The organism is Bradyrhizobium erythrophlei (assembly GCF_900142985.1).
Classification (GTDB): Bacteria; Pseudomonadota; Alphaproteobacteria; order Rhizobiales; family Xanthobacteraceae; genus Bradyrhizobium; species Bradyrhizobium erythrophlei_B.
Map to the genome: position 1 here is coordinate 2,457,544 of NZ_LT670849.1, position 57,485 is coordinate 2,515,028.

General features: G+C 61.9%; 54 protein-coding genes (2 of these 54 only partly in view). 23 read left to right on the forward strand and 31 right to left on the reverse strand.

Annotation, left to right across the window (positions count from 1 at the left end; all coding sequences use genetic code 11):
* Positions 1-569: the 3' portion of a polysaccharide deacetylase family protein gene (locus BUA38_RS11460; RefSeq protein ID WP_072818026.1), read on the forward strand. It extends 190 nt beyond the left edge of the window; the window shows 569 of its 759 coding nt (coding positions 191-759); its start codon lies beyond the left edge, outside the window; the stop codon is at positions 567-569.
* Positions 570-596: 27 nt separating this feature from the next.
* On the opposite strand, the gene BUA38_RS11465 is transcribed toward BUA38_RS11460, so the two are convergent.
* From BUA38_RS11465 to BUA38_RS11505, 9 genes are all read right to left on the reverse strand, one after another.
* The gene (locus BUA38_RS11465; protein WP_072818027.1) at positions 597-1,928 is read right to left on the reverse strand and encodes an MFS transporter; all 1,332 of its coding nucleotides are present in this window, start codon (positions 1,926-1,928) and stop codon (positions 597-599) included.
* A gap of 36 nt (positions 1,929-1,964) precedes the next feature.
* Positions 1,965-2,771, reverse strand: a complete 807-nt coding sequence (locus BUA38_RS11470; RefSeq protein ID WP_072818028.1) for an enoyl-CoA hydratase/isomerase family protein — start codon at positions 2,769-2,771, stop codon at positions 1,965-1,967.
* Between the two features lie 20 nt (positions 2,772-2,791).
* Complete coding sequence (locus BUA38_RS11475; protein ID WP_072818029.1) at positions 2,792-4,327, reverse strand: AMP-binding protein; 1,536 nt, start codon at positions 4,325-4,327, stop codon at positions 2,792-2,794.
* Positions 4,320-4,841, reverse strand: coding sequence for a (2Fe-2S)-binding protein (locus BUA38_RS11480; RefSeq protein WP_072818030.1), 522 nt, complete (start codon positions 4,839-4,841; stop codon positions 4,320-4,322). Before BUA38_RS11480 ends, BUA38_RS11475 begins: the two co-directional genes overlap by 8 nt.
* Positions 4,838-5,650: an FAD binding domain-containing protein gene (locus BUA38_RS11485; protein WP_072818031.1), complete on the reverse strand. Its 813-nt coding sequence runs from the start codon at positions 5,648-5,650 to the stop codon at positions 4,838-4,840. The genes BUA38_RS11480 and BUA38_RS11485 overlap by 4 nt, the downstream gene beginning before the upstream one ends.
* Entirely contained in the window at positions 5,647-8,646 is a 3,000-nt protein-coding gene (locus BUA38_RS11490; RefSeq protein WP_072818032.1) for a xanthine dehydrogenase family protein molybdopterin-binding subunit, read from the reverse strand. Before BUA38_RS11490 ends, BUA38_RS11485 begins: the two co-directional genes overlap by 4 nt.
* Before the next feature lie 130 nt (positions 8,647-8,776).
* Positions 8,777-9,619: an AraC family transcriptional regulator gene (locus BUA38_RS11495; protein ID WP_072818033.1), complete on the reverse strand. Its 843-nt coding sequence runs from the start codon at positions 9,617-9,619 to the stop codon at positions 8,777-8,779.
* A gap of 72 nt (positions 9,620-9,691) precedes the next feature.
* On the reverse strand, positions 9,692-11,110 hold the full coding sequence (locus tag BUA38_RS11500) for a UbiD family decarboxylase (protein WP_072818034.1): 1,419 nt from the start codon (positions 11,108-11,110) through the stop codon (positions 9,692-9,694).
* A 184-nt stretch (positions 11,111-11,294) separates the two neighbouring features.
* Positions 11,295-12,134: a helix-turn-helix domain-containing protein gene (locus BUA38_RS11505; RefSeq protein ID WP_072818035.1), complete on the reverse strand. Its 840-nt coding sequence runs from the start codon at positions 12,132-12,134 to the stop codon at positions 11,295-11,297.
* Between the two features lie 229 nt (positions 12,135-12,363).
* Between BUA38_RS11505 and BUA38_RS11510 the strand changes: the two genes are divergently transcribed.
* On the forward strand, positions 12,364-13,182 hold the full coding sequence (locus BUA38_RS11510) for a sterol desaturase family protein (protein ID WP_072818036.1): 819 nt from the start codon (positions 12,364-12,366) through the stop codon (positions 13,180-13,182).
* A gap of 48 nt (positions 13,183-13,230) precedes the next feature.
* Here BUA38_RS11510 and BUA38_RS11515 read toward each other — a convergent pair whose 3' ends face one another.
* The gene (locus tag BUA38_RS11515; protein ID WP_072818037.1) at positions 13,231-14,211 is read right to left on the reverse strand and encodes a Bug family tripartite tricarboxylate transporter substrate binding protein; all 981 of its coding nucleotides are present in this window, start codon (positions 14,209-14,211) and stop codon (positions 13,231-13,233) included.
* A 130-nt stretch (positions 14,212-14,341) separates the two neighbouring features.
* Between BUA38_RS11515 and BUA38_RS11520 the strand changes: the two genes are divergently transcribed.
* From BUA38_RS11520 to BUA38_RS11560, 9 genes are all read left to right on the forward strand, one after another.
* The gene (locus BUA38_RS11520; protein ID WP_083587970.1) at positions 14,342-14,935 is read left to right on the forward strand and encodes a UbiX family flavin prenyltransferase; all 594 of its coding nucleotides are present in this window, start codon (positions 14,342-14,344) and stop codon (positions 14,933-14,935) included.
* Positions 14,932-15,471, forward strand: coding sequence for a TIGR02444 family protein (locus tag BUA38_RS11525; RefSeq protein ID WP_072818039.1), 540 nt, complete (start codon positions 14,932-14,934; stop codon positions 15,469-15,471). The genes BUA38_RS11520 and BUA38_RS11525 overlap by 4 nt, the downstream gene beginning before the upstream one ends.
* A 182-nt stretch (positions 15,472-15,653) precedes the next feature.
* A complete protein-coding gene (locus BUA38_RS11530) occupies positions 15,654-16,670 on the forward strand; it encodes a quinone oxidoreductase family protein (RefSeq protein ID WP_072818040.1) in 1,017 nt (338 codons plus the stop codon).
* A gap of 27 nt (positions 16,671-16,697) precedes the next feature.
* Positions 16,698-17,114, forward strand: coding sequence for a PaaI family thioesterase (locus BUA38_RS11535; RefSeq protein WP_072818041.1), 417 nt, complete (start codon positions 16,698-16,700; stop codon positions 17,112-17,114).
* 13 nt (positions 17,115-17,127) lie between these two features.
* Positions 17,128-18,696 (forward strand): class I adenylate-forming enzyme family protein, encoded by a 1,569-nt coding sequence (locus BUA38_RS11540; protein ID WP_072818042.1) that lies wholly within the window; start codon positions 17,128-17,130, stop codon positions 18,694-18,696.
* Positions 18,689-20,281, forward strand: coding sequence for a UbiD family decarboxylase (locus tag BUA38_RS11545; RefSeq protein WP_072818043.1), 1,593 nt, complete (start codon positions 18,689-18,691; stop codon positions 20,279-20,281). Before BUA38_RS11540 ends, BUA38_RS11545 begins: the two co-directional genes overlap by 8 nt.
* Before the next feature lie 14 nt (positions 20,282-20,295).
* Positions 20,296-21,270 carry an ABC transporter substrate-binding protein gene (locus tag BUA38_RS11550; protein ID WP_172806016.1) on the forward strand — a complete coding sequence of 325 codons (975 nt, stop codon included), beginning with the start codon at positions 20,296-20,298 and terminating at the stop codon, positions 21,268-21,270.
* A 13-nt stretch (positions 21,271-21,283) separates the two neighbouring features.
* Positions 21,284-22,114, forward strand: a complete 831-nt coding sequence (locus tag BUA38_RS11555) for an ABC transporter permease (RefSeq protein ID WP_197685924.1) — start codon at positions 21,284-21,286, stop codon at positions 22,112-22,114.
* Positions 22,093-22,902 (forward strand): ABC transporter ATP-binding protein, encoded by an 810-nt coding sequence (locus BUA38_RS11560; protein WP_197685925.1) that lies wholly within the window; start codon positions 22,093-22,095, stop codon positions 22,900-22,902. Before BUA38_RS11555 ends, BUA38_RS11560 begins: the two co-directional genes overlap by 22 nt.
* Positions 22,903-22,909: 7 nt before the next feature.
* Here the strand turns inward: BUA38_RS11560 and BUA38_RS11565 are convergent, their stop codons facing one another.
* The 9 genes from BUA38_RS11565 to hydA all read right to left on the reverse strand — a co-directional run bounded on the left by BUA38_RS11565 (position 22,910) and on the right by hydA (position 33,802).
* Positions 22,910-23,740: a VOC family protein gene (locus BUA38_RS11565; RefSeq protein ID WP_072818045.1), complete on the reverse strand. Its 831-nt coding sequence runs from the start codon at positions 23,738-23,740 to the stop codon at positions 22,910-22,912.
* Positions 23,737-25,425 (reverse strand): ATP-binding cassette domain-containing protein, encoded by a 1,689-nt coding sequence (locus tag BUA38_RS11570; protein ID WP_072818046.1) that lies wholly within the window; start codon positions 25,423-25,425, stop codon positions 23,737-23,739. The genes BUA38_RS11565 and BUA38_RS11570 overlap by 4 nt, the downstream gene beginning before the upstream one ends.
* Positions 25,422-26,270 carry an ABC transporter permease gene (locus BUA38_RS11575; RefSeq protein ID WP_072826041.1) on the reverse strand — a complete coding sequence of 283 codons (849 nt, stop codon included), beginning with the start codon at positions 26,268-26,270 and terminating at the stop codon, positions 25,422-25,424. Before BUA38_RS11575 ends, BUA38_RS11570 begins: the two co-directional genes overlap by 4 nt.
* A gap of 16 nt (positions 26,271-26,286) precedes the next feature.
* The gene (locus tag BUA38_RS11580) at positions 26,287-27,315 is read right to left on the reverse strand and encodes an ABC transporter permease (RefSeq protein WP_072818047.1); all 1,029 of its coding nucleotides are present in this window, start codon (positions 27,313-27,315) and stop codon (positions 26,287-26,289) included.
* A gap of 14 nt (positions 27,316-27,329) precedes the next feature.
* Positions 27,330-28,934, reverse strand: a complete 1,605-nt coding sequence (locus tag BUA38_RS11585; RefSeq protein WP_425304975.1) for an ABC transporter substrate-binding protein — start codon at positions 28,932-28,934, stop codon at positions 27,330-27,332.
* Between the two features lie 181 nt (positions 28,935-29,115).
* Positions 29,116-30,573 (reverse strand): flavin-containing monooxygenase, encoded by a 1,458-nt coding sequence (locus BUA38_RS11590; protein WP_244553240.1) that lies wholly within the window; start codon positions 30,571-30,573, stop codon positions 29,116-29,118.
* Complete coding sequence (locus tag BUA38_RS11595) at positions 30,563-31,324, reverse strand: SDR family oxidoreductase (RefSeq protein WP_072818049.1); 762 nt, start codon at positions 31,322-31,324, stop codon at positions 30,563-30,565. The genes BUA38_RS11590 and BUA38_RS11595 overlap by 11 nt, the downstream gene beginning before the upstream one ends.
* A gap of 1 nt (position 31,325) precedes the next feature.
* The gene (locus tag BUA38_RS11600; protein WP_072818050.1) at positions 31,326-32,303 is read right to left on the reverse strand and encodes an NAD-dependent epimerase/dehydratase family protein; all 978 of its coding nucleotides are present in this window, start codon (positions 32,301-32,303) and stop codon (positions 31,326-31,328) included.
* Positions 32,304-32,332: 29 nt separating this feature from the next.
* The gene (hydA, locus tag BUA38_RS11605) at positions 32,333-33,802 is read right to left on the reverse strand and encodes a dihydropyrimidinase (RefSeq protein ID WP_072826043.1); all 1,470 of its coding nucleotides are present in this window, start codon (positions 33,800-33,802) and stop codon (positions 32,333-32,335) included.
* A 100-nt stretch (positions 33,803-33,902) separates the two neighbouring features.
* Here hydA and BUA38_RS11610 point away from each other — a divergent pair, with 100 nt between their 5' ends.
* The 3 genes from BUA38_RS11610 (at position 33,903) to BUA38_RS11620 (ending at position 36,605) form a co-directional block, all read left to right on the forward strand.
* The gene (locus tag BUA38_RS11610) at positions 33,903-34,565 is read left to right on the forward strand and encodes an aspartate/glutamate racemase family protein (protein ID WP_172806017.1); all 663 of its coding nucleotides are present in this window, start codon (positions 33,903-33,905) and stop codon (positions 34,563-34,565) included.
* A gap of 242 nt (positions 34,566-34,807) precedes the next feature.
* Complete coding sequence (locus BUA38_RS11615) at positions 34,808-35,704, forward strand: GlxA family transcriptional regulator (RefSeq protein WP_172806018.1); 897 nt, start codon at positions 34,808-34,810, stop codon at positions 35,702-35,704.
* A 229-nt stretch (positions 35,705-35,933) separates the two neighbouring features.
* On the forward strand, positions 35,934-36,605 hold the full coding sequence (locus tag BUA38_RS11620; RefSeq protein ID WP_072826045.1) for a DJ-1/PfpI family protein: 672 nt from the start codon (positions 35,934-35,936) through the stop codon (positions 36,603-36,605).
* Between the two features lie 107 nt (positions 36,606-36,712).
* On the opposite strand, the gene BUA38_RS11625 is transcribed toward BUA38_RS11620, so the two are convergent.
* Positions 36,713-37,369, reverse strand: coding sequence for a flavin reductase family protein (locus tag BUA38_RS11625; protein WP_072818052.1), 657 nt, complete (start codon positions 37,367-37,369; stop codon positions 36,713-36,715).
* 9 nt (positions 37,370-37,378) lie between these two features.
* A complete protein-coding gene (locus tag BUA38_RS11630; RefSeq protein ID WP_072818053.1) occupies positions 37,379-38,311 on the reverse strand; it encodes an N-carbamoyl-D-amino-acid hydrolase in 933 nt (310 codons plus the stop codon).
* A 349-nt stretch (positions 38,312-38,660) separates the two neighbouring features.
* Between BUA38_RS11630 and BUA38_RS11635 the strand changes: the two genes are divergently transcribed.
* From BUA38_RS11635 to BUA38_RS36650, 3 genes are all read left to right on the forward strand, one after another.
* On the forward strand, positions 38,661-40,310 hold the full coding sequence (locus BUA38_RS11635; protein ID WP_072818054.1) for an NAD-dependent malic enzyme: 1,650 nt from the start codon (positions 38,661-38,663) through the stop codon (positions 40,308-40,310).
* A gap of 242 nt (positions 40,311-40,552) precedes the next feature.
* The gene (locus tag BUA38_RS11640) at positions 40,553-41,278 is read left to right on the forward strand and encodes a phosphoribosyltransferase (RefSeq protein ID WP_156898494.1); all 726 of its coding nucleotides are present in this window, start codon (positions 40,553-40,555) and stop codon (positions 41,276-41,278) included.
* Between the two features lie 288 nt (positions 41,279-41,566).
* Positions 41,567-42,193: a hypothetical protein gene (locus tag BUA38_RS36650; protein WP_156898495.1), complete on the forward strand. Its 627-nt coding sequence runs from the start codon at positions 41,567-41,569 to the stop codon at positions 42,191-42,193.
* Between the two features lie 58 nt (positions 42,194-42,251).
* Here BUA38_RS36650 and BUA38_RS11655 read toward each other — a convergent pair whose 3' ends face one another.
* Positions 42,252-43,007, reverse strand: coding sequence for an IclR family transcriptional regulator (locus tag BUA38_RS11655; RefSeq protein ID WP_072818057.1), 756 nt, complete (start codon positions 43,005-43,007; stop codon positions 42,252-42,254).
* A gap of 148 nt (positions 43,008-43,155) precedes the next feature.
* Here BUA38_RS11655 and BUA38_RS11660 point away from each other — a divergent pair, with 148 nt between their 5' ends.
* The 3 genes from BUA38_RS11660 to BUA38_RS11670 are packed head-to-tail and all read left to right on the forward strand — an operon-like array spanning position 43,156 to position 45,911.
* Positions 43,156-44,481 (forward strand): MFS transporter, encoded by a 1,326-nt coding sequence (locus BUA38_RS11660; RefSeq protein ID WP_072826047.1) that lies wholly within the window; start codon positions 43,156-43,158, stop codon positions 44,479-44,481.
* Between the two features lies 1 nt (position 44,482).
* Positions 44,483-44,989 carry an ureidoglycolate lyase gene (locus BUA38_RS11665; protein WP_072818058.1) on the forward strand — a complete coding sequence of 169 codons (507 nt, stop codon included), beginning with the start codon at positions 44,483-44,485 and terminating at the stop codon, positions 44,987-44,989.
* On the forward strand, positions 44,979-45,911 hold the full coding sequence (locus tag BUA38_RS11670; protein WP_083587552.1) for a polysaccharide deacetylase family protein: 933 nt from the start codon (positions 44,979-44,981) through the stop codon (positions 45,909-45,911). The genes BUA38_RS11665 and BUA38_RS11670 overlap by 11 nt, the downstream gene beginning before the upstream one ends.
* A 77-nt stretch (positions 45,912-45,988) precedes the next feature.
* Here BUA38_RS11670 and BUA38_RS11675 read toward each other — a convergent pair whose 3' ends face one another.
* The 9 genes from BUA38_RS11675 to BUA38_RS11715 form a co-directional block, all read right to left on the reverse strand.
* Positions 45,989-46,717, reverse strand: coding sequence for an SDR family NAD(P)-dependent oxidoreductase (locus BUA38_RS11675; RefSeq protein WP_072818059.1), 729 nt, complete (start codon positions 46,715-46,717; stop codon positions 45,989-45,991).
* 56 nt (positions 46,718-46,773) lie between these two features.
* Entirely contained in the window at positions 46,774-48,024 is a 1,251-nt protein-coding gene (locus BUA38_RS11680) for an acyl-CoA dehydrogenase family protein (protein WP_072818060.1), read from the reverse strand.
* Positions 48,025-48,058: 34 nt separating this feature from the next.
* Positions 48,059-49,300 (reverse strand): acyl-CoA dehydrogenase family protein, encoded by a 1,242-nt coding sequence (locus BUA38_RS11685; protein WP_244553241.1) that lies wholly within the window; start codon positions 49,298-49,300, stop codon positions 48,059-48,061.
* Between the two features lie 102 nt (positions 49,301-49,402).
* Positions 49,403-50,359, reverse strand: coding sequence for a helix-turn-helix domain-containing protein (locus BUA38_RS11690; protein ID WP_072818061.1), 957 nt, complete (start codon positions 50,357-50,359; stop codon positions 49,403-49,405).
* 106 nt (positions 50,360-50,465) lie between these two features.
* Entirely contained in the window at positions 50,466-51,170 is a 705-nt protein-coding gene (locus BUA38_RS11695) for an ABC transporter ATP-binding protein (RefSeq protein ID WP_072818062.1), read from the reverse strand.
* Positions 51,163-51,945: an ABC transporter ATP-binding protein gene (locus BUA38_RS11700; protein ID WP_072818063.1), complete on the reverse strand. Its 783-nt coding sequence runs from the start codon at positions 51,943-51,945 to the stop codon at positions 51,163-51,165. Before BUA38_RS11700 ends, BUA38_RS11695 begins: the two co-directional genes overlap by 8 nt.
* On the reverse strand, positions 51,942-52,886 hold the full coding sequence (locus BUA38_RS11705; RefSeq protein WP_072818064.1) for a branched-chain amino acid ABC transporter permease: 945 nt from the start codon (positions 52,884-52,886) through the stop codon (positions 51,942-51,944). The genes BUA38_RS11700 and BUA38_RS11705 overlap by 4 nt, the downstream gene beginning before the upstream one ends.
* 3 nt (positions 52,887-52,889) lie before the next feature.
* Complete coding sequence (locus tag BUA38_RS11710; RefSeq protein ID WP_072818065.1) at positions 52,890-53,762, reverse strand: branched-chain amino acid ABC transporter permease; 873 nt, start codon at positions 53,760-53,762, stop codon at positions 52,890-52,892.
* Between the two features lie 32 nt (positions 53,763-53,794).
* Positions 53,795-54,961, reverse strand: a complete 1,167-nt coding sequence (locus tag BUA38_RS11715) for an ABC transporter substrate-binding protein (protein WP_072818066.1) — start codon at positions 54,959-54,961, stop codon at positions 53,795-53,797.
* A 172-nt stretch (positions 54,962-55,133) separates the two neighbouring features.
* Here BUA38_RS11715 and paaG point away from each other — a divergent pair, with 172 nt between their 5' ends.
* The 3 genes in view from paaG to paaK are tightly spaced (at most 25 nt apart) and all read left to right on the forward strand, a layout consistent with a single transcriptional unit that may run on beyond the window.
* A complete protein-coding gene (gene paaG / locus BUA38_RS11720) occupies positions 55,134-55,967 on the forward strand; it encodes a 2-(1,2-epoxy-1,2-dihydrophenyl)acetyl-CoA isomerase PaaG (protein ID WP_072818067.1) in 834 nt (277 codons plus the stop codon).
* Entirely contained in the window at positions 55,967-56,422 is a 456-nt protein-coding gene (gene paaI, locus BUA38_RS11725) for a hydroxyphenylacetyl-CoA thioesterase PaaI (RefSeq protein ID WP_072818068.1), read from the forward strand. Before paaG ends, paaI begins: the two co-directional genes overlap by 1 nt.
* 25 nt (positions 56,423-56,447) lie before the next feature.
* Positions 56,448-57,485: the 5' portion of a phenylacetate--CoA ligase PaaK gene (gene paaK, locus BUA38_RS11730; RefSeq protein ID WP_072826050.1), read on the forward strand. 294 nt of this gene lie beyond the right edge of the window; only the first 1,038 of its 1,332 coding nucleotides appear in the window; it begins with the start codon at positions 56,448-56,450; its stop codon lies beyond the right edge, outside the window.

The window sequence follows — 57,485 nt, forward strand, 5'->3', positions numbered from 1 at the left end:
TCTACGTGTCGGGCAGCCTGGTGGATAAATGGTGCGACCATTGGCAAGGCGTCAGCGCCGGCGATATCGTGCAATTGCACCGGCGAGGCCACGAGATCGCCTGCCATACCTTCTCGCACCAGCCCGCGACCGAACTCGATGCCTCCCGCCTGGCCGCCGAAGTCGAGCAGAACCGCAATTATCTGCGTAGCCTGGCCCCCTCGATTCAGATCGACAATTTTGCCTACCCTTACGGATTGGGGTCGGTATGGCGCAAGGCGCAGCTCGCGAAGACCTTTCGATCCTCCCGTAGCATCATTCCGGGGGTCAACAGCGGCGTAGTGGACTTGCAATACCTGCGTTCCACTCCGCTCATCGACCGGAACATCGATAGGGATGGCATCGATCGCGCCTTCGATGCGCTCGTCGACACCAACGGCTGGCTGATTTTCTACGGCCACGACGTGACCGCCAGGCCCAGCCCCTATGGCTGCACACCGACCTTGCTGAGGCACGCGCTCGATGCAGCAGCAAAGCGCAACGTCGCCATCAAGACCGTCGCCGGCGCGCTGGATGCGGCCGGCGCTTAGGCCTTGTTTGCCGGGATTTCTTCGCCGTCAGCGCAAATTGCCTTTGGTCTCCGGGACCAGGAACGCGCCGACGAGATAAATCGCAAAGATCACCACCGCGAACGTCGCGAGCGACGTCGGAATTTGCGCGGGGCTACCGGCCGCCAGTGAGACGAAAGTCGGCATCATGCCGCCGAGTGCAAAGCCGATATTCCACGACAGGCCGGTGCCGCTGGCCCGAATCTCGGTCGGGAAACGCTCGTTGAGGAAGATGAGAATCGGCGCGTAACCGGCATTGCCCAGGAAAGCGATTGCCAGAGCATAAAGCGTGATCGTGGTGGTGTCTTTGGCCGCGGCCATGCCGAGATAACAGAGCGGCAACAAGACGATCATGCAGACGCCGGCAAGAAGAAACGTCTTCTTGCGCCCGATGGTGTCGCTGAGCGCGCCGACGGCAATCGCCGATACGATCGCTACCACGCTCGCTCCCATCAGAATGAGCGAGGAAACGTTATTGGGAACGTTGTTCACGACCTTGAGGAACGACGGCAGATAGCCTGAGGTGATGTAGTAGCCGGCGCCGCCGCCAAACGTCACCAGCAGGTTGAGCAGCAGCACGTTGCGCCAGCTGCTCGAAAACAGCGTTTTGACTGGCGCCTCGGTTACGCTAGCTACGCCGGCGGCCTTCTGCCTCTGCTTCTCCTTGAAGAAGGGCGACTCCTCCAGGCTGTTGAAAATAAACCAGCCGAGCAGTGAACTGAGCAGGCCGGAGAAGAACATGCAGCGCCATCCCCATACCGCGAACGCGTCGCCCGGGAAGATCGACGACGTGATCAGGAAGATGAACGAGGCGAGCAGCGCACCAAGCCCGGCGCCGCCGCCGCCGATGAGCCCGGACATGGCGCCGCGCCGCTCAGGCGTCGCCGACTCGGTCCCGATGGTGTGGGTCGAGGCGACGACCCCTCCGACAAACACACCCTGAATCAGCCGCAGCACCAGGAACAGGATCGGCGCCACGGCGCCGGCCTGCGCGATCGTCGGCAACAAACCGAACGCGGCTGTCGAAAAGCCGACGCCAATGATGGCGACGAACATCGCATTCTTGCGGCCGTGAACGTCGGCATAATGGCCGAAGATCGCCGAACCAAACGGGCGCATCAGCAAGGTCACGGCGAACGAGGCATACACCGCTGCCAGCGACAAAGTCGGGACAGTCGACGGGAAGAACAGGGCCCCGACAACGGGCGCGACATAGAGCAAAATGAACAAGTCAAACAGGTCCAGTGACCAGCCGAGGACCGATGCGACGAGCGCGTTTCGCTTTTGCCTCGCATCGACCGGCAGTGACAGCTCGATACTCTTTGAATCAGCAATCGACATTTATCCCTCCAATGTCCCCGAAAATTACGATCGAATTCAGCTTCCGATAAATTTCGGCGGCCGCTTGGCGTTGAACGCCTCGACCCCCTCCTTGAAATCATCTGACTGGCGCAGGCGGCTGTAACAATGGCCTTCCAGTTCGATCGCAATCGACAGCGTCGAATCCTCGGTGTCGTTGAGGAGTTTTTTGGCCGTTCGCTGCGCCAGCGGCGAGAAGGTGCGGAGTTCGTCGACCAGTCTGTCGGTCGCTTTTTCAAGCTCGGCATCCGGAACGCATTCGGTAGCGATGCCCCAGTCAAAGGCCTGCTTCGCCGTGATGCGCTTCGATCGCATCACGATGTCCTTGGTGCGGGTAATTCCGACCATCTTCTGCAGCCGCGCCGAACCGCCGGAGCCCGGGATCTGCCCGAGCTTCTGCTCGGGCAAGGCGTAAAGCGTGGTCTCGGAAATGATGCGGAAATCGCAAGCCAGCGACAATTCGAAGCCGACACCGAAGCAGTAGCCGCGGTTGGCGACGATCACGGGCTTCGAACAACGGGCGGGCGAGGCGATGTTCCAGGCGAGCTGGGAAACCTTCTCCGGCGTCGCTTCCATGAAGCCGCCGATGTTGCCGCCTGAAGAGAAATGCTCGCCGACCGAGCGCACGACAATGACGCGCACGCGCGCATCCTCGTCCAGCGTCTCGAACACAAGGCGAAGCTGGTCGCGTTCCGGCATCGAGACGACGTTGAGCGGCGGCCGGTTGAGGATGATATCGGCGCGTTCACGTGCCTCATCGATCTCGACCTGGAAACCGTCGAGCTTGGCGAGCCTCGGGTCCGCGAAGGTGTAAGTGGAAGCCATGGTGAATCCTTTCTTCTTGATCAGGCCGGCGGCGCGTGTTCGGGTTGATAGTCGCCCGCCACCAGCAGGCGGCGGAGTAATTTTCCGACCGGGGATTTCGGCAAGGCATCGACAAAGACGAAACGCCTTGGGCGCTTGAAGTCGGCAAGCCCCGAGGTGCGGCAAAACTGATCGAGATCGGTTTCACTGACTGGCGCCTTGCGCCTGACAAAGGCGGTCACGACCTTGCCCCATTTTTCGTCGGGAAGACCGACGACGGCGACCTCGAGCACGGTCGGATGCAGCGACAGGCAGCTTTCGATTTCGACCGGCGAGACGTTCTCGCCGCCGGTGATGATCATGTCGTCGACGCGGCCGGTGACGAAGAGATCGCCGTCAGAATCGACGAAGCCGGTATCGCCGGTGAAATACCAGCCGTCCCGCAACGATTTCGCGTCCGCATCCGGCCGCCGCCAGTAACCATCGAAGGACTCATCACCGGCGAGACGCGCGATGATTTCGCCCTCCTCTTCCGGAGCTGCCAGGTCTGCCGCTGAAGTCGCATTCAGCTTCACAACCCTGACTTCCTGATTGATCCCGGCCTTGCCCGCCGAGCCCGGCTTGGCCGGTGCGCACTGGTCGATCGTGAAGGTGTAGATCTCGGAGCTGCCGTAGTGATTGACGAACAAGTCAGGGCGGAAGGCATCATTGAGCTTCTTCAACAAGCCATCGGTCATCGATGCGCCGGCGAAGCCGAGCTTTCGCACGCTCGAAACGTCGGCCGAGGCAAATTCGCGGGCATGAACGAGATCGTGGTACAGCGTCGGCACCAGATAGAGATTGGTGACTTTTTCCGCTTCGATCAGCGCCAGCGCCTTTTTCGTATCGTAACGGGGCAGACATACGAAAGTGCCGCCGATCACCGACATTGCGATCAACGAGCGAACCCCCATGGTGTGATAGAGCGGCATGACGCCCAGCGTGCGTTCGCCGCGCCGGTAAAGATTTTGCGCAACATGCGCGACGCCGGCGGCACGCTCGGCGCGGTGCCGACGCGGCACCCCTTTCGGTCGCGACGTCGTGCCCGACGTATACAGCATGATCGACCAGTCTTCCGCGGTTACGCGCGGCGTCGCGTCTACGGCTGCCTCGGCAACAATTCCGGCAAAGGCGATGGCGCCGGCGTCATCACACCCGACGGCGATACGTGGCAGGTTTTGCGCGTGTTTCGATTTGGCGACGGCTTGCGCGGAAACGTCCTGATAGACGACAGCGCGCGCTTCGGAATTCTCGATGCAGAAATCGAGCTCGTCGTCCTTGGCACGCCAGTTGATCGGCGTGATCACGACGCCCGCGATCTGACAGGCCCAATGCAGGGTCGCGGCCGCCTCGCAATTCTGCAGCACCGTGACGATATGATCGCCGGCCTTCAGCCCGATGCGGTCGAACGATGCGACCACCGACGAAATGCGGCGATACCATTCGGCGTAAGTCAGCCGAATACCATCATCGACGACGGCCAGCGCGTGCGGATCGCGCGCGACGCTGCCGACAAAGCTCGTTCCCAGATCAAGCATCGGAGTTCTCTCTATTCACCTCGCCTGCCATCTCCGCCGCAGCCTCCATAGCCGCACGCACGATCGGAGTGTAGCCGGTACAGCGGCACAGATGACCGGTCAGAAGGTCGCGGACCGCCTCCTCGCTCGGTGCCGGGTTTTCACGGAGGAAATGGTCGAGCGACATCAAAATGCCCGCGGTACAAAATCCGCATTGCAACGCGTGATTGCGCTTGAACGCCGCCTGCAAAATGCCAAGACGGCCCGGCGCGGGTGCAAGCCCTTCAACAGTCCGTACCGCGCAGCCGTCGGTTTGAACGGCCAGCGCGAGGCAGGCGCGGGCCAATTTCCCGTCGATTTCGACGGTGCACGCGCCGCAAACGCCATGTTCACAGCCGACATGGGTTCCGGTGGCGCCGACCTGGTGACGCAGAAAGTCCGTGAGAAGCATCCGAGGCTCGGCCTCGCCGCTACAGGGCTTGCCGTTGAGCGTGAACTGGACGGCGTGACGGCGGCTGGCGGGCAAGCGGCTCATCGCGAGACCTCCCGGATCAGCTCTTTGCCGATCATGCGAACCAGATCGCGCCGATAGCGCGCTGTGGCGTGAACGTCGTCGCGGGCATCGAGCTCATAGGCAAAGGCGTTGAGGGCATCGTCGAGCCCGCCGGCTTCGAGCCGGGGAAACTCGCGCGTCGCCGGCATATCGGCGACGCCGCCGACCGCGAGCCGTACGCCCTTGTCTGTTGCAACCGCCGCGCAGGCAACAATGGCAAAGTCGCCATGGCGGCGCGCCACCTCGCGAAACGCGGAACGGGTTTGACCGGCCGGGAACGAAACGGCCTCGATCAGCTCATCGTCCTCCCGGGTGGTCGCCATCATGCCGGCAAAGAAATCCCTGGCCGGAATGTGGCGACGCCGCTTGGCACTACGCAGATGCACAGCGCCGCCAAGCGCGCACAGCACCAGCGGCAATTCGGCGCTCGGGTCCGCATGCGCAATCGATCCGCACACGGTGCCGCGGCTTCGGGTCTGCACGTGACCGGTCCACGGCAACGCCTGCGCGACGAGATGCAAGGCTTTGCCGAGTTCGGGCCACGCCAGCAGCGCGGCCTGGCGAACGCCGGCTCCGACGGTGACGGCGCCGCCTTTGTGTTCGATGCGCGCCAGCTCCGGGAGACGCATGATATCGATCAGCGTCTTCGGCCTGGCCAGGCGCATGTTGAGCATCGGCATCAGCGACTGCCCGCCGGCGATGATGCGCGCATCGCCGCCTTCGCGGCGGAGCCCGTCGAGGACCTCGTCAAGATGTTCGGCACGGACATAGTCGAACGCGGCGGGCTTCATCGTGGCCCTCCGATCCATTGCCGCAGCCGCGCAAACAAGGAGCCCCGCTCGGGCGCGGAAGAACCGCCGCCGGCCTTGCGCGCCAACGCCGCGAAGAATTGCCCGATGATGACTTTGGCGGCGCCATCCAGGAGCCGGCCACCGATGCTTGCGACCTTGCCACCGATGCCGGCTTCGTAAACGTAATGGATCACGGTGCCGCCATCCGGCGCGGGGCGAAGCGTGATGCGGCCTTCGCCATTGCCGAAGCCGAGTCCGCCTTCCGCGTGGCCGGCGAGCGTCACGGCCTTTGGCGGATCGAGGTCGGATAGCTTTACTTCGGCCCGATAGCGTCCCTTCACCGGACCGATGCCGAGCGTCACATCGGCGCGGAAATGCGTGTCGTAAATTTTCTCGACGCCATGACAGCCCGGAATCACGGCAGCCAGCGTGTTGGGATCGAGCAGCATGTCCCAGACTTGCTGCGGGATGGCTTTGACGACAACCTCGCCTTCGCCGCGCAACTTGCGATCGCCACTGTGTTTTTCTTCCACCTGCGAAGCGGGCCGTGCCGGCGCTGCGGGTTCGGCGCCGCGAACGAATTCGGCAAGCTTGGCAGGCACCAGCGGCAGAACCAGGTCTTTGGCCCCGATCGCGTCCGTCACCGCATTGGCGATGCAGACCGGCGTCGACATGCAATTGCCTTCGCCGACGCCCTTCGACCCCAGCGGCGTGAACGGCGAGGGCGTTTCCATATGAAGGATGACCGGGGTCGGAACTTCGGCCGCGGTCGGCAACAGATAGTCGGCGAGCGTTCCGGTCAAAAAGCTGCCGTCCTCGGCGTAAGCATACTCTTCGTAGAGCGCGGCGCCGACGGCCTGGGCGAAACCGCCACGCACCTGCCCGTCGACCATGGCGGGATGCAGAATCGTCCCGCAGTCGTGCATGGTGACGTAGCGATCGATCCGCGTTTCCAGTGTGGTGCGATCGACCTCGACGCCGCAGAAGTCGAAGATAAAGCCATGGCACAGCGAGGAATTGATGTGGTCATCCTCGTCGGGCGCGGTGAGTTCCGGCGGCGTCCAGAACACCGTCTCGCGGATGGTCTGCCCGACACCGTCAGGCAACGCGCCCGGCGACCAGTGACTGAGCGCCGCAACGCGCGAGAACGAAATCTTGTTGTCCGGATTACGCTTCGATCCGACATTGCCTCCCACGAAGGCGATATCATCGGCCTCCGTGTTCAACTGGCTCGCCGCGATGCGCTGCATCCGTCCCGCGATGCGCTCTGCGGCAAGCTTGGCAGTGCCAGCGACCGCCGGCGCGAAGCGGCTGGCGTAATTGCCGGACGCGATCGACCAGGCATCCTTCGCCGTATCGATCTCGGTGTTGACGCGGATATCGGACGGCTTCAAGCCGAACACGTCGGCGACGACCTGCGACAGGACGGTACGATGACCCTGCCCTTGCGGTACCGACGCCACGTGGACCGTCACGCTGCCGACCGGATCGATTGCGACGGTTGCGGTGGCCTGCGCGCCGTTCTTCGGACCTGCCTTGCGCCGTTCGGCCGGCGTGAGCACCGTCGTGATGTAGCCCATATTCGATACGCTCGGCTCGACCACGGCCGTATAGCCAATGCCGTAGAAACGCCCTTCCGCCCGCGCGGCGTCGCGACGGGCCTTCAGCTCGGCAAGCGTGCCTTCCTGCACGGCCCGGCGCACCGCTTCCTGATAGTTGCCGGAATCGAGCAGAGCGCCGCTCGCGGTCCGGTAGGGAAACGCGTCGGCGGGAACGAGATTGCGCGTGATGACGTCGAGCGGATCGAGCTTGAGTTCAAGCGCGATGCGCTGAACCAAACGCTCCAGCGCGAAATAGACCTGCGGGCCGCCGAAGCCGCGATTTAATCCGGTCGGCGTCTTGTTGGTGACGACGACGCGATTGCGCACGTTCATGTGGCGGATGTCATATGCGCCAGTGAGGTTGCCATGCATGCGATAGAGCGTGGCGGGTTCCGGCGCCCGCAGATGCGCGCCGCAATCTTCAACCTGATCCCAGTCGAGCGCGAGGATGCGGCCCTCCTGCGTGACCGCGGCGGAGAGCGAAATCGCGCGATTGGTTGCGGAAACTGACGCCGTGAGATGTTCGAGACGGTCCTCGATCCATTTCACCGGCCGGCCCGCAGCGCGTGCGGCGGCGGCGATCAGAACGATGTAGGGAAAGACGCCTTGTTTGACGCCAAAACTACCGCCGGAATCCGGCGGCGTGCGCAAACGCAATCGATTGCCCGGAACTTTCAAGGCGCGCGATAGCACCGCGTGGATACTGAAAGGACCCTGGAAATTGGCGAGAACATCATAGGCGTCTTCGCTCGCATCGTAGTCGGCGACCACGCCATAGGTTTCGATCGGCGTGCAGGAATTGCGCGGATAAGAGACGTCGATGCTGATTCGATGCGGCGCGGATGCGAACGCGCTTTCGGGATCGCCGTAGCGGAACGAGCGGTCGCTCGCAATATTGCCGCCAAAGCCATCATGAAGAACCGGCGCATCCGGCTTCAGCGCCGCACGCGGATCGACGACGGCAGGCCGCACTTCGTAACGCGCATCGATGAGATCGACCGCGTCTTCGGCACAATAACGGTCGGCCGCTACGACGATCGCCACGGGCTCGCCGACATAGCGCACACGGCCAACCGCCATCGGCCAGCATTCGACCGGCGCCTTGACGCCCACCACAAGGCTCGAGGTCAGCGCCTTGATGTCCTCGCCATGAAGCACGGCCACGACCCCGCGCGCTGCCAAGGCTTGCGACACATCAATTGAGAGAATGTCAGCATACGCGTGCGGGGAACGCAGGAACGCCGCATGCATCGTTCCTGGATGGACGCCGATATCGTCCATGAAGCGGCCACGGCCGGTCAGCAGCGAGGAATCCTCGACGCGCGCAATCGACTGGCCGACCCAAGGCGGGCCGGACCCCGGACGGGCTTTCGTTGAGCTGGTGGCTTCCGCCATCCGAAAAGCGTTTCTCCCGCGCAGAAAAGTGCGTCAGGAAAAGCTATTCAGCGGTATTCGTTACCCGCAATATCCAGAGGTCCCGAAACTTACCATTCCGTCTCATTTCGCAAGAGTGTGCGACGCAATATCAACTAGCGAGACGTGAAACGCTCCGGAACTCGCGCGGTGAGACGCCGCTGTGGTTGCGGAAAAAGCGGGTGAAATGCGCAGGCTCGGCAAAGCCGAGTTGATGGCTGATGTCGGAGACGCTTGCCGACTGATTGAGCACCGCGTCGACCGCCTTCTCCATCCGCACGACGTTGAGATAGACCTTGGGCGGCACGCCGACGGACGCTTCGAACAGGCGGAAGAAGTGGGCGCGCGAAAGCCCTGCCTCGCGGGCAAAGGACTCGAGCGCGGTGCCGCGTCCGGTTTCCGACCGCATCGAGGCGGTAGCCTTGCGGATCCGCCAGTCGCCGGCGCGGGCGCTCATTTCCCGGATCGAGGCCGGAAAGCTGCGCCATGGCGTGAAGCGCTCGATCACCGCGATCATCAGGTCCGACAGCAGCGCCTCGTGTTCGGCTTTTGCCTCCGGATGGGCCATCATGTCGGCCGACAGGTTCATGGCGAGGTCGCGGATATGCGGCGATACCTCGCCGGACGGCTGGCTGAAAAAGCCCGGTGCGCCGCTGGCGGCCCAACCCGGCCGGAAGGCCATCAGCCATTTCGGCTCGATATAAAGCGCGAGAATGACGGTGCGCGGCCGCTCGGGGTTATGAACATAAGAGTGTGGCTGCCAACCGTTCACCAGCACCGCGGTATTGTCGGTCAGCGGCGCGATCCTGTCGCCGACGACGAACTGGGTATCAGCGCCTTCGACCTTCAGCAGCACATGGCAATGCGGATGGGCATGCCGGACCAGCGACCAGTCCATATCGAGCAATGCTACCCGACCGAAAATTCCATGCGCAATCCGCAGCGCCGTCGACATCAAATCAGTTCCTGAAAACGCGTCCCACGCGCCGTTACGTCTGCATTATATGATGACTGTCGGCCCTTGCCGTCAACCTGCGACAATCCGCGCAAAAGCTGCTTTTGGGTCGGCCTGTAGCGCCTTGCCGAGGTCGACATTCTCGACGCCCTTGACGTGGATGCGCTTGAATTCCATCGCATCGGTCGAGAGCGGCTTGGTCGCATCAAGCCCCATCTTGGCGCTGATGCCGTCGTCCGACGACGGATCGAGCTTCGAGCCTTGCGCGCCTGCGACAACGACGAGGTCGCGATCGGCCTGGAAACGCGTCGCAACCGCCCATTCGATCTCGGTTTCGTCGTCGATATTGACGTCCATATCGACCACGACGACCTGCTTGATGTCGTAGTGGCCGCCAAATGCACCCATGATGATGTTCTTCGGTTCGCCCTGACTTCTCTTGTCGACCTTGACGGCGAGGTGATAGCGGCAGGTGCCCCCACGGGTGAGACGGACATCGCGCACCGACGGGAAACTCCGTTGCAAGTGCTCGAGCAGCGTCGCCTCCCGTGGAATCGCGCCCAGCAGCAAATGCTCGACACCTCCGCCGACGATGGTGTGAAAAATCGCGCCCTTGCGATGGGTGATCGCATCGACCTTGATCACCTCGCGGTCGGCACGCGTGCCGTAATATTGCGGGAACTCGCCGAACGGCCCTTCGGGCTCGCGAACCCTGGGCAAGATGCGGCCTTCGATCACGATCTCCGCATGCGCCGGCACCCGCACGCGGTTGGTGCGGCATTTGACCATTTCGATCGGGCGATTGAGCAGGGAGCCTGCGATTTCCATTTCGTCACTGTCGAGCGCCGCGATCGCCTGTGAAGCCAGAATGCAGGCCGGATGCACCCCGATCACCAGCGCGATCTCCAGCCCCTCGCCCGCCTCCTCGGCCATCCGGAAATAATGCAGGGTGTGACGCGGCAGCAGCAAGACGCCGATACGATCGGGCCCGCTGACCTGGCAGCGGTGAATCGAAACGTTCTGGATTCCGGTCTTTGGATTGCGCGCGATCAGCAGAGCCGCCGTGATGTAGGGCCCGCTGTCGAGTTCGTTGTGCTTCGGGATCGGCAGCTGTTTGAGGAGATCGACCTTCTCATGCACGACCTCCTGCGCCGGCGCGGTTTTAACCTCTACCCACGGCAGCGGGTGACGCGCGGCGTTCTGGAAGGCCGGTAGCAGCCGGTCGACCGGAACACCGACCGAGTCCGCGATCCAGCTACGATCGGCGAACAGATTGGCGACGACCGGGATGGCGTGCCCGCCCGGCTCCGGGAACAGCACGGCGCGGTCATTTTCGAGTGTTTTGGCGACCGCGGCGAGCTCATCGATCAGCGAGATGCCCTTCTTGGCCACCGCAAGACGGTCGGCGACGGCAAGCCGTTGCAGCCAGTCGCGCAGATCGGGATGCGCGACCTGGTCCACTGCATCCGTGTTGCTACGCTTGGCTTCCATCACTAGAGCTCCGATTCCGAAGTTCGCATGATGTCGCGGCAACCTCTGATGCGAACTTCGGAATCAAAGGAGCTCTAGCAATTTATATGTTTCTAGTACGGCTTTGAATTTGAAGTTCCTATGAAGAACTTGCCTCAACACTGATAGGAACTTCAAATTCGCCGCACTAGCTCCGTCGCACCGGTCAGCCGAGATCGGCCATCACGCGCCGATACTGGTTCGGCGAGGTCCCGGTATGTTGCTGAAAAAATCGGGTGAAGTTGCCTTGCGCGCTGAACCCGAGGTCCTCGGAAATATCGCCAATCTCGTCCCTCTGCAACCGCAGGCGGCTGACCGCTGATTCAACCCGAAGCGCGTTGGCATAGAGCCGCGGGCTCACGCCAGTGCAATGGCGGAACAGGTGATTGAAGTGAGGGCGGGAAAGCCCCGCGGCGCGCGCGACATCGTCGAGATCGACCGCCTCAGAGGCGTGGTCGTGCATGTGCCGCAACGCCCGGCTGACGCGATAATCCCGCGTACCGTTGTTGTTCACCGCACTTGCGCCGCGCTCGCGCCATGCCGAAAACCCGTGCGACACGGAAAGACAAAGCTTCAGGATCTCTTCCGGCAGATCGTCATGGGCATCGAACGGATCGGCCATGCGCTGCACCAGATCAGTGCGGAGACGTTCGATCTCGTTGGTGATTGGGATACCCGCTTGCTGGAAAAAGCCGGAGGCCGCGCAACCGGCGAAGGCCCGGTCCGCCTGCGCCAGCCATCCGGGTTCGATATAGAGCGCGAGAAACAGGGTGCGCTCCTCACTTCCCCGATGCACATAGGCATGCTGCTGCCATGAATTGACAGCGACCAGCATATCGTTGCGCAGAGGCACGCTCTCGCCTTCGACGACGAAGTTCTGATCGGGGCCGCTCGCCTTGAAGATCAGATGAAAATGCGGATGCGCATGGTCCACCAGCGAGGTGTCCATATCGAGAAGCGCGACGCGTCCAAAACGGCCGCGCAGGATGCTCAGGGCCTTGGTCACAACTTTTGGTTCTCCGAACCCGGCATAGTTTGCGCCAGCATGCCCGTTCGTCCAACAATCAAGAGGCCCAAGATAGCCCGGATTGCCGGTGACCGGTATGCGTCGGAGGGCAAAAAATCATCTGGAATGATAAATCCCGCACACAGCAGCAAAGCGCCGGCGGCCGTTATCGGACTATGCTCCTACCCAAGACACCGCCGAGCGGCAGGGCACCACCAGGGAGAGAACCATGGACGTGGTATTCCAGGACGCGACCCGTGACCGGCGGGAACAAGAACGCCAGCAACAGTTTCGCGACAAGTTCATTGCTGAAACGCCTCCCTGGTATCACGGCGCCCTGCATCTTGGCTTCACGTTGCTCGTCACCGGCATCTCGATGTGGTTCTGCTGGAACCGGATCCACGACGCCGGTTGGCTATGGTGTCTCGTGATTCCGATCGCGTTGTTCGGCAACTGGATCGAATGGGCCGCGCATCGTTACATCCTGCATCGCCCGGTGAAGGGCCTGGAGATGATCTACAAGCGCCATTGCACGGTGCATCACCAGTTCTTCACCCACCACGACCTCACCTATCATGGGCACAAGGAATGGCGGGCGCTGTTGTTCCCCCCGTTTGCGCCGCTCGGTTTTGTGCTGGCGGCGTTGCCGCCGGCGCTGCTGCTCGGCCTCTTGATCTCGGCAAATGCCGCCTACATCGCGGTGTTCACGATGGCGGCCTATTACCTGATGTATGAAGGCCTGCACACGCTCTCGCATCTCGATGACGAGCGTCATCCCTACTTGAAGCATATCCCGCTCATCAACACGATCCGCCGCATGCACACGATCCATCATGTGTTGGGCTTCATGCAGACGCGGAACTTCAACCTGACCTTTCCGATCTGCGATGCGCTGTTCGGCACCAGCGACCTCGATCGCGGCGTGATCGGCACACTGTTCAACGGCAATTCCAACGCGTACATGCGCGCCGATTTGCGGCCGGTCGATCCCGGCATTGCCGTACCGCAACTCGATGGACGCATCGCTGAGCCGGCCAAGGCAGTCTGATCGACACGCGCGAAACGACATCCGCGCGCGGCCATGAAGCGGAGCGCGTCACTCCACCTTGATCTTCGCGGCGCGAATGATCTTGGTCCACTTCTCCATCTCGACCTTTAACTGCGCAGAGAACTGCTCGGGACTGTCGCCGATCGGCTCGAGACCGAGCGCCGCCAGCCGCTCCTTGGTGTCCGGCTCCTCGAGGATCTTGATGATCTCTTCGTGAAGCCGCGCGGAAACGTCTTTCGGCGTTCCTGCCGGCACCAGCACACCGACCCAGGCGTCGCCGTCGAGATCCGGATATCCTGCCTCGGCAATGGTGGGAAGTTCGGGCATCGCCTGCGACCGGTGCTTGCTCATCACCGACAGCGCCCGCAGTTTGCCATCCTGAATGAACGGCACCGCCGCCGACAACGCCGCGAAACCGATCAAGGGATTGCCAGATAACACCGCCGTTGCGACCGCGCCGCTGCCGCCAAAGGGCACATGCACAAGGTCGACATTGGCGGCGACACGGAATTGCTCCCCGAGGAGATGCGACGGCGTGCCGAAGCCCGGCGAAGCGAAGCTGTATTTGTTCGGGTTAGCCTTGATCAGCGCCACGAGCTCGGAAACGGTGCGCGCCGGCACCGATGGATGGACAAACATCGCCGACTGGAAGATCGCGACCTGCGTCACCGCCTCAAAGTCCTTCAGGGCGTCGTAGGGAACCTTCTCGTACAGCGTCGGATTGATGACGTAGCTGTTAACCGTAATCAGGATCGTGTAGCCGTCGGGCGCGGCTCGCGCCGCCTGCCCGGTGCCGATATTGCCGCCGGCGCCAGTGATATCCTCGACATAGAACTGCCTGCCCAGGCGCTCGGAAAGCTTTTGCGCGATCAGCCGCGCACAGACATCGGTCGGGCCGCCCGGCGAATACGGCACGATCACCCGCACCGTCCGGGTCGGATAGGATTGCGCTTCTGCCGCGCCCGGGAGAGCCGGCAGCGCCACGATACCGGCGGCAAGATGCAGAAAACGACGACGTGGAAGCCTCATGGCGGCAAGCTAGCCCACGGCCGCCGCATCCGAAAGAGGCCAGGTTTTCCGTTAACTTAACGCCGCTTGTACTCTGTGCTATCTCCAGTGCATGTAGCGTTTGATTTGTTCTTTGGCCGGTTCGGTTTCGATGAGCTCACATCCCAGGCGGTTGATCGTTGGCATGACCGGCGCTTCCGGCGCGATCTACGGCGTCCGGTTGCTCCGCCTGTTGCAGGCGAGCGATATCGAAACCCATCTCGTGATGAGCCGTTCGGCCAAGATCACGCTGACGCAGGAAATGGACATCGGCATCGCCGAGGTCTCGGCGCTCGCCAGCGTCGTCCATCAGGTCGACAATATCGGCGCCTCGATTGCCAGCGGATCGTTCCGGACAATGGGCATGGTGATTGCGCCCTGCTCGATGCGAAGCCTCGCCGAGATCGCATCGGGCGCGACCTCTTCGCTGGTGACGCGCGCGGCGGATGTCGTGCTGAAGGAGCGGCGTCGCCTTGTGCTGATCGTTCGCGAAGCGCCACTTCACCTTGGCCATCTGCGCGCCATGACCGCAGCGACCGAGATCGGCGCGATCGTCTACCCGCCCGTGCCGGCATTCTACGCACGGCCCACGAGCCTGGAACAGATGGTCGACCACACCCTGGGACGCGTGCTCGATCTCTTCGAGATCGACAATACGGCGGTCAGCCGCTGGGGCGGACTGAATTCGATCAAGAACACGGAATGACACCCGAACGACTTGAACTCGAGGCGGAGAGCTGGGCCTTCGCGCTTGCGATCTACGCCAGACCCGGCGTCGCGGAAGCCTGCCTCACCCTGCAAAACGACGCTGATGTCGATGTGATGCTGCTGTTGATGGCGACGTTTGCCGCCGTCCGACACCGCAATCTATTGACGCCGGCCGAGATCGAGGCGCTCGACGAAGCCTGCCGTCCCTGGCGCGAGCGGGTCGTAGGGCGGTTGCGCGCCATGCGCACCGAATTGAAGACCGGACCGAAACCGGCGCCAGGCGAGGCGACGGAACCGTTCCGCGCCAAGATCAAGGCGCTCGAGCTCGACGCCGAAAAGCTTGAAAATCGGATAATGGCCGAATGCCTTCCACTGAAGCCGCCGGGACAAGCGAAAGTCGGGCCTGAACAGCTTCGTGCCGTCCTCGACAACATTGTCATGCACTTTGCCGGCACACGCGACGCCCGGCCGAACACCCGGCTCTCGCCGTCGATCGAGGTGATCGTCGAAGCGGCCATTCAGGATGCGTCCTGATCCGGACAGTTGAACGAAAAGCTATTGCACGCGCCCCTTCGAAAGTGCGAAATCCCTCCCCGAATGGGTGGGTTGCGAGGATTGGCGCTTGATCTTGCGGTGCCTCTCAGCAAACTGCCCGCGCCATTTGAAGCCCTTTCGCTCGCCCATACGGCAGGACCGTACAAAAACGGAATAAAAAAATGTCAGATACGATGAAGGCGCTGCTTCTGCGCCAGCATGGCGGATTGGAAAACCTGGAGCTGGTGACAAATCACCCGAAGCCGAAGGCAAAGCCCGGAAGCGTCGTGATCCGCGTGCGTGCGTCGTCGTTCAATTACCACGACGTGTTCACGGTGAAGGGCATGCCGGGTATCAAGGTGCCGCTGCCGGTGGTGATCGGCCTCGACATGGCAGGGGAAATCACGGAGATCGGCGACGGCGTCTCAGGCTGGAAGGTCGGCAGCCGCGTGCTCGTCAATCCGCTCAACAAGAAGATAGGCCTGATGGGCGAAATGCTCGACGGCGGCATGGCCGAATATTGCCTTGTCGATGCCGACCAATTGATCGCCATGCCCGACGGCGTCACCTTCGAACAAGCGGCCTCGCTGCCGGTCGCCTACGGCACCGCGCATCGCATGCTGATCACCCACAACACGATCAAGAAGGGCGATCGCGTGCTGATCCTGGGCGCGAGCGGCGGCGTCGGCACCGGCTGCGTCATTCTCAGCAAGCTGCTTGGCGCCGAGGTCATTGCCTGCGCCAGCAGCGCCGAGAAGATGGACAAACTCAAGGCGATGGGCGCCGACGAGGCTATCAACTACAAGGAAGTCGACTTTTCGAAGTGGGCCATCGAGAAATACGGCAAGCCGCAGCGCCGCACCCATGAAGGCGGCGTCGATGTCGTCATCAATTTCACCGGCGGCGACACCTGGGTGCCGTCGCTGCGTTGTCTCAAGCGAGGCGGCAGCCTTCTGGTATGCGGCGCGACCGCCGGACATGATCCGAAGGAAGACCTGCGCTATATCTGGAGCTTCGAGCTGAAGGTGATCGGCTCCAACAGCTTCTATGAGGACAACCTGACCGATCTGATGAACATGATCGTCGAGAAGAAGATTGCGCCCGTGATCGACGCTGTGTTGCCGCTCGAAAAGGCAGCAGAAGGTTTGCGCCTGATCAGGGATCGCGAGGTGATCGGCAAGGTCGTGGTCGTACCGTAAGACGCCGAACAAAGAAGGTTTTGTGCGATGAGCGAAGTTCCAAGCGTCGAAGACGTCCAGAAGTTGATTTCCCGCGGGCCTTATCATCAGTGGCTCGGCCTGAAAGTCATGGCGGTCGACGACGGCATCATCGAGTTGACCGCGACCTGGCGTGAAGAGTGGGTCGTCAATCCGGACCGCGGCTACACCCATGGCGGCATCCTGGCGGCGCTGGTCGACCTCACCGCCGACTGGGCGATGGTCTCCAAGACCGGCCGCGGGGTTCCGACGGTGGATTTGCGGGTCGACTATCACCGCGCCGCGATGCCCGGGATGCTGACAATCCGCGGCGAGATCGTCCACTTCGGAAAGCAGTTTTCGGTGGCGGAAGCCAAGGTGTTCGACAAGGAAGGCCGGTTGCTCGCGAGCGGCCGCGGGACCTACCTGACCGCGCCGCCTGCCTGACGGACCATTAGCGGTGACCAGTACGCCTGCGTTTTTCAATCTGGGAGCGCTGACGTCAAAGGACGGCGATCTCGACAAGGTCGCGATCACCGACCTCGGCACCGGCCACGAGCGCCGCTTCAGCTACAGCGATTTTGAAGCGCAGGCCAATGCGGTTGCGCGAGCGCTTAGCCAGCGAGGCCTGGCACGCGGCGACCGGGTCGCGATCCTTTCGTCCAATCGCTTCGAATATCTCACGACCGTGCACGGCATCATGCGCGCCGGTTTGGTCGCCGTGCCGGTCAATTTCAAGTTTCCACCGGCGACGATCGACTACATCGTCTGCGACTCCGGCGCCAAGCTCGTGTTTTGCGACGCGCCGCGCCTTGCCAGCGCTCCGAAGGATTTGCTCCGCATCTGTTTCGACGGAGACGCTGGGGCTGATGGCTTCGAAGCCTTCCTGAACCTCGGCCCATTTACGCCGGTCACACCGGCCGACCGTGAGCCGGCGATGTTCCTCTATACGTCGGGCTCGACCGGACGACCCAAGGGGGTCGTGCTCTCGCATCAGAGCCACATCTGGGTGGTCGAGCAGCGCATGGCGGCGCAGGACATGAGCCGCCATCGCTTCCTGGTCGCCGCGCCCCTCTATCATATGAATGCGCTCGCCATGAGCCAGCTGGCGCACGCGGCCCACGCAACTGTGATTTTGCTCCCGCAGTTCACTACGCAACTCTACCTTGAGGCCATCGAGGACTATCGCTGCACTTGGCTGACCGCCGTGCCGCCGATGATCGCGATGATGCTGAATGACAAAGAGAGGTTCGCGGCCACCGATCTCTCCAGCGTGGAATATTTGCGGATGGGATCAGCGCCGGTGAGCCAAAGCCTGATGGACGCGATCCACCGCGCCTTGCCAAAGGCAGCCGTCACCAATGCGTACGGTACGACCGAAGGCGGACCGGTGGTTTTCGGACCGCACCCGCAACGCCTGCCCCAGCCGGACATGTCGGTCGGCTATCCGCATCCTAAAGTGCAGGTCCGGCTGATCGGCGACGACGGCAAGCCATCCAATGCCGGCGTGCTCGAAATGAAGAGCCCAGCGATCATGAACGGCTATCACAACCGTCCTGACGTGCCGTCGCCGATCACCGCGGATGGATTTTATGTCACCGGCGACGTGTTTCGACGTGATGAAAACGGCTTCCACTTCTTCGTCGGCCGCACTGACGACATGTTCGTCAGCGGCGGTGAGAACATCTTTCCCGGTGAAGTCGAGAAGATGCTGGAGAGCCATCCGGACGTGATCCAGGCTTGCGTGGTGCCGGTCGACGATGACATCAAGGGTACCAAGCCAGTCGCGTTTGTGGTCAAGCGCGAGGGAAGCGATCTGGACGAGGCGAAACTGAAGGCGTTTTCGCTCGCGAACGCGCCCGCCTATCAGCATCCGCGCTCGATCTGGTTTGTCGACAGCCTTCCTTTGGCGTCGACCAACAAGCTCGACCGCAAAACGTTGCGCGATATGGCGGCCGAACGGCTACAGCAGAAAACGAAATCGACGGCGGCCGCCACGCCGGGGCACGGAGCCAGAGCCGATGGATGACACCTTTCGCAGCTTTCTCGATCGCCTGCGCCAGGCCGGCGAGTTGATCGATTTCCATCAGCCGATAGATATCCGCCATATCGCGACCCTCGTCGACCAGTCGGACAAGGCGATCTTCTTCCACAAGGTCATTGGATACGACATCCCGGTCGTCTCCGGCATCATTCGCTCGCAAGAGCGGATGATGATGGCGATGGGCGCGGGCAAGTATCTCGATATCGAGGAACGGCTGAAAAACGGCATCGCCAATCCGATCCCGCCGCAACGCGTCACGACGTCGCCCGCACGCGAGGTGGTGATGAAGGGCGAGGACGTCGACCTCTACAAACTGCCGATTCCGATGTCGTCGATCTACGACGGCGGCCCGATGATCACGGCCGGCGTCGTCATCGCCCGCGATCCGGAATTCGGCATCAATACCGGCATCTACCGTTTCATGGTCAAGGAAAAGAACCTGACCGGTATCGATATCGTGACGCCGAACAACATGCGGCTGTTCGTACAGCGCGCTTACGAAGCGAAACGCCCGCTGCCGATTTCGATCAGCATCGGCACGCATCCGATTGAACTGCTGGGCGCCGGCTTCAAGGCGCCCCTTGGTACGGATGAGATGGCGATCGCCGGCGGCATTCGCGGTCATGCTGTGAAGCTCGCGGCCGGCGACACGGTCGACGTGCCCTATGTCGCGGACGCTGAGATCGTCCTGGAAGGCGAGGTCTTGCCGACCGGCTGGACCCATCCCGAGGGCCGCTTCGGCGAATTCACCTGGCTGATGGGCGGGCTGCACTGGAACCCGATCGTCCGTATCACCTCGGTGTCGATGCGCCGTGACGCGATCTACTACGCGCTGCATATGCCGTGGGAGAACACCTGGCTGATGGCGCCGACGCGCTATGCCGCGATCCGCCAGGCTTTGCGAACTGCCGGCGTCGTCGTCAAGGACATCAACATGACGATGGGCGGCGTCACCTTCTGGCACGCGGTGATCTCGATCAGGAAGCAGCCCGGCGACGGCAAGAACGCGCTGCTGGCGGCGCTCTCGGTCATGGACATCAAGCATGTCGTGGTGGTCGACGACGACATCGACGTGTTCAATCCGGTCGAGGTCGAATGGGCGATCGCTACGCGCGTGCAGGGTGATCGCGATATCATGATTGTCAGCAATGCCCGCGGCAAACCACTCGACCCGTCGCTGCCGCCGACGCCGCATGGCATGGTGCCAACCACCGCCAAGGTCGGCATCGACGCGACGATTTCGGAAGGCATCCCGAAGGAGCGCTATGAGCGCATCACCTACGCCTATGCCGACACCGCGAAGATTGCGGACTATGTCGACGGCAAGGCCGACCGTGAGGCCGAGAAGGCCTCAGTGGAGACCATCGGCAAGCTCGGCGAAGAGATTGCATCCGTGCTGGAAAAGACGCCGCTCTACTTCACCGACGTTGCCGAGCGTTTTTCGGCTTACGAATTCAACACGGTCGCGCGCGCGATCGGTCTCTTGCACGAAAAGGAGCGGCTATGGCAGGACCCCAAAGGCCGTCTCTGCCTTCGCAATTCGCCTTTCGCGGCCAGGCTGCCGAACTGAGACAGGAAGCGCACATGAAACGGGCCACATCATTCAGAATTCGTTTCGCCGCGCTTGTTCTTGCCGCATTCAGCGCACTGTCCCTGACCGTAGAAAGGTCGCAGGCGGCGACGACGCTGAAAATCGGATCAGCCCAGGTTTCGATCGCCTCGATCCCGGTCGTCGTCGCGATCCAGCAAAAGCTGTTCGAGGCCGAGGGCATCAACGCGGAAATCGTCGATTTCGATGGCGGTGGTCCCGCCGTGCAGGCCCTGGCGGGCGGCGGCATCGATCTCTGTATTTGCGCTGGTGACCACGCGATGCGGCTGGCGAGCCGTGGTCTCGGCGGCGCGGTGCTGGTGGCGTTGCTCGACAAACACCCTTATTCGCTGCTCGCCCCCAGCGGCTCCTCCGCCAGCGATCTGGCGGGCCTGCGCGGCAAGGCCGTCGGCATTACATCGCCCGGCAGCCTGACCGACAACACCTTGCGCTTCATGATCCGAAAGCTCGGCCTCAACCCGGACAACGACTACGAGATCATCGCTGCCGGGACCGGCGCCTCGATGCGGGCTGCGATCGAACGCGGATCGGTCATGGCCGGCATGTTCACCACGCCAGACGTTCAGGCCTATATGGCGACCGGCAAGTACAAGTTCGTCGCCGATTTTCGTGACCTCGACTATATGGCGCTCGACCTGATTGCGGTCGGAAGCTGGCTGAAATCCAACGACGCGACCGCCCATGCCGTGGCCCGCGCGATCGTCAAGGCCGAAAAACTGATTCAGAGCGATCCGAAAGTCGTCGAGGCTGCCGTTCACGAACGTTTTCGAACACTGTCGCCAGAGCTTGTGACCGCCGTTGCTCACGATGCCGCCGAGCGAAGCCTCTCCCATGACGGACGCGCGCAGGAGGCGGGGTTCAAGACCGCGCTTGAAATGCTGCGGGTCGCCGACCCTTCCGTGAAAGATCTTTCCTATTCGGACGTCGTCGCCGTTCGCTATCTGCCGTGATCGACCGCGCCACATGAGCGAACCCGCCGCCTCCGATGAGATGATCCCACTGGGTGAGCCGGGAGGCGGCAAGGCAATCGCTTCAGGAAGCAGCCTTTCGATCTGGCTCTGGCGCATAGGCCTGGTCGCCGTGTTGCTGCTGATCTGGGAATTCTCCGCGGGCCGTCTGTACAACGAGTTCTGGAGCAGCCGGCCGAGCCTGATCGGCGAGCGGTTTCTGGCGCTGGTTGCGGGAGGCGAGATCTGGCGGCACCTTGGCGCGACCGTTTCGGAGGCCTTGCTCGGCTTGCTGCTCGGCGCGATCGCCGGCACGCCGATCGGCATTGCGCTGGCAAAATATCGCCGCGCCGCCGAGATTGTCGATCCCTTCGTGATGGGTCTTTATGGTCTGCCGCGCGTCGCACTCGCACCGATGTTCATCCTGTGGTTCGGCATCAGCCTGCTCGCCAAAGTGATGATGTCCTTCTCCATGGTCGTGTTCGTTTTCATCCTCAACGTCACGGAAGGGATTCGTACCGTCGATCCCGATATGGTCGATCTGATGCGGACGATGCGGGCGCCAAAGTCCTACATCCTGCGCAAGGTCACGATTCCCTCGATCGTCCCCTGGTTGCTGGCGTCATTGCGCATCGGCGTCGGTCTCTCGCTCGTCGGCGCGGTGGTAGGCGAACTGATCGGTGCCAATCGCGGGCTTGGCTGGTACGTGCTGCGCGCCGGTGGCCAACTCGATACGACCGGCGTCTTCACCGGGCTTCTTGTTCTGATGCTGGTGGCGATGATCGCCAACCAGATCATCTTCCTTATCGAACGGCAGGTATTGCATTGGCGTCCCGCGACGAAATAAGGGGCGCAGGCGGAGCGCCGCGCATCCTTCTCGACAACGTATCGGTCTCCTACGCGACACAGCGCGGCCGCCTGCTCGTCGTCGATCGCGTCAGCCTCGCGGTGGACCGCGCCGAGTTTGTGGTTCTGGTGGGGCCGAGCGGCTGCGGCAAGTCGACCATTCTGCGCGCCATCGCCGGCCTCAACGCCGCGGAGAGCGGGATCATCTCTGTCGACGGCAAGAAGGTCGACGGACCACCCGAACATATCGGCTTCATGTTCCAGCGGGACACGCTGCTGCCATGGCTCACCGTGCGCGGCAACATCGAGGTCGGCCTCGAGCTTGCGGGTGTGCCATCGGCGCAGCGGACAACACGTATCGCCGACCTGCTGACGCTGTTACGGCTGTCCGAATTTCACGACGCCTACCCAGCACAGCTCTCCGGCGGCATGCGCCACCGCGTCTCATTGGGACGGATGCTGGCCTATCAGCCCGCCGTGATGTTGATGGACGAGCCCTTTGGCGCGCTCGACTTTCAGACCAAGGCCGTGATGGGGCGCGAACTGTTGCGCATCTGGGAGACCGAGCGACGCAGCATTCTGTTCGTCACCCACGACATCGAGGAAGCCGTGGCCCTCGCCGATCGCGTACTGGTGTTCTCGCCGCGCCCTGCCCGCATCGTCGCCGAACATCGCATCGACTTAGCCAGACCGCGCAACCTGCAGCAACTGCGCACCGATCCCGCTTTCACCGCCTATACCAGTGCGATCTGGGAGACGCTCGGCGACGGTGAGCCGGTGAGCGCCTGAACCCACACTATCCGCGAAATTCGAGCAGCGAGTTGAGGAAGGGCACCAGCACACGCAGCGAGCCCTGCCCGGCTTCGATGCGCAAATCCGGAACCGTCGAAGCAAGACCACCGACACGCGGGAGGTCGGGCGCGTCAAGAACAATCGCGCCGAAGAAACCGCTGCGGTCATCGCTCTCGACAGCCAGTTCGCCGTAACGCGCCCGGTAGCGCGCCGGTGACATCAGGGTGAGACGGAAGCCTCCCGGCAGCGCGACCACCCAATCGTCCCCTTGCCGCTCCGGAGATGATTGCGCCGCCTTCGAATAGCGCGGGACCTCGACCTCGGCATTCGCCGTCACGATCACGATCTCGCGGAGACCACGAACGGCATTTGGATGCGACATCCATGGGCGATGCCAAACCAGTTCCGGCGTATAATGCTGACAGTAATAGACGCGCCCCGCCTCGAACATTTCCGGCGCGGCGCGAACCGTGCGGAAGCGTGCCAGATGCTCGATGCCGTCGATGGTGACCGGCCGCGAAAAGCTCTGCGGTTCGAGCATCGTTAGGCCGCTGTCGCGCAATGTCTGCCGGCTCGCATCGGCATCACCGACCTTGAATACCAGCCCGTTCAGGCCGCGCGGACTTTCGAGCACGTCCTTGCGTAATTTGTCCGTTCCCGACGGCAGCCCGATCAGTTCCAGATAGTCATGTTCGAACATCATCAGATGATTGATCGAACCGAGCGAATGATAACCGCGCGGCGTCAGCGTAAAGCCTAGCTGCGACATCACTGCCGCAGCGCGGTCCATGTCGAACAGGGTGTTGATCACGACATGATCGAGCGGGAAAGTCACGTGAGTTGCCCCTCAACAACTTTCGGCGTCCGCTCGTTCCGCAGATGCGGAACGGCCTCGACCAGCGCGCGGGTATATTCGGTCTGCGGGTTATCGAACAGGTTCCGGCTCTCGCCAGCCTCGACGATGCTGCCGTTGCGCAGGACGATGGTCTTGTCGCACATCATGCGCACCACGTTGAGATCATGGCTGACGAAAAGCAAGGCGAGATGATCCTCGCGCCGCAGCCGGTCCAATAGTTGCAGCACGACGGCTTGAACCGAAACGTCTAGCGCCGCGGTCGGCTCGTCCAGAACGAGAAGCCTTGGCCGGCAGGCGATCGCGCGCGCGATCCCCACGCGGGCCTTCTGCCCGCCCGAAAGCTGGTGCGGGAAGCGCGGCAATAATTCGACCGGCAATCCGACCCGCACGGCGCACTCCTCGACGCGCTGCCGCAAGACGTCGCCTGGCCGCATCCTGGAAAGCCGCAACAATGGATGGGCGATGCAGTCGAACGCCGTGAAGCGCGGGTTGAGGCTTTCGTTGGGGTCCTGGAAGACGATCTGAATGTCTTTTCGGTGCGGCGAACGGTGGAATTCCCGCGCCGGAAGGTGACCGATCGATTCACCGTCGAACAGGATGTCACCCTCGCTGGCATCGATCAGGCGGCAGATCATGCGCGAGGTCGTGGTCTTGCCCGATCCGGATTCGCCGACGAGACCGACGCTTTCTCCGGCTTTCATGGTCATGGAAAAGTTTGAGACCGCGGGCGATCCCTGATCGTAGCGCTTGGTGAGATTTCGTACATCCAGCAGCGGCGGCGTTCCTGGTGGCGGCTCAGGCTCCGGCTTGCACGCGGCAAGAACCGCGAGATACGCGCTGCGCTCCTCGTCCGTCACCAGATCCTCGATCCGCGAGGATGCGGTTGGAGAGGCCGCGACCAATCGTTTGGTATAGGGATGCTGCGGATGATGAAACAGCGTCTCAGGTGGCGCTTCCTCCACCAGACGCCCCTTCTCCATCACCACGACCCGGCGGCAGTATTGAGCGGCCAATCCCAGGTCATGCGTGATCAGGATGGTGGCCATGCCGCGCTCGGCAGCGATACCGGCCAAGAGGTCCATCACCACCTTCTGCGTCGTGACGTCGAGGCCGGTGGTCGGCTCGTCCGCGATCAGCAGCATCGGGTTGCAGGAAATCGCAATCGCGATCATCACGCGCTGGCACATGCCGCCTGACAACTCGTGCGGATAGGCCGACATCCGCTTTTCCGGGTCGCGGATCTGGACGGCGCGCAGGAGCTCGAGGGCTTGTTCGGCCGCGGCTTCCTTCGACATGCGCTTGTGGCTGAGGATCGCATCGGCAATCTGAAGGCCGATCGCCCGAATCGGATTAAGCGCGGCGCGCGGATTCTGGAAGATCATCGACATCGCGGCACCATGCAGCGCGCGAAAATCGCTGTCCGGAATTCTAGTGATGTCCTGCCCGCGATAGAGAATTTGACCCTTCGTCACGCGGCCTGCGGCATCCAGCAGCCGCGTGGTCGCAAAACCAGTGACCGATTTGCCCGAACCGCTTTCGCCGACGAGACCAAGCATTTCGCCGGGCTCGAGCGAAAGCGTGACCCCGCGCACCGCCTCGACGAGGCCTTGCCTTGTCGAAAACGTGACATGAAGGTCTTCGATTCGAAGCAGCGTCTCGGTCATGTCCGCATTCGGGGATCGAGAATGTCCCGCAGCCCATCGCCGAGCAGGTTGAAGCACAGCACCGCCAGCATCAAGGCGAGGCCGGGAAAGGCGACCAGCCACCATTTGCCGGTCGAGATGAAGCGCGCGCCTTCCGCAACCATGATGCCCCATTCCGGCGTCGGGGGCCTGACACCGAGGCCGATGAAGGAAAGCCCTGCCGCATTGAGGATCGCCCAGCCGAGGTTGAGCGACATCTGCACCGCCATCGCCGGCAAGACATTAGGCAACAGAAAGCGCAGCACGACCGACGCGTGGCTTTCGCCGCTGGCCCGCGCAGCCTCGACCCAGCCGACGTTGCGGCGGACATTGACCTCGGCGCGGGCAAAGCGGATGTAGAATGGAAGATTGATGATCGCCGTAGCAATGACGATGTTCTCGACGCGGTTGCCGAGCGCGGCCACCATCGCCATCGCCAGCACAAACAGCGGAAACGCCATCATCACGTCGACAAAGCGGCCGACCGAACGATCGAGCCGCCCGCCGGCATAACCGCAGAACGCGCCGATGATGGCGCCGAGCACAAAGGAAATGCCGACGGCCGCGACGGCAATGACGAGATCAAGCCGTGTCGCCACCAGGAGCCGGCTGAACGTATCGCGGCCGAGTTGGTCGGTGCCGGCCAGATGCAGGCGGCTCGGCGGCAACAGCGCTTCCGACACACTCGAAGCGATGGGGTCGTAAGGCACGATCGACGGGCCCAGGATCGCGATCAGCACCAGCAATAAAATGCCAGCCGCGGCAACCGCCGTCAGCGGATTGCCGCGCAGGATCCAGACCGTGTGACGCAGCGTGGCAGTTGCCATCAGATCGACACCCGTTTCAGATTGAAACTCTTGGATCGGCGATGCCATAGAGGACATCGACCAGAAGGTTGACCACGACGAAGATGCTCGCCATCAGAAGCACAAATCCCTGCACCGGCGCGTAATCGGACGACAGCAGCGCATCGAGTGCGTAGGACGCGACTCCGGGCCAGGAGTAAACCTTCTCCACCAGCACATTGGCGCCGAGCATGGTCGAAAACACGATGCCGGCGATGGTGATGACGGGCAGAATCGCATTGCGCAGCGCATAGGTGACGACGATGCGCCACCACGACAACCCGACCGAGCGCGCCGTGCGCACGAAATCGCTGCCGAGCGAAACCAGCATCGAGGCGCGGGTGATGCGCGCCAATGGCGCGATCACGAACAGCGCCATCGTCACCGCAGGCAAGATCAATTGGCGAAATGCGACCCACCAGCCGTCGAGATCGCCGGCCAGCAGGAAATCGACGGTCAGAAAGCCCGTTCGCTGTGGTGGCAGCGAGGTGAAGACATCGATGCGGCCGGTCGGGTCTGGCGCGAGACCGAGCAGGTAGTAAAAGACGTAGATCAGCAAAAGCCCCGACACAAAGGTCGGTACGCAGACCCCGAGCGCGCAAAAAAGCCGTACGCCGTGATCGACGAACGAACCGGGCCGCAAGGCCGCGATCACTCCGAGTGGCACCGCCGACAGCAATGCAAGCAGCAGCGCCGTCAGCGTCAGTTCGAGAGAGGCCGGCAGCCGCTCGCGCAAATCCGTGGTGACCGATTGTCCTGTCATCAGCGACTTGCCGAGATTGCCGCGTCCGACGTCGTAAAGGTAATGCACCAACTGCTCGGGGATAGGCTTGTCCAAACCCATCTGCTTGCGGATGACTTCGATTTCTTCCTTGCCGGCATTGGGCCCGGAGGCAAAGAACACCGCGGGGTCACCGGGCAGGACTCGCATCAAGAGAAAGGTGAAGACCAACACGCCGAACAGCGCGGGCAATGACGACATGAATCGCCGTGCCGCCCGTACGATCGTTGCGCCAAAGCCCTTCATCGCGACCTTGCGAGCTACTTGCGACTAAGGTCGCGGTAATCGACCTGGCGGTGGAATTGATAGGTGTAGCCGTCGAGCGATTTGGCCATCACCGCGTCCTGAGCCGGCTGCCACAACGCGATCTGCGGCATGGTCTCGACATGGATCGCGTTCAGCTTCAAGCTCTCTTCGTCGTACTTCGTCTTGTCCGGCTCGAAGCGCGCCTGCTGGGCAAGTGCCGTGAGTTCGGGATTGTCGATGCTGGCATAGTTCCAGCGCTGATTGCCGGTGTAGAAGTTGCGATAGAAATAGTCTGTCGAAGGCAACCAGGCGACGATGCCCTCGGTAAAGAACGGAAGCTTCTTCTCATTGATCTGCGTCGACATCTGCGCGTCCGGCAGCTTCTGGATATCGACCTTGATACCGATCTTGCCAAGCGATTCCTTGACCAGCGCCGCCATCGGCTCCGCGGTCGAGGCCTGACCCACGTTGAAGCTGAAGGTCGTCGAAAAGCCATCCGACATGCCGGCGGCTTTCAGATATTCCTTTGCCTTGTCGAGATCGAGCTTGACCGGCTGCGGGAACGGAAACGCACTCGTGGTCGGCTTGCCGTCCTTCCATTCCGAATTGAACAGCGGCGTGCCACGCCCGAACAAAGCGGCCTTGAACATGTCGTCGTAGGGCAACGCAAAGGCAACCGCGCGCCGCACGTTGATATTGTCAAACGGCGGAATCGTGTTGTTCATCGAGATGAAGGTCACCGCATTATATTGCGGTGTCGAGATCACCTTCAGCGTGCCCTTGCTCTCCAGTGATTGGACGTCGCTGGCTTGCAGATCGATGGTGATGTCGGCATCGCCGCGCTCGACCAGATTGGCGCGCGTCGCCGGCTCCGGCACGGTCTGGATGATCAATCGCTTGAACGATGCTGCTTTCTCGGGCGTGCCGCGATTCCACGCTTCGTTGCGCTTCATGATCACCTGCTCGCCGGGCTTGAAGGTCTCGATCACGTAAGCCCCGCTGCCGGCGGTATGTTCCTTGAGCCAGGCGATCGCCCAGGGATCGTCTGTCGTTGCGTTCGCCTTCGCGAGTTTGGAGTTGATGATGATCGGATAGACGGTGGCGAGATTGGGCAGCGCCAGCTTGTCGGGCTTCGGTAGCGTGACTTCGAATGTCAGCGGGTCGATCACCCTGAACTGGTCGGCGCTGGTCATCGATCCCGTCAGCAACTGTGCCTTGCCGAGCACGGGCGCGGTCACGGCGCGATCAAGTGACCATTTGACGTCTTCGGCCGTCACCGGCGTTCCGTCCTGGAATTTGGCATCCTTGCGCAGATGGAACGTCAACTTCAAACCGTCGGGGCTGACCTCGTAGGATTCGGCGAGCTCGCCGGTGATCTTGTCGAGATCGAACACCCATTTTCCGTTGAGTTGTTTGCGGCCGAACGACACCAGCCGATCGTAGGTGGAAAGACTCACGGCAAATGCCTCGCGGGTCGAACCGGGCACGTTCGGATCAAGGGTGTTGACGGTCGCGCCCATGACATAGCGCAGCGTTTCCGCGCGGGACTGCGCCGAAACCGGCTCGGCGCGAAACGAAAGCGCGAGCGCCGTGAACCCCACCAGCGTAAGACCAACCATCCGACCGCGCATTGTCCTGATCCCCTGAATTCAACCCGAAATCCGCCCGGATAACCTGGGCTCATCTCATTGTGCATTTAAGCAAATTGCGCGCCAAGCAGCATTTTGCCGCTTGTCGCGTTTTGATCCTGACGTCGACGATTTTCGAGCCATTTGGGCCGATTGCCGCCAACGACACACGTCACCCTGCCCGATCCGGCCGAGGGATCACCGCCTGCGGCACATTGTAGGCCCTGAACGAATTCCAGTGCCGCTCCAGGTCGGCACGGAACAGCCCTCGGGTCAGGCCATGGACCAGTTTCGGGATCGCGGTTGTCATGGCGTTGATCGAGGAGCCCGACGGACCGAAACTCATGGTCGAGGCGAACGCGAACAGGTGGATATTGCCGATCCAGGGCGTCTTGCCGGCAACGCGCTCGGTGAATGCATAGTCGTCGGCAAGATACGGGTAGAGGCCGAGCCGCGGACTCTGTTCGTCGTGCGGCGGCTGGTAGCGATCAGCCCAGGTCGAAATATTGCCGGCGAAATTCTTCAACTCACGGCGCTCGGCAAGATCGATCTCGGTGCCGGCGCCGCTGATGACAAAATCGACGTGGAATGCGCCGCGCGGCGTGCGCAGCTCGATCTTCTCGCTCATCTCGCGTGCGCTCTCGATCGGCGATCCCTCATGCAGGTGGAAATTGGGAAATCGCGCGCAGCGGTCATATGTCGCCTGAGGGAAACCTTCGCGCAGTTCGAGGATGGCGCGCATGAAGCGCCAGCGCCAGGCATCGTCAAGATCACAGAAGTGACGCAGGAAGCCACGGAACGTCAGCCACCGATAAGGCTGGATCACCTGGATTTCAGGACGGCGGCACAGCAGATGCACCTTCGCCGCGCCGGCCTCGAGCGCCATCGCGGCGTTGTCGAATGCCGTTGCGCCAGCGCCGATCACGGCCACGGCTTTCCCGGCGAGCGCGGCGAAATCGATCTCGTCGGAGGCGCGAGCCACGCGCGTGGGCGGCAAATGCCGCAAGGGTTCAGGGATCGCCCAGTTACCCATCGCCTCCTGGCCCGTCGCAAGCACGATCTTGCGTGCATAAAGCGTTTCGGTTGCGCCATCACATACCACTGTTGCTGCGAGCATTTCGTTCGCCGCCGGCGCGACCTCCAGCAATTCGCGCCCGTTGCGCACGGAAAGGCCGACGGCATGCCTGAACCAGAGCAGATATTCGGCCCAGCGTTCACGCAGGATCAGATCGAGCTTCCGCCAATGCTCCTTGCCGAACCGCGCCTCGTGCCACGATTGATAGGTCAGGCTCGGGACATCGAGATCGGGTCCGGTGAAATCCTTCGGGCTCCGCAGCGTGTGCATGCGCGCGTAAGAAAGCCACGGCCCTTCCTGGCCTTCGCAGGCCTTGTCGATGACCATGATATTGGTGACCTGCGAGCGCTTCAGGCCGAAGGCGATGGCTAAACCCGATTGCCCGCCGCCGACGATCAACACATCCAGTGCGGGCTTTCCATCCGGCCCTGTCTTTGGTTCCAGCCATGGCGCCGACGGATGCGAGGTCTTGGCGAGGTCATTGCGCACCTGTGCCTCCAGCGCGGCCAAGGCTTCGGTGGCGTCCAGATCTCGCGGATTCGGCTCAGGCGGCAAGCCAGCCTCCGTCGACCGGCAGAACGCTGCCGGTCGTAAAGGAAGACGCATCGCTTGCGAGATAGAGCGCGGCCTCGGCCACTTCCTCTGGCTTTCCGAAGCGCTTCATGGCGTGGCGGTTGCGCGAGGTTTCGCGTACCGCTTCCGAATCCGCATGCCTGGCATAGCTCCGCTTCAGCATCGGGGTCTCGATCGCGCCGGGCGCAATCGCATTGATGCGGATTCCATCGCCTGCGAAGTCCACCGCCATCGTCCTGGTCAGACTGATGATGGCGCCTTTGGCCGCGATATAGGCACTGTTGTCCTTGCCGCCGGCGATCGCCAGTTGCGACGCGACGGTGACAATCGAGCCGTTTCGCTGTCGCTGCATCTGCGGGATAGCTGCGCGCGCCCAGAGCCAGGTGCCGCCGACATGGGCGCGAAACACCGCATCCCAATCCGCGGGATCGGTGGTCAACACGGTGCCGCCGCAGGACCAGCCGGCAGCTAGCATCAACACATCCAGCCGACCGGACCGAGAAACAACCTCTTCAACCGTTGTCTTGGCAAACTCAAGCTCTCCGACATCGCCCTGATGCACCGAGCCTTCACCCTTGATGTGACCGATAGCGTCGCGTGTTTCCCGTAATCCGGCCTCATCGCGGTCGACCAGCGCGACACAGGCGCCTTCACGGGCAAACAACAGCGCGCTGGCGCGGCCGATGCCGGAGCCTGCACCTGTAACAATGGCGACGCGGTCTTTCAGACGCATGTCACATCCCTTCTCCGTGACGACGCCACCAATCATTCAAGTCCCTGACGGAATCCGCGCAGCCATAGCGGGCCCGCCAGCCGAATTCGTCCGCCATGCGCGAAATCGAGAGTGGCGCGCGATCGGCGTCGCTATGCAGATCAACGTTCGGAACTTCGCCAGAACCAGCAAGGCGACAGACGAACCCGGGATTGAGCGCGGCAAGGTATTGCCCCCATTCGAGCGCGGTCCACTCGTGCCCCGTCGATATATGGTAAAGGCCGTGCCTTGGCTTTTCGGCTTCCACCAATACGGCGACCGCATCGGCGACGTCCGGCGCGTAGATCCAGTCACGCACGCCCGGGCGCGACAGCACAGCTTCTTGTCGTTGCCGCAAAGCCGCAACGATCTGCGATTGCGGGCTTAGGGTATCACGAACACCAGTGGCGCGTTCCCACGGCCCGAACACGCCGCTCAGCCGCACCGAAATGAAATCAGCCTGCCATAACCCAGCCAGCCGGGCCGCCACTCTTTCGGAAGCGTGCTTGGTGATGGCATAGAGCGAGACCGGCTCGCACGGCAACTCTTCGTCGAGAAGTGTGTGGCGGAAAGCCGCCGCACCAAACGCCGATCCCGACGACAGGTTGATGACTCGCCGCACACGATAGCGATGCGCGGCCATCAGGATCGGAACCTGCGCCATCAGGTTCACTTGAAGGATCGATTGCGGATCGCTGGCCTCTCGCGCTGGACCGGCCGTGATCGCGGCGCCGAGAATGATAACATCGAAGCCACGCGCGATGATCGTCTCGACGACTCGCGACTCCCTGATATCGCCCTCAACCACGCTCAACCCGTCGCCAAAGCCCGCGAAGGCTTCTACCGCGGCGCGCGGCAGGGCCTCGCGGTCGAACAAGGTCACGCCATGGCCGCGCGCCAAGAGCGCGGAAGCGATATTGATCCCGACGAAACCTGTCCCACCAAAGATCAGAATATTCAATGCCGCAAGCCCCCGTGCTTCAAAAACATCTAGAACAGCTTCGCGCCAAAGTTCGTTTCCGGGTCCATGTCCGCAACCATCCGGCCCGTGGGCTTGGCGGCTTCGCCGCCAGTGCGCGCGAGGAACTTACCTGATCCCGGACCAGCCATCCGCTTGCCATCGTCGACGACGACCCGCCCGCGCGATAGCACCGTGACTGGCCAGCCGCGCAGCTTTCGGCCGGCGAAAGGCGTATAGCCGGTCAGATCATGCATCATCGCGTCCGACAGTGTGACTTCGCGCGCGGGATCCCAGATCGCGATGTCGGCGTCGGCGCCGATCGCGATCGAACCCTTGCGGGGATGCAGGTTGTAGATTTTTGCAGGGGCAGTCGCCGTCAGTTCGACGAACTTTTCCAGACCCAGACGTCCCTTCGACACCATCGCGTCGAACAATAGCGGCAACCGCGCCTCCAGCCCCGGCAGGCCATTCGCGACCTGCTTGAAGTTCGGATTGGGGCCGGCGCGCAACTTGCCGGCTTCGTCGAAACGATAGGGCGCGTGGTCGGACGAAATCGTCTGGAGATCACCCAGCGCCAGCGCCTGCCACAACGCGTCCTGATCGGCCACCGTGCGCGGCGGCGGGCTGCACATCCACTTCGCGCCTTCGGCGCCGGGCTTGTCGAGATCTTCCGCTGTGAGAAAAAGATATTGCGGACAGGTCTCGGCGAATACTTTCAAACCCTCGCCCCGCGCCTGGCGGATCACTTTGGCGCCTTCGGCGGTCGAGACATGGAAAATCATGATCGGCTGGTCGACCAGCGCCGCCATGCCGATCAGTCGATTGAAGGCATCGGCCTCCGAAAAACGGGCATGGCTGATCGAATGATATTTCGGATGAGTATAGCCGCGGGCGAGCAGCCGTTTGACCATCCAGGCAATGATGCCGTGGTTCTCGGCATGCGCGCACAGCATCGCGCCGGACTCGCGTGCTGCGACAAGAATATCGAGCAGCGGCTCGTCGTCGATCTTGAGCCGGTCGTAAGTCATGAAGATCTTGATCGAGGCATGCCCCTCCTTCACCAGTTCCGGAATGTCATGCGCGAGCGTCTCCGGCGTCGGGTCGGCGATGATCATGTGGAAGGCGTAATCGATCACTGCGCCTTTTCGAGCCAGCGCGTGATAGTCGCTCACCACCTGCGGCAAATGCATGCCGACATGCTGGGCCGCAAATGAAATAACGCTGGTCGTGCCGCCGAACGCCGCCGAGGTCGTCGCGCTCTCGAAAGTGTCGGCATTCATGATACCGGCGGCTGAAAGCTGTTCGATATGCGCGTGGCTGTCGACACCGCCGGGCAGAACCAGCTTGCCCCGTGCGTTGATCTCGCGCCGGCCGGCCGGCAGGTTGCGGCCGATCGCAGCGATGGTTTCGCCGGCAATGCCCACATCCGCTTCGAAAACGTCGGAAGCAGTCGCCACGCGTCCACCGCGGATCACGAGGTCATAAGCGGGTTCGGCCATCAGATTCTCCAACAATAGCGACGGCCAGCGAGACAAAAGCCGCATTCGAAACCTTGCAAACTATGCTAATAGCTGCAAGCCAGTTGCAAGGAAGAGAGCTATGTCCCGCCCGCGCATCCTCGTGATCAACCCCAACTCCAACACCACCGTGACCAAGGGGTTAGAGGACGCGCTGAAGCCGCTCAATTTCGCCGACGGGCCTGAAATCGCCTGCACCACGCTCGCGGAGGGACCCTACGGAATCGAGAGCCAGGCCGACGTCGACAGCGTCGCGATGCCGCTGCGGCGGCTGATCGAAAGCGACAATAGCGCATCCGCCTTTGTCATCGCCTGCTACAGCGACCCCGGCCTTCATGTGTGCAGGGAAGGCACCGACCGGCCGGTATTCGGCATTGCCGAATGCGGCGTATTGACCGCGATGACGCGGGCCGAAACCTTTGGCGTCATCGCCATCGCGCAACGCTCGATCCGCCGGCACATCCGCTACTTGCGCCAAATGGGGCTAATGGACCGGCTCGCCGGCGAGCGACCGCTGAATATGAGTGTTGCGGAGACCGCCTCCGGCGAAGGAACGCTTGCGAAGATGATCGAGGTCGGACGCGCCCTGAAGGAAGAGGACGGCGCCGGCGCCATCGTCATGGGCTGCGCCGGCATGGCACGTCTGCGCCGCGGCCTGGAAGATGCGCTCCAGATTCCCGTGATCGACCCGACCCAGGCCGCCACCGCCATGGCGCTTGGCACGGTGCAGCTTTCGCGGAACTAGGGCGCGGGCTCGCCATCGCACGGCCACTACCCGATTGACGCAAATGGGACGACGGCAAGCTCATTCGCAGCGAGCCTGTCGTAGCGGCGCGCGACGCGAACGCGATGGCAGAATCTGTCCGGTTTTTGTCATGGCTGGCATCTAGCCGCGGCGATACCCTCGGACCTGTCGATTTCGCTGCCGACCAGGAGGGTCCGATGAGCAACAGGTTAGTCCTGATCGTTGCGCCGCCGCTTGCGACCTTGCAGGACGTGACCGGAGCCTGGGAGGTGTTTTGTCGCGCCGAACTCTATGCGCCCGGCACTTATGATGTCGCCCTCGTCTCCGCCGGAACCGAGCTGGTCGTTGAAACCAAATTCGGCTTGAAAATCATCTGCGAACGCTCAGTCCATGAATACCAGGGCCCCGTTGACACCGTATTGGTGGCGGGAAGCGAGCAAGGAGTCTCGGGTCAGGCGGACCCCGCATTCCTCGATTGGCTGCAGCACGCTTCAAGCCGCACCCGTCGCATGGGATCGATTTGTACCGGGGCTTTTTACCTGGCGCACGCCGGTCTGCTTTCCGACCGTCGGGCGACCAGCCACTGGCGCCAACTGCAAAAGCTCGCCGGCGAGTTTCCGGACGTCACAGTCGATCCGGATCCGATCTTTGTGCGTGATGGAAATGTGTACACGTCGGCCGGCGTCACCGCAGGAATCGACCTGGCGCTTGCGTTGGTGGAGGCGGACTGCGGACACGGCGTCTCCCAGGCCATCGCCCGCGATCTCGTATTATTCCTTCAACGCCAATCCGACCAGCCGCAGCTCTCAACGGCGTTGGCCCAGCGCATGGCCGATCGTGACCCGATCCGGCATCTGCAGCGGTGGGCCCCGGACAATCTGCAGGCGCTTGCCACCGTCGAGGACATGGCGGCCTACGTTCACATGAGCCCGCGAAACTTCGCCCGGCTGTTCAAGCTGCAAACCGGCGTCACGCCCGGCCACTACATCCGGCAACTTCGCCTGGAAGCTGCGCGGCGTCGAATGCAGGAGCTGAGCGGGAACGCCGAGGCGGTTGCCGCTCAGGTCGGCTTTGGCAGCACGCGGTCGCTGCGGAGGTCCCTGCGCGGCAATGCGCGATCGGGGCACCACAAGGCTTGAAGCAGACGCGAATCTTTTTTTCGTTTCCAACAGAGAGGACGTCATCATGACTGACCAAAGAGAAGACTTGAACCCCAGTCGCCGCGCCGTGGTGCAGCTGGCTGCCGTCGGACTGACGGCTGGCCTCTCCACAACGATGGGAGGCAAAGCCGCCGCCGAAACCGCGATCAAAACCGTTCCCGAGGCCTTTGCGCCACTGCGCGACAAACCGCTCAATATCGGCGTGCTGATGTTCCCCGATATGGATCAGACCGACGTCACGGGGCCCCTGGCTGTCCTGAGTCGTTTGCCAAATGCAAAGGTGCACGTGATCGGCACCGAGAGGGGCCCGTTCCGCGACAAGCGGGGCCTGATCCTGACGCCGGAGATGACGCTGGATGAAGCGCCCTATCTCGACGTCCTGCAGGTGCCCGGCGGCCCCGGTCAGCAGGCATTGATGAACAACGAGCCCTTACTGGCATTCATTCGCGACCATGCAGCCTCGGGGCGGCCGCTGTTCTCGGTGTGCACCGGGGCGTTGATTTGTGGTGCTGCCGGTGTTCTGAAAGGCCGCCGGGCGACGACGCATTGGGCATCTTTCGACCTGCTGCCTCAGTTCGGGGCCACGCCGGTCCGGGAGCGGGTAGTCGTGGATGGCAATCTGGTGTCCGCCGCCGGCATCACAGCAGGCATCGATGGGGCGTTGACCATGGCGTCCCTGCTGCGTGGGGACGCAGCCGCCCAGGGCATCCAACTCGACATCCAATACGCGCCGGAACCGCCGTTTAATGCCGGCGTTCCCGAGACCGCGCCGCCGGAAGTGCTGGCCGCCGCAAAAGCAGGTTACCAGCCAATCACCGAGGCCCGCCTGAAGACAGCGCGCGAGGTTGCCGTTCGACTGGGTATCGCTCCCCGCTCATGACCCGGTAGCAGGCCGATGGCGTTGCGGCTGCGGCCTCTCATATCAAACTCACGCATGACCGGCTGCGACGGCTCTTTCCCGTCGCGGCCGTGTTTGCTCTTCGTCGTCTAGCTGCTTTTTGCCGGCTCACTGTCCTCGGCGCGCGCCGTCCATTCGGCGTGGGTCTCGCGAACCATCGTGAATGGCTCGCGCTGATAGCTGTAGAGATTGCCGAACAGGCGGCCGATCGGCCGGTAAGCGGCAAAATCGACGTACATATTCTTCGCATCGAGCAGTCCTTCGCGGGCGTGAACGCGCAAGACTTCGCCCACCATCAGTTCGCGTCCCGGTCCGAATGCCAGCGAAACGGTGCGCCTGCATTCCAGCGCAAACGGCGCGGCCGCAAGACGCGGCACCTTGATGTCGACCGACGGCGCCGTGGCAAGCCCAAGTGCACTTACCTCGCTTTCGCCGGAAGGAAAATCGACAGCGCAATCGTTCATCGCTTTCGCCAGCGCCTCGTCCACCATCTGAACCACGAATTCACCATCGCGCTCGATATTGCGCGTGGTGTCCTTGGGCGTGCGGTCGGGCTTGTGCTGGAGACCCAGCACAATCAGCGGCGGATCTTCTGAAAAGACGTTGAAGAAGCTGAACGGCGCGGCGTTGACGGCGCCATTGACGTCAAGCGTTGTCACCAGCGCGATCGGCCGCGGCACCACCACGGCGCACAACAGCTTGTAGCGATCCTGCCGGGATAGATCTTTGAGCAGAAACCCCGACATCGGGCTATATCAAGCTTCCGGCGGCGGAACGGCGCCGACGCGGCTGGTGATCAAACCATAGTGCTCGATGCGACGATGCCGGGCAAAGTCGAAAATGGTCTTCTTGCCGAAGACCGTCGCGTCGAGATCGCAGGGGTGAACCAGCAATTCGTCGTCTTCGGTCTTCGCTTCCGCGACAATCTCGCCGTTGGGATCGACAATCAGGCTGCCGCCGATCAGCGGAAATCCGTCCTCGACGCCGGCCTTGGCGACGGCAACGACCCAGGTCGCATTTTGATAGGCCCCGGCCTGAACCGAGAGGCGATTGTGAAACAGCCGCTTTTCCGGCCCTTCCTCGCTCTTCTGCGAATTGACCGACGGCGTGTTGTAACCCAGCACGACCATCTCGACGCCTTGCAGCCCCATCACGCGATAGGTCTCCGGCCAGCGGCGGTCGTTGCAGATCGCCATGCCGAAAATGCCACCCAGGTTGCGCCACACCGGAAAGCCGGTATCGCCGGGCTCGAAATAGCGCTTCTCCAGATGCTGGAACGCCCGCTCCGGATCGAACTCGGAATGGCCGGGCAGATGCGTCTTGCGGTACTTGCCGACGATCTTGCCGGACTTGTCGGTGAGAATGCAGGTGTTGAAATGATGCCCATCCGGCGTCCGTTCGGCATAGCCGAAGCTCATCGCGATTTGGTACTCGGCGGCGCGGGCAAACAGCGGCATCGTCGCCGCATTCGGCATCTCGCGCTCGAACCAGGCGTCGACCTCGGCCTGGTCCTCCATGTACCAGCGCGGGAAAAACGTGGTCAGCGCCAATTCGGGATAAACGATCAGATCGGCTCCGCGCGCCTTGGCTTCATCCAGCAGCGCAATCATGCGCGGGATGACAGCCTGGCGGCTTTCGGCGCGCTGAATGGGGCCCATCTGGGCAGCCGCAACGGTGATGACACGCATGGATGGGTTTTCCGGTTGCTGTTATTTCGCGCTGCAATGACCAAAAACCGAGCACGTTTTTGCACCGCAAATTCACGTCACCAAGTCATAGAATCGTTTTGTTGGGAGTCAATTCGGTTCGCGATCAAACATCTCCCGTCATGGCTGCTCTGACGTGACGGCAACATCCCATCGCCCGTGGCCCCTCATGGGCCAACGACCGGTGTTGCCTTCGGCGGCAAATTCTGGTCAATGCAAGCGATTGCGGAAGATGGCCAATTGGTCTTTTCTTCGAACGTGGCCCCTTCCGCGTCAGGCGGACGGTGAAAGCCAAAAGACAAGAAGCTAAAAGAGACGGGAGAGGAACACCATGACCGCGCCAGTCCGGGCAACTCCGAATTCGAAAACGATGGACCCTCCGCGTGGCCTGACGCTGTTGCGCGATCCACTCCTCAACAAGGGCACCGCCTTTACGGAAGCCGAGCGGGACGAACTCGGCCTGCGCGGCTTTTTGCCTGCGCACGTTCTTTCAATGGAAGAGCAGGTGGCGCGCGTCTTGACCAACCTGCGCAGCCTGCCCAACGACCTCGAGAAATATATCGCGCTGAACTCGCTGCATGACCGCAATGAGGCGCTGTTCTTCCGCGTCGTCTGCGACAACATCGACGAAATCCAGCCGATTATCTACACGCCGACGGTGGGCCTCGCCTGTCAGCGTTTCGGCCTGATTTTTCAACGGCCGCGCGGCATGTTCATCAGCGCCAACGACCGTGGCCACATCGCCGAACTGCTCAGCAACTGGCCCTATCAGGCCAAGCTCATCGTCGTCACCGACGGCGAGCGCATTCTGGGGCTCGGCGACCTTGGCGCGCACGGCATGGGCATTCCGGTCGGCAAGCTCTCGCTCTATTCCGCCTGCGCGGGCATCCACCCCGAAAATTGCCTGCCGGTCGTACTGGACGTCGGCACCAACAATCAGGATCTGCTCAACGATCGCTATTACATCGGCTTGCGTCAGAAGCGTTTGAGCGGACAGGCCTATGATGACTTCGTCGATGAGTTCGTTACCGCGGCGCGCGCCGCCTTCCCGGGCGTGCTGATCCAGTTCGAGGATTTCGCCAATCACTCGGCCTTCCGCCTGCTTCACAAATACCGCGACGACATTCCGGTCTTTAACGACGACATTCAGGGAACCGCCGCGGTCGCACTGGCCGGACTGTTCTCCGCGTTGCGCGTCGGCGGCGGCAAGCTTTCCGAACAACAAATCCTGTTCCTGGGCGCCGGCGAAGCCGCAACCGGCATCGCCGACCTCATCGTCTCGGCGATGATGGCCGAAGGCCTTTCCGAAGCCGAAGCGATCAAGCGCAACTGGCTTACGGATTCACGCGGCCTGGTCGTCAAGGGCCGCGCCGGCCTCACCGAACACAAATTGCGCTACGCGCACGACCACGCTCCGCTCGACGATTTCCTGACCGCGATCCGCACGCTGCGGCCAACCGCGATCATCGGCGTTGCTGCCGTCGGCGGCGCCTTCACGCCGGAAGTTCTGAAAGCGATGGGCGAGATCAACGACAGGCCGATCGTGTTTGCGCTTTCCAACCCGACTTCGAAGGCCGAGTGTTCGGCCGAGGAAGCCTATCGCTACACCGAAGGCCGGGCGTTGTTTGCCTGCGGCAGCCCCTACGATCCGGTGCACCTCGACGGCAAGACCTTCGTGCCGCGCCAGGGCAACAACTCCTATATCTTCCCAGGCGTAGGCCTCGGCGCGGTCGCGAGCGGATCGAAGCTCGTGACCGACGAGATGTTCATGGCTGCGGCACATACGCTCGCCTATCTCGTCACGCCCGAGGACATCGAGCAGGGCAGCCTCTATCCGTCACTGCCGAGAATTCGCGAGGTCTCGGCGCATATTGCGGAGGCGGTCGCCGAGGTCGCCTACAAGCGTGGCCTTGCAACGGCGCCGAAGCCCAATGACCTGATGGCCTTCATCGAGTCCCAGATGTACAACCCGCTGTATTGAATGCGGGTTTAGAAGCACAGCTTCATTGGGGAGCGCACCGGAAGCAGCGAGCGCGCCTTTGTGGCAAGGCTATAGTGAGTTCTGCAAGCGCTATTGCCGACAAGCCGCCATGCGCGGGCCACGCCAGGCTGCAACCGAAAGCTTGCTGGCTGCGAAAGCTCTCGCCTTGCGCGATGGCGTCATTGGCCGTGGCGCGCGCCTTGACGGAAATCCGGCGGCTCGAACCGATGTGATACCAGCACATGACCGTGAATGAATCGTACACCGAACCGACCACCGCCTACTGGCAAGAACTGACGGCGACGATTCCGGCCCGCTTTGGCGCGTCGCCACCCTATCGCTTCGGCTATCCCGTTCGCCTGCCCTGCGGACGTTTCCTCGTTCTGCCATTACGCCAATTGCCAGACGGCGATCGCGCCGTTGCCTCGCTCATTGCCAACCAGGCGTCGAACGTCGTCGTTGCCGCGCTGGCGGATCACATGGCTGGGCGGGCGCGCGAGCTCGATGCCGAGGTCGTCGTCGGGTTGCCGACGCTCGGTCTTGCCTTTGCCTCGCTGGTCGCGGAACGGCTGGGACAGCCGCGTTATGTCCCGCTCGGCTATTCGCGCAAGTTCTGGTACGACGATGCGCTTTCCGAGCCGGTCAGTTCGATCACCAGCCCGGAGGCCGGCAAGCAATTGCGGCTGGACCCGAACCTCAGATCGTTGATCGAAGGCCGGCGCGTGGTGCTGATCGATGACGCGATCTCGTCAGGCGTCACCGCGGTTGCGGCGATGCGTCTGTTGCACAAGATCGGCGCCGACGTTGCCGGCATGGTGGTCGCGATGAAGCAAACCAATCGCTGGGAGACGGCGGTGGAAACGCTCCCGACGATGCTTGCCATACGCGCCGTCTACGGCTGTCCGCTGTTCCAGCGGAGCGACGCCGGCTGGCTGCCGATCGCTGAGACGGAGCCGGAAGTTCCGTAGAGTTTGCACTGCTATGACGGGAGCCGGACACAGTCGCGCATGACGCGCTGCTCCAGATGACGCAGCCATCGAGGTCTGCCTAAGCAAATCGTAATTTGCGCAATCAAGCCCAAGCGGCTTCATGCCATTAACTAAGTTCGCAGAGGCCGAACGACCGCGGTCGATTCGAGCTTGCGGGTAACGCTCCGTTAGGGTTGATTGATCAGGCAGGCAGCGGACGCAGCGCCGCAGAAGACAGAGCCAGTCCACAACTCCCAGGTTGAACCGTCGACTCGATTGGGGCGCGACATGCAATGGTATGTCTACCTGATAACGATTCCTGCCGTCTTGTTTCTAGTTCAGATCGCCGTTGAATTGTTCGGCCAACCGATCCAGACGATTTTGCGTATTCGACAGCAGGCACTCGAACGGCTTCTCGCTTTCCATCGCATGAAGCTGCCAAGACCGCGGGAGACGGCCGTCAGTTCTCAGCAAATTCGCGAGCACGATTGGGCTGCGCGAAACGTTCGGCAAGCCCAACTCACTTTTGCCGACCTTGGCAGTCAACTCGTCGCGTTTAGCGAAGCTGAACCCGCCACCTGCACTCTGATGAGACTGTGTGGCCTGGACATTGTCCTGGCGGGCCATGAGTTGATCAAGCTCTCGCAAGTTTATGCAGCAGCGAAGAGCGACAGCGACGAACTCCGTCTGGCAATCGAGGATACTCATCACGCGGTGAGTTACGCGCTCGCCCTTTCCCGCCCGCGTTCAGGTGGGGACGAGCTGACCAAAATCCAGCTCGAGCCGATGTATCTGCGCGATGCTGCGTCTTCGCGCCATCGCAAGCGGCCACCCGGCCAACCGCGCGCTGTTCCTCGTCATGCTCCGGCACGCGCCAGGCCGGCGGCAAATCCGGTGAGACGATTCGCGCGATAGACGTTACGTAACATCCAGGCCCGCGCTACAGAGATCCGTGACATCATCCAGAGCGAGATCAGTTTGTCCGGTCAAAAATATCGGCGATGTCGACCGCAACCTTCCTTAGCGCAGGTATGTGACCTGTGATGGCCTCAAAGTTCATTCGGACGGCGGGGGCCGAGATGCATAGACCGATAAAGCCGGATGAATCCCGTAGCGGCAATCGCACGCCGCAGCCCACGACACCGGGATGCATTTCCTCGTTGCAGGAGCCCCATCCCCGGGCGCGAATCTCCTTGAGGTGTTTCCGCAGTTCGCTCGGGTCAGTCACGGTTCGATCTGTCAGGCGCTGCAAGTTCGCCGAGCGGAGCCAGGAGCGCAGCTCGGCTTCCGGAAGCGAAGCGAGATAGAGCTTGCCGATTGAGGTGCAATGTAACGGCGCCTTGTTGCCTTGCTGAAGATGAAGGCCGCTTTCCCGGTGTGCGCTCGCCGCATCGACGCAGATCAGTTCGCCAGCCACCACGAGGCTGATCTGGGCGAACTCGCCAATGCGCGTGACGAGTGATTTCAGGAGCGCGTGGGGCTTGTCCGCGTACAGGGAGGTCTGCACGGCACTCACGCCGAGCTTCATCAGCCGGGCGCCTGGCATGACCTTTTTGGTGGCGAGGTGGCGCTTTAGCAGGCCTCGGTCGACCAGCAGGGCGACGAGCCGGTGCACGGTCGGGACCGCCAGATCGGTTGCGCCCGAGATTTCCGTAACCGTCAGCGGCCTGCGCCCATCGGAGACGGTCTCCATGACAGCCAGCATCTTGTCGAATGGGATTTCGCGCATTTTCGATCCGCCGGAGCCAGGAGGTAGATCAAGGAATTCCATAATTCAATATCTGAAATTCCAGATTCCGGAATTCTACTATTGCCGTTTGATGACAAGCCCCTCTCAATGCCCCCTTGAGATCCGAGCGGGGGGCAGGATTATGAACATGAATATCGCGGGGAGCCAGCAGGTCAGTGCTGAGCTCACGATCGAAGATCAGCGCATCGTGCGCAAAGCGTCCAAGAGAATCATCCCTTTCGTTATTGTTCTTTATCTTTTCGCCTACCTCGACCGGGTCAACATCTCCTTCGCGTCGCTCCAGATGAACGCACAGCTCGGCTTCTCGTCGACGGTCTACGGCTTCGGGGCGAGCATGTTTTTCGTGGCGTACTTCTTCTTTGAAGTACCCAGCAACCTCGCCCTTTCGAAATTCGGTGCGCGGCTCTGGATCGCGCGCATCATGATCACCTGGGGATTGATCTCCGCAGGGATGGCTTTCGTCACCGGCGAGAAGAGCTTCTACACCATGCGATTCCTGCTTGGCGTTGCCGAGGCGGGGTTCTTTCCCGGCGTTGTGGTCTATCTCGGCAACTGGTTTCCCCGCCACTACCGGGCCCGGATCACGGGCGTGTTCCTGATGGCTATTCCCTTGTCGGGCCTCGTGGGGAGCCCGATATCGGGCCTGCTGCTCGATCAGATGAATGGCGTCTACGGCCTCGCCGGCTGGCAATGGATGTTCGTCGTCGAAGGCGTGCCGGCCCTGCTCCTCGGCATCTCCTGCCTGTGGCTGCTAACCGAACGTCCGGCGCAGGCGTCATGGCTCGAACCGGCAGAGCGTTACCGTCTGGAAGACATTCTGGCCAAGGAACGCAGCAATCTCGAAGCTGTGCATACCTACAAGCTCGCAGACGCCTTTGTGAATCCAGGCGTGCTTCTGCTCGCCGCCATATTGTTCTGCATCGTCTTCGGCGTGACCGGGATTGCTTTCTTCCTGCCCCAGATCATCAAGACCTTCGGCTACAGCAATACGGTCACGGGCTTCCTTGCCGCGATTCCCTATTTGTGCGGAGCCGTGACGATGGTGCTGTGGGCGCGGCGATCCGACGCGAAACGCGAACGCCTCGGACATCTTACCGCTGCGATGCTGCTGGGTGCATTGGGCTTTATCGTAACGACCTTTACGCTGGACATTCACATCCTCGCACTACTCGCCCTGGTCGTCGCCGCGATCGGCGTGTTCTGCTCCAATCCGATCCTGTGGACGTTGCCGACCTCGCTCATGACCGGCACTGCCGCCGCAGCGGCCGTGGCGCTGATCAATTCGGTGGCCAATCTCAGCGGCATCGTCGGGCCACCCCTGCTCGGCTGGAGCCGCGATGCGACGGGCGGCTTTGCCGCCGCAGGAATGATTTTCACCGCGGTCCTGTTGCTCGGCGTCCTGCTCGTCTGGGTATTCTCGCGAAGTACCATGGCCCGTGGTATTCAAAGCTGAGATGGCCGCCCGCGACATGACGATCAGTCCGGTCACACTGCGCGGAGACCGCGACGACCGCTTCGCGCCGTTTGGAACCTGCTTCAGTCTCGTTCCGACGGCCGGCCGGATCGGGATTCCCCTTCAGTTCGAAGGGGAGAAAGCTGTGGGGGACAGCACGCTGACGATCATCGTCGCTCCGTTCGCAAGGAGCATGGGTGGCATTAGCCGCATCGAACGTCACCCCTTCTCGGTCCAAGCCTTTCTGCCCTTGGGTGCGCAACCGATGGTGACGTTCGTCGCGCCGCCGGGTGAGCCGCCGCACCATGTCGAGCAGGTCGCCGCATTCGTCGTACCGGCTGGCCATGGCATCGCCTACCGGGCGGGCACATGGCACAGCGGGCTGATGGGGCTCGAAGGCGATGTGAACGTCGCGACCTTCGTACGCCGGATCGGCGATGGCAGCGACACCGAGTTTGCCGACCTGCCTTTCAAGCTGAATCTGACGGAGCGGTTTTATGACCGATGAAGGCGCAATGCTTCGAGATTTCAAGGGCTACGGCCGCAAGCCACCGCATGCCGACTGGCCGAACAAGGCCCGGATCGCGGTAAACGTCGTCATCAACGTCGAAGAAGGTTCTGAACCATCGGTTCCCGATGGCGACCACAATACGGAAACAGGCCTGATCGAAACCGGTGGCCCGGCTTTTCCCGGCCGCGATCTCGGTGCGGAATCGATGTTCGAATATGGCAGCAGGGCCGGATTCTGGCGGCTGCTGAAAATTCTTCAGCGCCATGATGCAGCGGCGACGTTTTTTGTTTGCGCGCAGGCGCTCGCACGCAACCCTCAGATCGCCGATGCCTTGCGGGAAGGCACGACGGCCGGAATCTATGATCTCTGCGGGCACGGGTCTCGCTGGGAGCGCCATCAGGGCATGAGTTTGGATGCCGAGCGTTCAGCCATCTTCTCGGCCTATGACACGATCGAGGCGCTGACCGGGACCGCTCCGTCAGGCTGGTATTGCCGCTATGCCCCGACGGAGAATACGCGCCGGCTGGTCGTCGAGCATGGCGGCTTTCTCTATGACAGCGACGCCTACAATGACGACCTTCCCTATTGGGTCACATGCATGGGCCGCCAGCATCTGGTGGTGCCCTATACCCAGGTGACGAATGACGCAAAGTACATCCGGGGAGCAGTGACGACCGGAGCCGATTTCCAGCAAATCCTCTGGGAGCAGTTCAGCGCACTCTACGACGAAGGCGCGAACGAACCGAAGATGATGACGATCGGATTGCATTGCCGCCTTGCAGGCCACCCGTTCCGATCGATCGCGCTTTCGCAGTTCCTCGAAAGCATCGCGAAGAAACCCGACGTCTGGCTATGCCGTCGCAGCGACATCGCCCGGCACTGGATGGCGCGGTTTCCCGCCACAAAGGCTGTTTCGTGAGCGAAACCGCATGACCCGGCGCGGATCGGCCTGGCGTCGCGATCACTGGCTATAGCGAAGCGATTTCCGCGCTCGCGCTAAGCGCCCTGCACCATGTGATGCCCGGCAGCCTGCCCGCCGTCGACGTGAAGAACCTCACCGGTCACAAACGTCGCAGCATCGAGGTAGAGCACAGCCTCCACGATGTCCGACACCTCTCCCATCCGGCCCATCGGATGGAGCGCCGCCAGCGCTTGATGGGCTTGCGGCGGGTGCATCGGCGTCTTGACGATTCCCGGTGACACCGCGTTGACGCGAACGCCAGTCCTCGCATACTCGATTGCAAGCGCTTTCGTTGCGGCACTCAACGCTCCCTTTGTGAGAGAGGCCAACGCGGCCGGAACGCTGCTCATCGGCTGGTCGACAAGACTCGTTGTAATCGAGACGACGTGACCATGGCCCTGTTTGCTCATGAATTCCAGCGCACGCTGGGTCATGTGAAAGAAACCCGTCACGTTCGTCGATATATAAAGTGCGTAGTCATCCGGCGTATACATCGTAAATGGCTTTGCCATGAACATGCCGGCGTTGTTGACCAGCGTGTCGACACGACCGAAACGCTCGAAGGCCGTTTTGAAGACCCTCTCGGCCGTGTCCGCGGCGCCGATGTCGCCTTGCACGGTCACGACGTCCGAACCGGTCGCCGGCTTGATCGACCGCGATGTTGCGACAACACGGTAGTTGCGATCCCTGAAGGCCTGGAGGATACCCGCACCGATCCCCTGAGATGCTCCGGTTACAATGGCTACTTTCTGCTCTGTGCTCATGGTCTCATCCTTTCAATCGAAAACTCCGCGCGCCGGGCGCGTTCTTGCAATGAAGATCAGACTTCGACCTCGCTGACGGCAGCCAGCGGATCGTATTTAGGCCGTTTCAAGATCGCGTGGAGCTGCCGGCGGCGGACGCCGATGTTGCCGCCGCCAAAAACAGGAAGCGCCAGCGCATCCTGCAACAGCCGCCCTAACGGGAGCGCATGATCGTAACTCTCGATACCGACGACTCGCATGAGATCCGTCACCACCCGCACGGCGGTTTCCGAGCCATGGATTTTTGCTTCGATCGCCAGTTCCTGCGCGCTCGGGGATTGCGCGTCGACCGCCTGACACGCCCGCCAGCACAACCAGCGGGTCGCCTCAATGGCCGTCTTTGCGTCCGCCAATGCGTATCCGACCGCTTGATGCTCGATGATGGGTTGAATGCCGCCTCGCCGTTCGGTGCGCGCGAAGCCCAGCGCGAACTCAAACGCCGCCCGCATCAAAGCTACCGCGAAAATTCCGACCAGGGCGGCGGCGCCTGTGAAGCAGGCGGCGGTGAGGGCCAAACCACCGCCGAGGCTACCCAAGACATTCTCCCTGGAGACGCTAACTCCCTTGAGATTGAACTGGGGCAAGAGATGCGCCCGGTGCCCAACCGCATCGATCGCGCGTTCGAAGATCAGCCCCGATGCGGGACGCTCCACGACCATCACTGAAATAGCCCGTTCGGCAGCGGCGTCGGGATCGGTCCGGCAAAGCACCGACAGAATGTCTGCGCCCTTGCGATCCCAACCCGTAGCCGAGGAAACCCAGCTTTTTCGACCTTCGATGATCCACCGGTCGCCCTGAAGCACAGCCGTGGTGCGAACGCCCTCGCCCGGCGGCGGCGATGCGGCATTGGCGCTGCCGCCCGGCTCGGTGGCGCAAAAACCGGCCAATGGCGCCCCGGTCAGTCTGAGGAATGGACGCAGCAGCCGTCCCCGCTGCTCCTCCGTGCCGCCGATCAAGAGCGGCAACAGTCCAAGGACGGTTCCAATCAACGTGAGCGCAACGCTGGCGTTCAACGCGTAAAGCTCTTCGGCCATGATCGCGGTATCGATCAGACCGGCGTTCTCTCCCCCGGCCGAAAGCGGAATACATTTCCGCAAGAATCCAGCCGAAATCATCGCCTCGTAAGCGGGTTTCGTCGCGGCAAACCGCTCTTCCGGAGAGGACAGAGCCTCGGCGTCCAGAGCCGGCGAGAGCACGTCCCTGGCGAACTCGCGGGATTGACGCTGTAGTTCGCGTTGGCGCGCGGTAAGTCGGAAATCAATAGCCATCAATATTCCTCTCGCCACGATATCGCCGGCAGCGCTATGCCGCTCCGCTCGCAGCAAGCGGGTCGTAGTCGCTTCGCATGAGCATCGCGTGCAGCTGCCGCCGTCGGATGCTCATATTGCCGCCATCGAAGATCGGCAGCGCGAGTGCATCCTGCAGCAGGCGACCAAGTGGCGCCTCGTGATCATAGCTCTCGATACCAACCACGCGCATGAGATCTGTAATCACGCGCACAGCGGCCTCGGAACCGAAAATCTTGGCCTCGACTGCGAGCTCTTCAGCTGACGGCGACTGAGTGTCGAGCGCGTGGCAGGCGCGCCAGTTGAGATAGCGCGCCGCTTCGATCGTGGTCTTTGCATCCGCCAACGCGTATCCGACCGCCTGATGCTCGATGATCGCGTGAACGCCACCGCGCTTTTCGGTGCGGGCAAAATGAAGCGCAAACTCGAACGCGGCACGCATCAAGGCGACGCCGAAGACACCGACGAGCGCGGCAGTTGCCGTGAACGCTCCGGCCGTCAGCGCAAGCCCCGCACCCTCCTGGCCGAGCAGGTTGCGATGCGGTGTCGCGACATTCTTCAGGCTGAACTGCGGCACGAGATGCGCGCGATGCCCGATCGTGTCGATCGCGCGTTCGAACACAAGACCCGCCACCGGTCCTTCCACCGCAACGATGGAGATCGCGGCATCGGGCGGCGCCTCTGAGTCGGTTCGGCAAACGATGCAGAGAACATCGGCGCCTTCGCGGTTCCACCCCGTGGCCGAGGACACCCATTTCTTGCGTCCGTTGACGATCCAGTTGTCGCCCTCTCGTTTGGCCGTCGTACGAACGCCCTCGCCCGGTGGAGGGGAGGCCGCATTGGCACTGCCGCCAGGTTCGCTGAAACAGAAGCCGGCAAGCGGCGCGCCGCGCGTCTTCAAAAACGGTTCGAGCAGGCGCATGCACTGGTCCGGAGTGCCGCCGAGCAGAATCGGCAAGAGGCCGAGCACCGTGCCGAGCATCGTGAGCGTTACGCTGGGGTTCACGCTGTAGAATTCTTCTGCCAGGATCGCCATATCGATCATGCCGGCATTGTCACCGCCCGCAGGCGCCGGGATACATTTCCGCAAATAACCGGCTGCCACCATCGCTTCGTAGGTCGGTCTGGTCGCACGGAAGCGCTCTTCCGGCGTCGGCAACAACTCGGCCGCCCTGGCCTCGTTGAGCACCTCTTTCGCGAATTTTCGGCAAGTCAGCTGCAGATCGCGCTGTTGCGCCGTGAGCGTGAAATCAATCACCGTGAAGCTTCCTCGATCTTCGGCAGCCTCCCGCCGCGTTCAATCGAGGACTAGCTTTCCGGGAAGAAAAAGTCTTGGACGGTAGTGAACCGATTTCTTGGCCTACCGTGTACCGTCGGTTGTCCCTCGACTCATGGCGCGCCGAAACTCCCGGGGCGCCAAACCGGTGCTGCGCTTGAATAGCCTGTTGAAATGCGAAATGTCCCGGAAACCGGCCTCAAAGGCGATTTCCGCGACGGTTGCGCGTTGGCGCGCGTGATCCAGCAAGTTCCGTGTGCAAAGGAGGATCCTTTGTCCGTTGATATGTTCTCCGAGCGAGCGGCCCGTGGTGGAAAACAGCTTGTGCACGTAGCGCTGCGAACAATGGAATTTCAGTGCGAGCATGTCCGCGCCCAGATCGGGGTCATCCACGTGGCGATCGATGTAGTCGAGCATCATCGACAGCAGGACCGACCGGCCGGCCCGTTCCGGCGGTTGTTCCTCCAAAATGCCAGGCGCGTGGGATATCAGATCAACGACATGTTGAGCGCCGAAGGCGGAGATTCCCGAGTTCGGTACCGAGCGAAGACACAGGTCTGCATGTCCCGCGAGCGTCCGGGATAGCGCGCGACCGGCTTCGGTCGCGGAGAGCCTCAAGCGCGGTCGCTCTGCGAGAGTGCCGGGTAAAAGCTGGCGCGGCACCGCAAAGCAAAACAAGCTGAAATTCCGGCAATTTTCGATTTCGAACGGCTCGGTCGTGTCGACGACGGCAAGGTCACCGGGGCCGCAGATCTGCTCGTGGCCGCGCTGAGTGTAGCGGCCAACTCCATCGAGTTGGAGATTGACAAAGTACACATCGCCTATGCTTCGCGCGATGTGCGAGCGTAGACGAAGGACCACGTGCTTTGTCGCTTCAACGCGAGAAATCTTGATTGCCGCGACGTCAGTTCGCGAGATCGTTCCCTGGAAAGGTTGCTCGGTGATTTTCCGCGGCTCGAGCTGAACGAAAGCGTCGGCCAAATCCTCCGCCCAACTTCCGAAGGGCCGGTCCGCCTCGATCGCTTTTGTCGACCACTCCATAGGACCACCTACCTAAAATTCACGGGTGCAAATTTCACGGTTTGGCCTTGCTGGATCATACATCAGGGTCCGACGAGGTCAAATCGGCTACGGCGGCGCAACCGAGCTAATCAAGGCCGAGATATGCAGCCCTCACCTTTGGATCGGAAAGCAGTTCCCTGCCACTGCCTTCGAGGACGATTCTGCCCGACTCGAGCACGTAACCCCGATCGGAAATTTCCAATGCGGCATTTGCATTCTGCTCTATGAGCAGGATGGTCACGCCGTCGGCTTTGAGGGACGCAATCGCCTCGAGAATTTGATCAACCAGCGTCGGCGACAATCCAAGCGAGGGCTCGTCGAGCAGGAGAAGTTTCGGCTTGCCCATCAAGGCGCGACCGATTGCCAGCATCTGCTGCTGTCCTCCCGACAAGCCTTCCGCGGCATGGTTCCGTTTTTCGTAGAGCACGGGGAACATCGTAAAGACGTGATCGCGATCGTTGTCGATGTCCTTGTCACGCCGCATATACGCGCCAAGACGCAAATTATCCGCCACCGTCAGCGGACCGAACACCTGGCGACCTTCGGGCGATTGGGTCATGCCGCGCGCAACACGCCGATGCGATGGAAGACGGTCGATGCGCTCGCCGCAAAAATTGATCTCGCCCGACGTGATCGGTTGCACGCCGGACAACGCGCGAAGCAGCGTCGTCTTGCCCGCGCCGTTCGAACCTATCAGCGCGACCACCTCCGTTGCCCGGACATTCAAGCTGACGTCGTGCAACACCTCGATACGTCCATACGCGCTGCGGAGCTTCGATACGTCAAGCACGTGCCGCCTCCCGCGCGCCGTGTTTGCCGAGATAGGCTTCGAGGACAGCCGGGTTGTTGCGGACCTGCTGCGGCGCTCCCTCCACGAGCACCCTGCCGCGATTCAAGACGAGAATGCGGTCAGAGATGCTCATGACGAGTTTCATGTCGTGTTCGACAAGGACGACCGCGATACCGCTCGCTGCGATCTTGCGAATGAGTTGGTCGACCTCTTCGGTTTCGACGGAATTGCACCCTGCCGCCGGCTCGTCGAGCAGCAGCACCTTTGGCTCGGCGGCGAGCGCGCGGGCGATTTCGAGACGCTTGCAGGCGCCGTAAGACAGCGACCCGGCTGGAACGTCGGCGCTTGCGCGCAATCCGACCTCGTCCAGCAGCGTCAACGACCTCTCACGGGTATCCGCATTCTGCCGCGTCACCGAGGGCAGTCTGAACAAATCAGCGAGGAGATTGCAGCGCTCGCGCAGATGACGGCCGACCATCACGTTTTCGGCAGCTGTCATCCGCTGGAATATCTGGAGGTTCTGGAACGTGCGCGAGAGTCCTCGCGCCGCCAACCTGTCCGGCGGCAGACCCGTGACGTCCTGTCCGTCGAGATCCACCTTACCCTGATCCGTGCGGTAAAGACCGGAGATCACGTTGAAAAGCGTCGTCTTGCCGGCGCCGTTCGGCCCGATGATGGAAAAAACCTGGCCTTCCCTTACCGAAAATCCGACGTCATCGATGGCTTTGATGCCGCCGAATGAAATGCCGATATGGGCCGCGCTGAGAACCGTCATCCGCCCACTCGCGCAAATCGCCGGGACAATGTCGGCACGATGCCGTCACGCATGAAGATCATCGTGACGATAATAATCGCGCCGAGCAGCAGATGTTCGTATTCCTGAAACATGGTCAGCACTTGCGGCAAAGCAACCAGGACCGCCGCGCCAATGATGCTCCCTGCAACCGAGCCAAGCCCGCCGAGAACGACCATCGTCACGAGCTCGATCGAATGCAGGAAACCGGCCTGGTCGGGATTGATGAAGCCGTTCATCATGGCGAGCATGGATCCCGCCAACGATGCATAAACGGCGGCGGTGACAAAGGCCTGCAGCTTGAATCGCGCAACGTCGACACCGGCCACCCGCGCGGCGATCTCGCTATCGTGTAATGCGCGAAAGGCGCGCCCCGTTGGAGTTTCGGCCAGATTGAGCGCGAGCCACGTTCCGGCGACGAGGGCGGCCCCGGTGATCCAGTACCAGGTTTCCGAACCGCTGGCGCGCCAGCCGAACAGCGTCAGCTTCGCAACCGACATGCCATCGGGACCGCCGGTCCACTGGCGTTCCGTCGTTATGACAAGGGCGACAAGAACACCGAAGCCAAGGGTGCCAATGGCGAGATAATGTCCTCGAAGCCGCAGGATCGGCCGACCCACGAGATAGGCAAGCAGCGCGGATATCGCTGCCCCAATTACTACAGCCGCCCAGGACGGTAAGCCGAGGTGCGCCGGACCGATGGCGACGGCATAAGCGCCGATGCCGAAGAAACCGGCATGGCCGAGGCTGACCTGACCTGCCTGTCCCATCAGGATATTGAGACCGATCGCAGCGAACGCCGATACCCAAACCAGCGAAGCGACCCGCAAGTAATAGCTCGTCGGAAAGATCAGCGGCAGCAAGGCAATCACAGCGGCCAATATTAGCAGCGACCAGTAGCGATGGCGGAACCGGGCCAACATCGCCTATACCCTCTCGACCGTGCGCCGTCCGAACAGCCCGTGCGGGAGCGCGAACAGCACCACAAGAATGACGACGAAGGCAAATCCATCCTTGTAGTTCGAGCTGATATATCCCGCACCGAGAGCTTCGAGCAGGCCGAGCAGCAATCCACCCGCAACCGCGCCGAGCGGATTGCCGATTCCTCCCAACATCGCCGCGGCAAATCCTTTCAGCGCCAACAGAGTGCCGACATCGTAGCTGGTCAGCGTGATGGGAGTGACGAGAATGCCCGCGACGGCGCCGATGGCCGCAGACCCGCCATAGGCAAGCGCCATAACGGTCGTCGTATTGATTCCCACAAGACGGGCCGCCAGCCGGTTGACCGCCGTGGCACGCATCGCCTTTCCCAAAACCGTCAATTCAAGGAAGACATAGAGCGCTACGACGATGAGCGCCGTCCCGCCAAGTACCCAGAAGCTCTGCCGATGGAGGGATGCGCCGAAGATATTCACGGGTGAATCGCCGGAAAACGACGGCAGTTTGTGAAACTGCTTGTCGAACAGAACCTGCGCTGCGCCGCGCAGAAAAATCGAAGCCCCGATGGTGATGATGATGAGCGTAATGGCGGACGCGCCGCGGGCCGGCTGGATCGCAAGCCAATAGAGCATCAGCCCTACCGCAATCGTGACGCCGACAGCGATCAATGCAGCGACCGGCAGCGAAAATCCTGCGGCGGAGGCAAACACCGTCACCATGCCTCCCAGCATGACGAACTCACCTTGCGCAAAATTAACAACGTCCGATGCGTTGTAGATCAGCGTGAACCCGAGCGCGACGAGGGCATAGACGGCGCCTACCGTCAGTCCGGAAATCAGAAACTGGATCAATTCGGACATGTGGCGGCACGGTCCCTCGCCGTTATCGCGAGCTAGCTCCCGGACGGAACCAGGTTCCAATCGCCGCCCTTGATCTCAAGCATGCGGAAGGCCGAGAGATCGAGTCCCAAATGGTCGGTGGGCGACATGTTGACGATTCCGGTGGTGCCCGCATAACCCGCGGTCTTCTCGATCTCGTCGCGGACTTTCCTGGGATCCGTCGAGTTTGCGCGCTTCATCGCCCCGACCAGGATGGAAAGGCCGTCATACGCATAGCCGCCGAAAGTCGAGACTGGCTGCTTTGCGCTGTCCTCGTAGGCTTTCTTATAGTCGACGACGACCTTCTTCTGCGGATCGTTGTCCGGCAATTTGTCGCCGACAAGCAACGCGGGAGACGGCAAACGCACGCCTTCGGCGGCAGCACCCGCCAGTTCAATGAAGCTCTTCGAGGCGACGCCATGGCTCTGGTAAAGCGGCGTTGCAGTCATTCCGAGCTGCGCATAGTTGCGCGTGACGATCGCCGGCCCCTGGCCGAAGCCTGGATTGACGATGGCCTGAACGGCTGAGACGCCTTTGATCTTGGTGAGTTGCGCCGTCACGTCGCTATCGCGTGGGCCGTAAGTTTCGTCGGCGACGATCGTAACCCCGTAAGCAGGCGCCACCTTGATGCACTGCGCGCGCATCGATGCGCCGAAACCGTCGGTGCCCGAGATCAATGCAATCTTCGTGAACTTGGATGCTTTGAAACTTTCGAAGATCTTTTCGCAAGCCATCTTGTCGGTATGCGGCGTCTTGAACACGTATTTGCGAACGGGGTCGACGACTTCGATGCCGCCCGCAAGCGAGATGAACGGCACTTGCGCCTCCTCGAAAACTGGGATCATCGCCATGCTCGTGCCGGTCGTCGATCCGCCCACGATCGCAAAGACCTTGTCGTCTTCGATCAAGCGGGTTGCAAAGGTCCGCGCCTTGTTGGCGTCGCCGCCGTCGTCGTAAACGACGAGTTCGATCTTCTTGCCTGCGACACCGCCTGCCGTGTTGATCTTGTCGACATACATCCGCAGCGTCTTGTCTTCCGGTTCGCCGAGGAATGAAGCCGGGCCCGTGATTGACAGCACCGACCCGATCTTGACGACATCTTGCGCGAGCACCGGAGCGTTCAGGGACAACCCTAGCGCGCCGACTGCAAACAGAAGCCTGGTCGCGGAATGTCCACTCATTGTTTCCTCCTCCTGTTTTTGGCTGATTTTTTTCTTGTGAGCGGCTCGATACGATCCGGTCGTCGAATTAAGGCCGTTCGCCCTAACTGAGCCGCTGCTTTCTCTCTGCAATATAATTGACCGGACGGTTGGTCAATAGTATTATTGGTCAAAAGCCGCGACGAACCGCAGCATGCCAAACCGGGAGGACGCGTTGGAGTCAGAGAAAACCCCAGCTTCAGAGAAACTGGTTCTGGTTGAGCTCCGCGAAGGTTATCGCGTCCTCACGCTCAATCGGCCAAACCGGCTGAACTCATTCAACGCGAGCATGCACGCAGCTCTCATGTCCGCGCTCGTGGCGGCGGAGGCCGACAAGACCTGCCGGGCACTGATTCTGACCGGCGCAGGCCGCGGATTTTGCGCCGGGGAGGATTTGTCGGACGAGATCTACACATCCGGCGCCACTCCCGATCTCTCGATCACGCTTGATCGTCTTTACAATCCGCTGGTGCGTAAGCTCCGGGATTTGCCGATGCCGGTTATTTGTGCCGTCAACGGCACGGCGGCCGGCGCGGGCGCCAACGTTGCATTCGGCTGCGACATCGTGCTCGCAGCTCGTTCCGCCAAGTTCATTCAGGCATTTGCCAAACTCGGCCTCGTTCCAGACTCCGGGGGCACATGGTTTCTGCCGCGGCTGGCCGGAAGTGCCCGCGCGCGCGCACTGGCTTTGCTGGCGGAGCCCGTCGCGGCGGAACAAGCGGAAGCCTGGGGGATGATCTGGAGGGTAATCGACGACACCGAACTGATGAACGAGGCGCACCGTCTGGCGGCGCATTTTTCATCACAGCCCACCGGCGGTCTTGCGCTGATCAAGCAAGCACTCGATGCGTCGCAGACCAACACGCTTGACCAGCAACTCGACCTCGAACGCGATCTTCAGGGCCAGGCGGGCCGCACGGCTGATTTCAAGGAAGGTGTGGCGGCCTTCGCCGAGAAAAGGCCGCCACGTTTCGTCGGGAGACGATGATGGACGTGCGACCACTCAAGGACCTGAACCCGCAGGCGCTCGCTGAGGCCTGCGCGAAGACGATGTGGACGGAAGATCGTGCGAGCCAGGGGCTCGGAATGGAAATCCAGCTGATAGCCCCGGGTGAGGCCGTCATGTCAATGCTGGTCCGGCCGGACATGACGAACGGCCACGGCATTTGCCATGGCGGGTTCATTTTCACCCTGGCGGATTCGGCTTTCGCGTTTGCATGCAACACTTACGATCAATCCACCGTCGCTCAACAATGCGCGGTGACGTTTATTGAACCCGTGCGGCAAGGCGAAGTCCTGACCGCCCATGCCGTCGAGCGAACCCGCGCAGGCCGCGGCGGCATCTACGACGTGACGGTTCGCGACAGCCGAAACAATGTCGTGGCTGAATTTCGCGGACACTCGCGAACCGTCGCGGGCAATCTGCTCGGCAAGAACGGATAAAAAATCGCCAGTTCGGGAGGAAACCCTGTTGCAAATTCCGATGCGCAAACTTCGGACGCTCGCTCCAGAAAGGGCCGAGCTTGATCCAATCGAGGTCGCCTCGGAAGGCGACATCCGCAGGCTGCAGGCCGAACGGCTGTCGTGGTCGTTGCGCCACGCTTATGACAATGCGCCTCACTACCGCGCCAAATTCGACAGCGCCGGTGTACGTCCCGACGACTTCAAAACCCTTGATGATCTCGCGAAATTTCCTTTCACCACCAAGGCCGACCTGCGGGAGAACTATCCTTTCGGGATGTTTGCCGTACCCCAATCCCAAATCGCACGAATCCATGCATCGTCCGGCACCACAGGCAAGCCGACCGTCGTCGGCTATACAAAGCGCGATATCGAGACATGGAGCGATGTCGTAGCCCGCTCAATTCGCGCCGCAGGCGGCCGTGCCGGTATGAAGGTTCATGTCGCGTACGGCTATGGCCTGTTCACCGGCGGGCTCGGCGCGCACTACGGCGCCGAGCGGTTGGGCTGCACCGTCATTCCGATCTCCGGCGGAATGACCGAGCGCCAGGTTCAACTCATCACCGATTTCAAACCGGAAATCATCATGGTCACGCCTTCTTATATGCTGGCGATCCTCGATGAATTCCGCAAACAAGGTATCGACCCGCGCAAGTCGTCGCTGCAGATCGGCATCTTCGGCGCGGAGCCCTGGACCAATGCCATGCGCGAGGAGATCGAGGAAGCTTTCGATATCCATGCGGTGGACATCTACGGTCTCTCTGAAGTCATCGGGCCGGGGGTCGCCAACGAATGCGTGGAGACCAAAGATGGTCTTCATATCTGGGAAGATCACTTCTATCCGGAAGTGATCGATCCGGTTTCCGGAAAGGTGCTCCCCGATGGCGAGAAGGGCGAACTGGTCTTCACGTCGTTGACCAAGGAAGCCATGCCGGTCATTCGCTATCGCACCCGAGACCTCACGCGGCTCCTGCCCGGCACGGCACGTTCGATGCGGCGGATGGAAAAGGTCACCGGCCGCACCGACGACATGATGATCGTACGC

Excerpts from the sequence above, each read along its gene's own strand:
- BUA38_RS11465 (WP_072818027.1), bottom strand. The coding sequence starts at position 1,928 with ATGTCGATTGCTGATTCAAAGAGTATCGAGCTGTCACTGCCGGTCGAT.
- BUA38_RS11470 (WP_072818028.1), bottom strand. The coding sequence starts at position 2,771 with ATGGCTTCCACTTACACCTTCGCGGACCCGAGGCTCGCCAAGCTCGAC.
- BUA38_RS11475 (WP_072818029.1), bottom strand. The coding sequence starts at position 4,327 with ATGCTTGATCTGGGAACGAGCTTTGTCGGCAGCGTCGCGCGCGATCCG.
- BUA38_RS11480 (WP_072818030.1), bottom strand. The coding sequence starts at position 4,841 with ATGAGCCGCTTGCCCGCCAGCCGCCGTCACGCCGTCCAGTTCACGCTC.
- BUA38_RS11485 (WP_072818031.1), bottom strand. The coding sequence starts at position 5,650 with ATGAAGCCCGCCGCGTTCGACTATGTCCGTGCCGAACATCTTGACGAG.
- BUA38_RS11490 (WP_072818032.1), bottom strand. The coding sequence starts at position 8,646 with ATGGCGGAAGCCACCAGCTCAACGAAAGCCCGTCCGGGGTCCGGCCCG.
- BUA38_RS11495 (WP_072818033.1), bottom strand. The coding sequence starts at position 9,619 with ATGTCGACGGCGCTGCGGATTGCGCATGGAATTTTCGGTCGGGTAGCA.
- BUA38_RS11500 (WP_072818034.1), bottom strand. The coding sequence starts at position 11,110 with ATGGAAGCCAAGCGTAGCAACACGGATGCAGTGGACCAGGTCGCGCAT.
- BUA38_RS11510 (WP_072818036.1), top strand. The coding sequence starts at position 12,364 with ATGGACGTGGTATTCCAGGACGCGACCCGTGACCGGCGGGAACAAGAA.
- BUA38_RS11515 (WP_072818037.1), bottom strand. The coding sequence starts at position 14,211 with ATGAGGCTTCCACGTCGTCGTTTTCTGCATCTTGCCGCCGGTATCGTG.
- BUA38_RS11520 (WP_083587970.1), top strand. The coding sequence starts at position 14,342 with ATGAGCTCACATCCCAGGCGGTTGATCGTTGGCATGACCGGCGCTTCC.
- BUA38_RS11525 (WP_072818039.1), top strand. The coding sequence starts at position 14,932 with ATGACACCCGAACGACTTGAACTCGAGGCGGAGAGCTGGGCCTTCGCG.
- BUA38_RS11530 (WP_072818040.1), top strand. The coding sequence starts at position 15,654 with ATGTCAGATACGATGAAGGCGCTGCTTCTGCGCCAGCATGGCGGATTG.
- BUA38_RS11535 (WP_072818041.1), top strand. The coding sequence starts at position 16,698 with ATGAGCGAAGTTCCAAGCGTCGAAGACGTCCAGAAGTTGATTTCCCGC.
- BUA38_RS11545 (WP_072818043.1), top strand. The coding sequence starts at position 18,689 with ATGGATGACACCTTTCGCAGCTTTCTCGATCGCCTGCGCCAGGCCGGC.
- BUA38_RS11550 (WP_172806016.1), top strand. The coding sequence starts at position 20,296 with ATGAAACGGGCCACATCATTCAGAATTCGTTTCGCCGCGCTTGTTCTT.
- BUA38_RS11555 (WP_197685924.1), top strand. The coding sequence starts at position 21,284 with ATGAGCGAACCCGCCGCCTCCGATGAGATGATCCCACTGGGTGAGCCG.
- BUA38_RS11570 (WP_072818046.1), bottom strand. The coding sequence starts at position 25,425 with ATGACCGAGACGCTGCTTCGAATCGAAGACCTTCATGTCACGTTTTCG.
- BUA38_RS11575 (WP_072826041.1), bottom strand. The coding sequence starts at position 26,270 with ATGGCAACTGCCACGCTGCGTCACACGGTCTGGATCCTGCGCGGCAAT.
- BUA38_RS11580 (WP_072818047.1), bottom strand. The coding sequence starts at position 27,315 with ATGAAGGGCTTTGGCGCAACGATCGTACGGGCGGCACGGCGATTCATG.
- BUA38_RS11585 (WP_425304975.1), bottom strand. The coding sequence starts at position 28,934 with ATGGTTGGTCTTACGCTGGTGGGGTTCACGGCGCTCGCGCTTTCGTTT.
- BUA38_RS11595 (WP_072818049.1), bottom strand. The coding sequence starts at position 31,324 with ATGCGTCTGAAAGACCGCGTCGCCATTGTTACAGGTGCAGGCTCCGGC.
- hydA (WP_072826043.1), bottom strand. The coding sequence starts at position 33,802 with ATGGCCGAACCCGCTTATGACCTCGTGATCCGCGGTGGACGCGTGGCG.
- BUA38_RS11610 (WP_172806017.1), top strand. The coding sequence starts at position 33,903 with ATGTCCCGCCCGCGCATCCTCGTGATCAACCCCAACTCCAACACCACC.
- BUA38_RS11620 (WP_072826045.1), top strand. The coding sequence starts at position 35,934 with ATGTTCCCCGATATGGATCAGACCGACGTCACGGGGCCCCTGGCTGTC.
- BUA38_RS11625 (WP_072818052.1), bottom strand. The coding sequence starts at position 37,369 with ATGTCGGGGTTTCTGCTCAAAGATCTATCCCGGCAGGATCGCTACAAG.
- BUA38_RS11630 (WP_072818053.1), bottom strand. The coding sequence starts at position 38,311 with ATGCGTGTCATCACCGTTGCGGCTGCCCAGATGGGCCCCATTCAGCGC.
- BUA38_RS11635 (WP_072818054.1), top strand. The coding sequence starts at position 38,661 with ATGACCGCGCCAGTCCGGGCAACTCCGAATTCGAAAACGATGGACCCT.
- BUA38_RS11640 (WP_156898494.1), top strand. The coding sequence starts at position 40,553 with ATGACCGTGAATGAATCGTACACCGAACCGACCACCGCCTACTGGCAA.
- BUA38_RS36650 (WP_156898495.1), top strand. The coding sequence starts at position 41,567 with ATGCAATGGTATGTCTACCTGATAACGATTCCTGCCGTCTTGTTTCTA.
- BUA38_RS11655 (WP_072818057.1), bottom strand. The coding sequence starts at position 43,007 with ATGCGCGAAATCCCATTCGACAAGATGCTGGCTGTCATGGAGACCGTC.
- BUA38_RS11660 (WP_072826047.1), top strand. The coding sequence starts at position 43,156 with ATGAATATCGCGGGGAGCCAGCAGGTCAGTGCTGAGCTCACGATCGAA.
- BUA38_RS11665 (WP_072818058.1), top strand. The coding sequence starts at position 44,483 with ATGGCCGCCCGCGACATGACGATCAGTCCGGTCACACTGCGCGGAGAC.
- BUA38_RS11670 (WP_083587552.1), top strand. The coding sequence starts at position 44,979 with ATGACCGATGAAGGCGCAATGCTTCGAGATTTCAAGGGCTACGGCCGC.
- BUA38_RS11675 (WP_072818059.1), bottom strand. The coding sequence starts at position 46,717 with ATGAGCACAGAGCAGAAAGTAGCCATTGTAACCGGAGCATCTCAGGGG.
- BUA38_RS11680 (WP_072818060.1), bottom strand. The coding sequence starts at position 48,024 with ATGGCTATTGATTTCCGACTTACCGCGCGCCAACGCGAACTACAGCGT.
- BUA38_RS11690 (WP_072818061.1), bottom strand. The coding sequence starts at position 50,359 with ATGGAGTGGTCGACAAAAGCGATCGAGGCGGACCGGCCCTTCGGAAGT.
- BUA38_RS11700 (WP_072818063.1), bottom strand. The coding sequence starts at position 51,945 with ATGACGGTTCTCAGCGCGGCCCATATCGGCATTTCATTCGGCGGCATC.
- BUA38_RS11705 (WP_072818064.1), bottom strand. The coding sequence starts at position 52,886 with ATGTTGGCCCGGTTCCGCCATCGCTACTGGTCGCTGCTAATATTGGCC.
- BUA38_RS11710 (WP_072818065.1), bottom strand. The coding sequence starts at position 53,762 with ATGTCCGAATTGATCCAGTTTCTGATTTCCGGACTGACGGTAGGCGCC.
- BUA38_RS11715 (WP_072818066.1), bottom strand. The coding sequence starts at position 54,961 with ATGAGTGGACATTCCGCGACCAGGCTTCTGTTTGCAGTCGGCGCGCTA.
- paaG (WP_072818067.1), top strand. The coding sequence starts at position 55,134 with ATGCCAAACCGGGAGGACGCGTTGGAGTCAGAGAAAACCCCAGCTTCA.
- paaI (WP_072818068.1), top strand. The coding sequence starts at position 55,967 with ATGGACGTGCGACCACTCAAGGACCTGAACCCGCAGGCGCTCGCTGAG.